General features: G+C 70.3%; 56 protein-coding genes, 1 tRNA gene and 2 riboswitches (2 of these 59 only partly in view). Of the genes, 32 read left to right on the top strand and 25 right to left on the bottom strand.

Features of this window, described 5'->3' with window-relative positions:
• On the bottom strand, positions 1-35 hold the beginning of the coding sequence (locus tag ACQP09_RS11560; protein WP_433398174.1) for a hypothetical protein. 319 nt of this gene lie to the left of the window's left edge; the window shows 35 of its 354 coding nt (coding positions 1-35); the start codon lies at positions 33-35; the stop codon falls past the left edge of the window.
• Positions 36-404: 369 nt separating this feature from the next.
• Here ACQP09_RS11560 and ACQP09_RS11555 point away from each other — a divergent pair, with 369 nt between their 5' ends.
• Complete coding sequence (locus ACQP09_RS11555; RefSeq protein WP_433398173.1) at positions 405-2,816, top strand: immune inhibitor A domain-containing protein; 2,412 nt, start codon at positions 405-407, stop codon at positions 2,814-2,816.
• Between the two features lie 124 nt (positions 2,817-2,940).
• Positions 2,941-3,324 (top strand): hypothetical protein, encoded by a 384-nt coding sequence (locus tag ACQP09_RS11550; protein WP_404058513.1) that lies wholly within the window; start codon positions 2,941-2,943, stop codon positions 3,322-3,324.
• A 15-nt stretch (positions 3,325-3,339) separates the two neighbouring features.
• On the opposite strand, the gene ACQP09_RS11545 is transcribed toward ACQP09_RS11550, so the two are convergent.
• Positions 3,340-3,936, bottom strand: coding sequence for an isochorismatase family protein (locus ACQP09_RS11545; RefSeq protein ID WP_432150552.1), 597 nt, complete (start codon positions 3,934-3,936; stop codon positions 3,340-3,342).
• A 180-nt stretch (positions 3,937-4,116) separates the two neighbouring features.
• On the bottom strand, positions 4,117-5,460 hold the full coding sequence (locus ACQP09_RS11540; protein ID WP_433398170.1) for a nicotinate phosphoribosyltransferase: 1,344 nt from the start codon (positions 5,458-5,460) through the stop codon (positions 4,117-4,119).
• 79 nt (positions 5,461-5,539) lie between these two features.
• On the opposite strand from ACQP09_RS11540, the gene clpS reads away from it, so the two are divergent.
• The 10 genes from clpS to ACQP09_RS11490 all read left to right on the top strand — a co-directional run bounded on the left by clpS (position 5,540) and on the right by ACQP09_RS11490 (position 13,623).
• On the top strand, positions 5,540-5,857 hold the full coding sequence (clpS, locus tag ACQP09_RS11535) for an ATP-dependent Clp protease adapter ClpS (protein ID WP_356754085.1): 318 nt from the start codon (positions 5,540-5,542) through the stop codon (positions 5,855-5,857).
• Between the two features lie 55 nt (positions 5,858-5,912).
• Positions 5,913-6,524, top strand: a complete 612-nt coding sequence (locus ACQP09_RS11530; protein ID WP_433398167.1) for a DUF2017 domain-containing protein — start codon at positions 5,913-5,915, stop codon at positions 6,522-6,524.
• 345 nt (positions 6,525-6,869) lie between these two features.
• Entirely contained in the window at positions 6,870-8,315 is a 1,446-nt protein-coding gene (locus ACQP09_RS11525) for an amino acid permease (protein WP_433398165.1), read from the top strand.
• A 216-nt stretch (positions 8,316-8,531) separates the two neighbouring features.
• A complete protein-coding gene (locus ACQP09_RS11520; protein WP_432150556.1) occupies positions 8,532-8,954 on the top strand; it encodes a Mov34/MPN/PAD-1 family protein in 423 nt (140 codons plus the stop codon).
• Between the two features lie 29 nt (positions 8,955-8,983).
• Positions 8,984-9,161: riboswitch (cobalamin riboswitch) on the top strand.
• A 39-nt stretch (positions 9,162-9,200) separates the two neighbouring features.
• Complete coding sequence (locus ACQP09_RS11515; RefSeq protein ID WP_433398163.1) at positions 9,201-10,196, top strand: ABC transporter substrate-binding protein; 996 nt, start codon at positions 9,201-9,203, stop codon at positions 10,194-10,196.
• The gene (locus ACQP09_RS11510; RefSeq protein ID WP_433398161.1) at positions 10,193-11,233 is read left to right on the top strand and encodes a FecCD family ABC transporter permease; all 1,041 of its coding nucleotides are present in this window, start codon (positions 10,193-10,195) and stop codon (positions 11,231-11,233) included. Before ACQP09_RS11515 ends, ACQP09_RS11510 begins: the two co-directional genes overlap by 4 nt.
• 61 nt (positions 11,234-11,294) lie before the next feature.
• A complete protein-coding gene (locus ACQP09_RS11505) occupies positions 11,295-12,092 on the top strand; it encodes an ABC transporter ATP-binding protein (RefSeq protein ID WP_433398159.1) in 798 nt (265 codons plus the stop codon).
• Positions 12,093-12,161: 69 nt separating this feature from the next.
• Positions 12,162-12,278: a putative leader peptide gene (locus tag ACQP09_RS11500; RefSeq protein WP_309544402.1), complete on the top strand. Its 117-nt coding sequence runs from the start codon at positions 12,162-12,164 to the stop codon at positions 12,276-12,278.
• 116 nt (positions 12,279-12,394) lie between these two features.
• A complete protein-coding gene (locus ACQP09_RS11495; RefSeq protein WP_006124874.1) occupies positions 12,395-12,673 on the top strand; it encodes a MoaD/ThiS family protein in 279 nt (92 codons plus the stop codon).
• The gene (locus ACQP09_RS11490) at positions 12,673-13,623 is read left to right on the top strand and encodes a PLP-dependent cysteine synthase family protein (RefSeq protein ID WP_084746599.1); all 951 of its coding nucleotides are present in this window, start codon (positions 12,673-12,675) and stop codon (positions 13,621-13,623) included. Before ACQP09_RS11495 ends, ACQP09_RS11490 begins: the two co-directional genes overlap by 1 nt.
• Before the next feature lie 70 nt (positions 13,624-13,693).
• Here ACQP09_RS11490 and ACQP09_RS11485 read toward each other — a convergent pair whose 3' ends face one another.
• Complete coding sequence (locus ACQP09_RS11485; protein ID WP_433398156.1) at positions 13,694-14,218, bottom strand: type II toxin-antitoxin system PemK/MazF family toxin; 525 nt, start codon at positions 14,216-14,218, stop codon at positions 13,694-13,696.
• 282 nt (positions 14,219-14,500) lie between these two features.
• Between ACQP09_RS11485 and ACQP09_RS11480 the strand changes: the two genes are divergently transcribed.
• The gene (locus ACQP09_RS11480) at positions 14,501-15,253 is read left to right on the top strand and encodes an MBL fold metallo-hydrolase (RefSeq protein ID WP_356754103.1); all 753 of its coding nucleotides are present in this window, start codon (positions 14,501-14,503) and stop codon (positions 15,251-15,253) included.
• A gap of 88 nt (positions 15,254-15,341) precedes the next feature.
• On the opposite strand, the gene ACQP09_RS11475 is transcribed toward ACQP09_RS11480, so the two are convergent.
• Both ACQP09_RS11475 and ACQP09_RS11470 read right to left on the bottom strand, forming a co-directional pair.
• Positions 15,342-16,607, bottom strand: coding sequence for a PTS transporter subunit EIIC (locus ACQP09_RS11475; RefSeq protein WP_433398154.1), 1,266 nt, complete (start codon positions 16,605-16,607; stop codon positions 15,342-15,344).
• Between the two features lie 260 nt (positions 16,608-16,867).
• The gene (locus ACQP09_RS11470) at positions 16,868-18,127 is read right to left on the bottom strand and encodes a PTS transporter subunit EIIC (protein WP_433398152.1); all 1,260 of its coding nucleotides are present in this window, start codon (positions 18,125-18,127) and stop codon (positions 16,868-16,870) included.
• 221 nt (positions 18,128-18,348) lie between these two features.
• Here ACQP09_RS11470 and ACQP09_RS11465 point away from each other — a divergent pair, with 221 nt between their 5' ends.
• From ACQP09_RS11465 to rdgB, 4 genes are all read left to right on the top strand, one after another.
• Entirely contained in the window at positions 18,349-18,582 is a 234-nt protein-coding gene (locus ACQP09_RS11465) for a glucose PTS transporter subunit EIIB (RefSeq protein ID WP_103532506.1), read from the top strand.
• A 194-nt stretch (positions 18,583-18,776) separates the two neighbouring features.
• Positions 18,777-19,514 carry a ribonuclease PH gene (gene rph / locus ACQP09_RS11460; RefSeq protein WP_401158517.1) on the top strand — a complete coding sequence of 246 codons (738 nt, stop codon included), beginning with the start codon at positions 18,777-18,779 and terminating at the stop codon, positions 19,512-19,514.
• 122 nt (positions 19,515-19,636) lie between these two features.
• On the top strand, positions 19,637-20,026 hold the full coding sequence (locus ACQP09_RS11455) for a hypothetical protein (protein ID WP_433398149.1): 390 nt from the start codon (positions 19,637-19,639) through the stop codon (positions 20,024-20,026).
• 32 nt (positions 20,027-20,058) lie between these two features.
• Positions 20,059-20,661, top strand: a complete 603-nt coding sequence (gene rdgB, locus ACQP09_RS11450) for an RdgB/HAM1 family non-canonical purine NTP pyrophosphatase (protein ID WP_433398147.1) — start codon at positions 20,059-20,061, stop codon at positions 20,659-20,661.
• Between the two features lie 62 nt (positions 20,662-20,723).
• On the opposite strand, the gene ACQP09_RS11445 is transcribed toward rdgB, so the two are convergent.
• The 5 genes from ACQP09_RS11445 to bcp all read right to left on the bottom strand — a co-directional run bounded on the left by ACQP09_RS11445 (position 20,724) and on the right by bcp (position 24,482).
• A tRNA-Leu gene (locus ACQP09_RS11445) sits at positions 20,724-20,808 on the bottom strand.
• Positions 20,809-20,818: 10 nt separating this feature from the next.
• Positions 20,819-21,526, bottom strand: coding sequence for an HNH endonuclease signature motif containing protein (locus ACQP09_RS11440; RefSeq protein WP_433398145.1), 708 nt, complete (start codon positions 21,524-21,526; stop codon positions 20,819-20,821).
• Positions 21,523-22,182, bottom strand: a complete 660-nt coding sequence (locus ACQP09_RS11435) for an HNH endonuclease (protein WP_433398143.1) — start codon at positions 22,180-22,182, stop codon at positions 21,523-21,525. The genes ACQP09_RS11440 and ACQP09_RS11435 overlap by 4 nt, the downstream gene beginning before the upstream one ends.
• Before the next feature lie 112 nt (positions 22,183-22,294).
• The gene (gene proP, locus ACQP09_RS11430; RefSeq protein WP_433398142.1) at positions 22,295-23,791 is read right to left on the bottom strand and encodes a glycine betaine/L-proline transporter ProP; all 1,497 of its coding nucleotides are present in this window, start codon (positions 23,789-23,791) and stop codon (positions 22,295-22,297) included.
• 223 nt (positions 23,792-24,014) lie between these two features.
• On the bottom strand, positions 24,015-24,482 hold the full coding sequence (gene bcp / locus ACQP09_RS11425; protein ID WP_433398140.1) for a thioredoxin-dependent thiol peroxidase: 468 nt from the start codon (positions 24,480-24,482) through the stop codon (positions 24,015-24,017).
• Positions 24,483-24,625: 143 nt separating this feature from the next.
• Between bcp and ACQP09_RS11420 the strand changes: the two genes are divergently transcribed.
• From ACQP09_RS11420 to ACQP09_RS11410, 3 genes are all read left to right on the top strand, one after another.
• Complete coding sequence (locus ACQP09_RS11420) at positions 24,626-24,940, top strand: DUF3618 domain-containing protein (protein ID WP_433398138.1); 315 nt, start codon at positions 24,626-24,628, stop codon at positions 24,938-24,940.
• A 148-nt stretch (positions 24,941-25,088) separates the two neighbouring features.
• Positions 25,089-25,391 (top strand): GroES family chaperonin, encoded by a 303-nt coding sequence (locus tag ACQP09_RS11415; protein ID WP_203611033.1) that lies wholly within the window; start codon positions 25,089-25,091, stop codon positions 25,389-25,391.
• Positions 25,392-25,457: 66 nt separating this feature from the next.
• A riboswitch (guanidine-III (ykkC-III) riboswitch) is annotated at positions 25,458-25,516 on the top strand.
• Positions 25,517-25,558: 42 nt separating this feature from the next.
• On the top strand, positions 25,559-25,879 hold the full coding sequence (locus tag ACQP09_RS11410; protein ID WP_018512395.1) for a DMT family transporter: 321 nt from the start codon (positions 25,559-25,561) through the stop codon (positions 25,877-25,879).
• A 21-nt stretch (positions 25,880-25,900) separates the two neighbouring features.
• Here the strand turns inward: ACQP09_RS11410 and ACQP09_RS11405 are convergent, their stop codons facing one another.
• Positions 25,901-28,315: a transglycosylase domain-containing protein gene (locus tag ACQP09_RS11405; RefSeq protein WP_433398136.1), complete on the bottom strand. Its 2,415-nt coding sequence runs from the start codon at positions 28,313-28,315 to the stop codon at positions 25,901-25,903.
• Between the two features lie 219 nt (positions 28,316-28,534).
• Between ACQP09_RS11405 and ACQP09_RS11400 the strand changes: the two genes are divergently transcribed.
• From ACQP09_RS11400 to ACQP09_RS11385, 4 genes are all read left to right on the top strand, one after another.
• Complete coding sequence (locus tag ACQP09_RS11400) at positions 28,535-29,335, top strand: ABC transporter permease (RefSeq protein WP_433398135.1); 801 nt, start codon at positions 28,535-28,537, stop codon at positions 29,333-29,335.
• Entirely contained in the window at positions 29,328-30,215 is an 888-nt protein-coding gene (locus tag ACQP09_RS11395; RefSeq protein ID WP_433398133.1) for an ABC transporter permease, read from the top strand. The genes ACQP09_RS11400 and ACQP09_RS11395 overlap by 8 nt, the downstream gene beginning before the upstream one ends.
• A gap of 17 nt (positions 30,216-30,232) precedes the next feature.
• Entirely contained in the window at positions 30,233-31,252 is a 1,020-nt protein-coding gene (locus tag ACQP09_RS11390) for an ABC transporter ATP-binding protein (protein ID WP_433398131.1), read from the top strand.
• Positions 31,253-31,370: 118 nt separating this feature from the next.
• Positions 31,371-32,087, top strand: a complete 717-nt coding sequence (locus ACQP09_RS11385) for a DUF1707 SHOCT-like domain-containing protein (RefSeq protein ID WP_433406556.1) — start codon at positions 31,371-31,373, stop codon at positions 32,085-32,087.
• A gap of 169 nt (positions 32,088-32,256) precedes the next feature.
• Here the strand turns inward: ACQP09_RS11385 and ACQP09_RS11380 are convergent, their stop codons facing one another.
• Positions 32,257-33,498 carry an SGNH/GDSL hydrolase family protein gene (locus ACQP09_RS11380; protein WP_433398129.1) on the bottom strand — a complete coding sequence of 414 codons (1,242 nt, stop codon included), beginning with the start codon at positions 33,496-33,498 and terminating at the stop codon, positions 32,257-32,259.
• 160 nt (positions 33,499-33,658) lie between these two features.
• Between ACQP09_RS11380 and ACQP09_RS11375 the strand changes: the two genes are divergently transcribed.
• Positions 33,659-35,158 (top strand): DUF445 domain-containing protein, encoded by a 1,500-nt coding sequence (locus ACQP09_RS11375; protein ID WP_433398127.1) that lies wholly within the window; start codon positions 33,659-33,661, stop codon positions 35,156-35,158.
• A gap of 164 nt (positions 35,159-35,322) precedes the next feature.
• On the opposite strand, the gene ACQP09_RS11370 is transcribed toward ACQP09_RS11375, so the two are convergent.
• The gene (locus ACQP09_RS11370) at positions 35,323-35,634 is read right to left on the bottom strand and encodes a hypothetical protein (protein WP_433398125.1); all 312 of its coding nucleotides are present in this window, start codon (positions 35,632-35,634) and stop codon (positions 35,323-35,325) included.
• 94 nt (positions 35,635-35,728) lie between these two features.
• On the opposite strand from ACQP09_RS11370, the gene ACQP09_RS11365 reads away from it, so the two are divergent.
• Entirely contained in the window at positions 35,729-36,586 is an 858-nt protein-coding gene (locus ACQP09_RS11365; RefSeq protein WP_433398123.1) for an alpha/beta fold hydrolase, read from the top strand.
• A gap of 30 nt (positions 36,587-36,616) precedes the next feature.
• Entirely contained in the window at positions 36,617-37,201 is a 585-nt protein-coding gene (locus ACQP09_RS11360) for a hypothetical protein (RefSeq protein WP_433398121.1), read from the top strand.
• A 30-nt stretch (positions 37,202-37,231) separates the two neighbouring features.
• Here the strand turns inward: ACQP09_RS11360 and ACQP09_RS11355 are convergent, their stop codons facing one another.
• From ACQP09_RS11355 to ACQP09_RS11335, 5 genes are all read right to left on the bottom strand, one after another.
• Positions 37,232-38,398, bottom strand: a complete 1,167-nt coding sequence (locus ACQP09_RS11355) for an alanine--tRNA ligase-related protein (protein ID WP_433398120.1) — start codon at positions 38,396-38,398, stop codon at positions 37,232-37,234.
• A 276-nt stretch (positions 38,399-38,674) separates the two neighbouring features.
• Positions 38,675-39,883 carry an MFS transporter gene (locus tag ACQP09_RS11350; RefSeq protein ID WP_433398118.1) on the bottom strand — a complete coding sequence of 403 codons (1,209 nt, stop codon included), beginning with the start codon at positions 39,881-39,883 and terminating at the stop codon, positions 38,675-38,677.
• A 50-nt stretch (positions 39,884-39,933) separates the two neighbouring features.
• Complete coding sequence (locus ACQP09_RS11345; protein WP_433398116.1) at positions 39,934-40,386, bottom strand: carboxymuconolactone decarboxylase family protein; 453 nt, start codon at positions 40,384-40,386, stop codon at positions 39,934-39,936.
• A gap of 109 nt (positions 40,387-40,495) precedes the next feature.
• Positions 40,496-41,794 (bottom strand): MFS transporter, encoded by a 1,299-nt coding sequence (locus ACQP09_RS11340; protein WP_433398114.1) that lies wholly within the window; start codon positions 41,792-41,794, stop codon positions 40,496-40,498.
• 105 nt (positions 41,795-41,899) lie between these two features.
• Positions 41,900-42,493, bottom strand: a complete 594-nt coding sequence (locus ACQP09_RS11335) for an ArsR/SmtB family transcription factor (RefSeq protein ID WP_433398112.1) — start codon at positions 42,491-42,493, stop codon at positions 41,900-41,902.
• A 247-nt stretch (positions 42,494-42,740) separates the two neighbouring features.
• On the opposite strand from ACQP09_RS11335, the gene ACQP09_RS11330 reads away from it, so the two are divergent.
• Together ACQP09_RS11330 and ACQP09_RS11325 are read left to right on the top strand one after the other, a co-directional pair.
• On the top strand, positions 42,741-44,960 hold the full coding sequence (locus tag ACQP09_RS11330) for a discoidin domain-containing protein (RefSeq protein WP_433398110.1): 2,220 nt from the start codon (positions 42,741-42,743) through the stop codon (positions 44,958-44,960).
• Between the two features lie 218 nt (positions 44,961-45,178).
• The gene (locus tag ACQP09_RS11325) at positions 45,179-47,365 is read left to right on the top strand and encodes a discoidin domain-containing protein (protein ID WP_433398108.1); all 2,187 of its coding nucleotides are present in this window, start codon (positions 45,179-45,181) and stop codon (positions 47,363-47,365) included.
• Positions 47,366-47,447: 82 nt separating this feature from the next.
• Here the strand turns inward: ACQP09_RS11325 and ACQP09_RS11320 are convergent, their stop codons facing one another.
• Positions 47,448-47,684, bottom strand: a complete 237-nt coding sequence (locus ACQP09_RS11320; protein ID WP_433398106.1) for a hypothetical protein — start codon at positions 47,682-47,684, stop codon at positions 47,448-47,450.
• A gap of 299 nt (positions 47,685-47,983) precedes the next feature.
• Here ACQP09_RS11320 and ACQP09_RS11315 point away from each other — a divergent pair, with 299 nt between their 5' ends.
• On the top strand, positions 47,984-48,997 hold the full coding sequence (locus tag ACQP09_RS11315) for a hypothetical protein (RefSeq protein ID WP_433398105.1): 1,014 nt from the start codon (positions 47,984-47,986) through the stop codon (positions 48,995-48,997).
• Here ACQP09_RS11315 and ACQP09_RS11310 read toward each other — a convergent pair.
• Positions 48,977-50,005: an endonuclease/exonuclease/phosphatase family protein gene (locus ACQP09_RS11310; RefSeq protein WP_433398103.1), complete on the bottom strand. Its 1,029-nt coding sequence runs from the start codon at positions 50,003-50,005 to the stop codon at positions 48,977-48,979. The genes ACQP09_RS11315 and ACQP09_RS11310 overlap by 21 nt on opposite strands.
• Before the next feature lie 248 nt (positions 50,006-50,253).
• On the opposite strand from ACQP09_RS11310, the gene ACQP09_RS11305 reads away from it, so the two are divergent.
• The gene (locus tag ACQP09_RS11305) at positions 50,254-51,789 is read left to right on the top strand and encodes a S8 family peptidase (protein WP_433398101.1); all 1,536 of its coding nucleotides are present in this window, start codon (positions 50,254-50,256) and stop codon (positions 51,787-51,789) included.
• An 82-nt stretch (positions 51,790-51,871) separates the two neighbouring features.
• Here the strand turns inward: ACQP09_RS11305 and ACQP09_RS11300 are convergent, their stop codons facing one another.
• From ACQP09_RS11300 to ACQP09_RS11285, 4 genes are all read right to left on the bottom strand, one after another.
• Complete coding sequence (locus ACQP09_RS11300) at positions 51,872-52,771, bottom strand: JmjC domain-containing protein (protein WP_433398099.1); 900 nt, start codon at positions 52,769-52,771, stop codon at positions 51,872-51,874.
• Between the two features lie 48 nt (positions 52,772-52,819).
• Complete coding sequence (locus tag ACQP09_RS11295; RefSeq protein ID WP_433398097.1) at positions 52,820-53,125, bottom strand: hypothetical protein; 306 nt, start codon at positions 53,123-53,125, stop codon at positions 52,820-52,822.
• Between the two features lie 234 nt (positions 53,126-53,359).
• Positions 53,360-53,602, bottom strand: a complete 243-nt coding sequence (locus ACQP09_RS11290; protein WP_433398095.1) for a DUF397 domain-containing protein — start codon at positions 53,600-53,602, stop codon at positions 53,360-53,362.
• A gap of 272 nt (positions 53,603-53,874) precedes the next feature.
• The gene (locus ACQP09_RS11285) at positions 53,875-54,318 is read right to left on the bottom strand and encodes a hypothetical protein (protein WP_433398093.1); all 444 of its coding nucleotides are present in this window, start codon (positions 54,316-54,318) and stop codon (positions 53,875-53,877) included.
• A gap of 378 nt (positions 54,319-54,696) precedes the next feature.
• On the opposite strand from ACQP09_RS11285, the gene ACQP09_RS11280 reads away from it, so the two are divergent.
• On the top strand, positions 54,697-55,323 hold the 5' portion of the coding sequence (locus ACQP09_RS11280) for a helix-turn-helix domain-containing protein (RefSeq protein WP_433398092.1). It continues 237 nt past the right edge of the window; the window shows 627 of its 864 coding nt (coding positions 1-627); the start codon lies at positions 54,697-54,699; its stop codon lies off the right edge, out of view.

Below are 55,323 nucleotides of genomic sequence, written 5' to 3'. Positions count from 1 at the left end.
CCGTAGACGAGCTGTGCGGCAGTCGGACGCGGCATGGCGTTCTTCCGTCCTCGGGACGTCGGATGGGCGGGCGGAGGTACGTGCACAGGTACCTTCCGACCCTACGACGGTGGATGCCCGACCCGGACCGGTAGTAAGCGTGACCTAACCCACGGTACCGGTGCACAGGGGGCGCACGGAGTCACGTCTCTCGCCAACCGGACGGTGTGACGCGCCCGTTGGCGGTGATCCTGTCCGCATATCGGGAAAGCGCTCCTGCATAGTGCACTTGGTCTGTTCAAGTCAAGGTCTGTCTTTTCTCTCGCAACTCCGATCGAATGTCGTCACTTGTGACGCGTTGCGCGCGCGGCCCTCTCCATACCCCCCTGGCCGCTGCGCGGACGCCCGGGGAGGACTGCAATCAAGTGACCAATCAGAGACGGGCGCTTCGCGCCGCTGCTGTTGTCGTGGCCATGGCCGCGACCGCGGCGACGGCCTCGACCTTCGCCACCGCCCAGGCGCATGACACCACGTCAGGTTCCACCGCCTCCACCGCTCCCACCGTCGACCGCCATGACCCGGCGCCCGGCAAGGGACACGTGGAGCACAACCTCGAAGGTCCCTTCAGCGAGCAGCAGGCAGCGCAGCGGGAGGCCGCGCTGGAGCAGGTGCTCGCCGGGGACAAGAAGGTGACGACCAGGGCCGGTTCCAAGGTCGTCAAGCTCGGCGACAAGAAGTACGTCGAACTCGGCCGGGAGAAGACCGACAAGATCTTCACCATCCTGCTGGAGTTCGGCGACAAGGTCGACGACACGACCATGTTCGACCCGGACGGCGACGGCCCCAAGCCGCCGGTCAAGAAGTACGGCGGCACGCCCGGCCCGGCGCACAACGAGATCGCCAAGCCGGACCCCAAGAAGGACAACAGCACCGCCTGGAAGGCCGACTACAACCAGGCGCACTTCGAGAAGCTGTACTTCGGCGAGGGCAAGGGCGTCCACTCGCTCAAGACCTACTACGAGAAGACCTCCTCGGGCCGCTACTCGGTCGAGGGCCAGGTCTCCGACTGGGTGAAGGTCGACTACAACGAGGCCCGTTACGGCTCCAACTACTGCGGCCAGTCCAACTGCGCCAACGTCTGGGACGCGGTCCGCGACGGCGTCAACGCCTGGGTCGCCGACCAGAAGGCCAAGGGCCGCACCGACGCGCAGATCAAGGCGAACCTCGCCGAGTACGACCAGTGGGACCGCTACGACTTCGACGGCGACGGCAACTTCAACGAGCCGGACGGCTACATCGACCACTTCCAGCTGGTCCACGCCGGCGAGGACGAGTCGGCCGGCGGCGGCGCCGAGGGCGAGAACGCCATCTGGGCGCACCGCTGGTACGCGTACGGCACCAACGCCGGCGCGACCGGCCCGGCCGACAACAAGGCCGGCGGCGCGCAGATCGGTGGGACCGGCATCTGGGTCGGCGACTACACCGTCCAGCCCGAGAACGGCGGCCTCGGCGTCTTCGCCCACGAGTACGCCCACGACCTCGGCCTCCCGGACCTGTACGACACCTCCGGCGGCGGCGAGAACTCGGTCGGCTTCTGGTCCCTGATGTCGGCGGGCTCCTGGCTCGGCACCGGCAAGGGCGAGATCGGCAACCTGCCGGGCGACATGACCTCGTGGGACAAGCTCCAGCTGGGCTGGCTCGACTACGACACGGCCAAGGCGGGCAAGACCTCGCTGCACAAGCTGGGCGTCTCGGAGTACAACACCAAGGACCCGCAGGCGCTCGTCGTCGAGTTGCCGGCCAAGGCCGTCACCACCACCGTCGTCAAGCCCGCCCAGGGTACGAAGCAGTGGTGGAGCGACCGGGGCGACAACCTGTCGAACACGCTGACCCGTTCGGTCGACCTGACCGGCAAGTCCTCGGCCAAGCTGGACCTTTCGGGCTGGTACGACATCGAGGCCGACTACGACTACCTCTACACCGAGGTGTCCGACAACGGCGGCACGAGCTGGACCGCGCTCGACGGCACCGCCGACGGCAAGGCCATCCCGCGCGACGCCAGCGACAAGCCGGCCCTGACCGACGTCTCCGGCGCGTACCAGAAGCTCTCCTTCTCCCTGGACGCCTACGCGGGCAAGAAGGTCGACCTCCGCTTCCGCTACCAGACGGACGGCGGCGCGGGCGGCAAGGGCTTCGCGGCCGACGAGATCACCATCACCGCCGACGGCGCCACCCTCTTCTCGGACAACGCCGAGGACGGTGACAACGGCTGGACGGCGAAGGGCTTCTCGCGGATCGGCGAGTCGTTCACGCAGGACTACCCGCAGTACTACATCGCGGAGAACCGCCAGTACGTGTCGTACGACGAGACCCTCAAGGTCGGCCCGTACAACTTCGGCTTCTCCACCACCCGCCCCGACTGGGTCGAGCACTACGCGTACCAGACGGGTCTGCTCGTCTGGCTCTGGGACACCTCCCAGAAGGACAACAACACCTCCGTCCACCCGGGCGAGGGTCTGATCCTGCCGGTCGACGCGCACGCGAAGCCGCTGAAGTGGAAGGACGGCTCGATCGTGCGCAACAAGATCCAGCCGTTCGACGCCCCGTTCAGCTGGTACCCGAACAAGGGCTTCACGCTCCACAACAAGGACGTGCCGCTGAGGATCCAGCCCGCCCTGGGCAACCCGGTCTTCGACGACCGCAAGGGCACCTACTGGTACAAGGAGAACCCGACGGGCAGTGTCAAGGTTTCTGACACCAACACCCGCATCTCCATCGTCCACGAGCCGCTGAGCGGCTCCACGATGACCGTGCTGGTCAGCCCCTCAGGTCGATAATTTCATAAAACCGCAGGTCAGAGCATGATCGGCCGTCGCCCTCTAGCGGGCGGCGGCCGATCGTGTTTAGGTGCGTCTTGTTCACATCCTTATTGACACGACGTCTCACGGGGGAGTGCGGAGCATGGCAGGCGGAGGTTTCTGCAGGTTGCCGAACGGCACGGTGGTGGTGGCCCTGACCCTCACCAGACCGGGCGGTACGGGATCGGATCCGGGCGTTCCGGTACGGGTCCTGGTCCACGCCGCGAACCGGGCGCGCGCCCTGACCAGGCTGCGCAACCTGGGGCTGCGGGCGGTGTACCTGCGCGGCAACGACCGGCCGCCGACACCGGACGAGGTCACGGCGGTGCTGCACCACCCGGACGGCCTGCTCTGGCGGGCGGCGCCGCAGGCGGGCCCGGCCGCGCAGCCGGCGCTCGCGCTCCAGTCCTGCCAGGAGCTGTGGCACCCGATCCGGGCGCTGCTGGGCCCGGCCGGGCACGCCGGACCCGCCCGTCCGGCGGCGTAAGGCTCTGCGGAGGGCCTACAGGGCCTCGGCCACGACGGGCTTCCCGGAGAGCTTCACGCCCGCCGTGCGCAGCTCGTCCAGCGCCTTCTCGGTGGTCGCCGGCGCGACCCCGGCGGTCAGGTCGAGCAGCACCTGGGTGACGAAGCCCTCACGGGCCGCGTCCAGGGCGGTGGCCCGTACGCAGTGGTCGGTGGCGATGCCGACCACGTCGACCTCGGTGACGGACCGGTCGCGCAGCCACTGGGCGAGGCCGGTCCCGTTCTCGTCGGCGCCCTCGAAACCGCTGTACGCGGCCGAGTACGCGCCCTTGTCGAAGACGGTGTCGATGGCCCCGGAGGCGACGGCGGGCGCGAAGTTCGGATGGAACCCGACACCTTCCGTACCGGCGACGCAGTGCACCGGCCAGGAGTCCACGTAGTCCGGGGTCTCGGAGAAGTGGTCACCGGGGTCGACATGGCAGTCCCGGGTGGCCACGACGTGCTGGTAGCCGGGCTGGGCCTCACCGATGAGGTCGGTGATGGCGGCGGCGACATCGGCACCACCCGCCACCGCGAGGCTGCCGCCCTCGCAGAAGTCGTTCTGAACGTCCACGACGATCAATGCGCGGTGCATGGCGGGTGTCCTTAGGTGGGGAGGGAGCGGAGATGTTCAACGTTCACGGGGATGCCAACGAGCGTAGAGACTAGGGCCTGACAATCAACCCCTACCCACTGGCGCCTATCCAGCCCGTGGGGCGCCCATTCCAGCCCGTCCGGCGCTTGAGGACGAAGCGACCGCCGGGCGCCCGAGGCCTCACACGTACTCCGTCCCGATCACCGGCTCCCCCCGGGACAACTGCATCGCCGACATGGGCAGCCCGGCCCGGGCAGAGACATGCCGCTCCCGAGCCGCCTCCAACGGCTCCCGAGCCACCACGACCCCACCCCGCACCAGCTCCACCAGCAGCTCCCGCCCCGCCAGCTCCTCCGGCACCGAACCGGTCCCGATCACCTCGGCCTCGGCCACGCCGCCCGCGTCGACCCGCCGCGCCGCCCACTTGCGACCGCCGACCGACGACTTCGCGCCCATCGACTTCTTCGCCACCGGCACCAGCGGAGCATCCGCATCCGCCTCCGCACCGGCCGCCCCACCGGCCCGCGCCACCAGCTTGTAGACCATCGAGCACGTGGGGTGCCCGCTCCCGGTGACCAGCTGCGTCCCGACCCCGTACGCGTCCACCGGCGCCGCCGCCAGCGAGGCGATCGCGTACTCGTCCAGGTCCGAGGTCACCACGATCTTCGTGCCCGTCGCCCCCAGCTCGTCCAGCTGCTGCCGCACCCGGTGCGCGACCAGCAGCAGGTCCCCGGAGTCGATCCGTACGGCACCGAGCTTCGGCCCCGCGATCTCCACCGCCGCCCGCACCGCCTCGGTCACGTCGTACGTGTCCACCAGCAGCGTCGTCCCGCGCCCCAGCGAGTCCACCTGCGCCCGGAACGCGTCCCGCTCGGTGTCGTGCAGCAGCGTGAAGGCGTGCGCGCTGGTGCCGACCGTCGGGATCCCGTACCGGAAGCCGGCCGCCAGGTCCGAGGTGGCGTCGAACCCGCCGACGTACGCCGCACGCGCCGAGGCCACCGCCGACAGCTCGTGCGTCCGCCGCGCCCCCATCTCGATCAGCCGCCGCCCACCGGCCGCCGCCGACATGCGTGAGGCGGCCGCCGCGATCGCGGAGTCGTGGTTGAGGATGGAGAGGATCACCGTCTCCAGCAGCACGCACTCCGCGAAGGAGCCTTCCACCCGCAGGATCGGCGAGCCCGGGAAGTACACCTCGCCCTCCGGGTAGCCCCAGATGTCGCCGCTGAAGCGGTATCCGGCCAGCCATTCGAGCGTCGGCTCGTCCACGATCCGCTGCTGGCGCAGGAAGCCGATCATCTCGTCGTCGAAGTGGAAGTTCTCCACCGCGTCCAGCACCCGCCCGGTGCCCGCGACGACCCCGTACCGCCGCCCCTCGGGCAGCCGGCGGGTGAACGCCTCGAAGACGGAGTGCCGGCCGGCGGTGCCCGCCTTGAGGGCCGCCTGCACCATGGTCAGCTCGTACTGGTCGGTGAAGAGCGCGGTCGACGGAACGCCGACCCGTCGCCCGAGGTCCGCTGAGTTCATGGCTGGGATGCTACCCCCTATTCGTCAAAGTGACGAGATGTGGGGTCCGTTTGTGCGCCGGGCCCGCCCGGGTGGCAGCATGGGACAGGTGAGCGTTGCTACCCCCGTAGAGATCGAACGTCCTGAATCCGCCGAGGAGACCTTCGCGGTCCCCGAACCGGACGTCCCGTGGGTGACGCTCGTCCACAACGACCCGGTCAACCTCATGAGCTACGTGACCTACGTCTTCCAGGCCTACTTCGGCTACTCCAAGGACAAGGCCCACAAGCTCATGCTCGACGTGCACCAGAAGGGCCGCGCCGTCGTCTCCAGCGGGAGCCGCGAGGAGATGGAGCGCGACGTCCAGGCCATGCACGGCTACGGACTGTGGGCCACCCTCACCCAGGACCGCAACTAGCGGCCTCGCCGCCGTACGCACCCCCCGCCCCGTACGACCCACCATCGGAGAATCCATGGCCGGCCATTTCGAGGCCACCCCCGGCGGCGGCGCGGCCGTCGCGCTCGACGAGGTCGAGATCTCGATCCTGCGCTCCCTCGCCGTACAGCTGCTCGAACTGATCGGCCCGGGCGACGAACCCGCCGACGGCGAGGACCCGCTCGCCGCACTCTTCGCCGAGGGCCCCAGCAAACCGCCGTCGGACCCGGCCCTGGCCCGCCTCTTCCCGGACGCGTACGGCGGCCCGGACGGCTCGGCCCCCGAGGAGAAGTCGGAGGAGGAGCTGCGGGAGCTGTCCGCCGAGTTCCGCCGCTTCACCGAGAACGACCTGCGCTCCCGCAAGCGCGAGGACGCCCTCGCGGTCGTCCGGACGCTCGACGCCCTGACGCCCGTCGGCGACGGCGGAGCCGTCCTCACCCTCACCGCCGTGGAGTGCCGCTCCTGGCTCGGCTCGCTCAACGACCTGCGCCTCACCATCGGCACCCGGCTGGAGGTCTCCGACGAGGACGAGGGCGAGGACGGTTCGCTCTACGGGCTCCCGGACAGCGACCCGCGCAAGCCGATGGTGATGGCCTACCTCTGGCTCGGCGCGCTCCAGGAAACGCTCGTCGAGACACTGATGCCGTAATCCCCGGACACCGATGCCGTAATCCCCCGGCCGCGATCGGCGAGGCGTCCGTGTTCGCTCAACGGACGCTCAGATCCGGGTAATGATCCCGCCAAGACATAAGCGCCATTCGTGGTGGATGGAGTTTCTTGTCCGCTTTTATCTGTGGGGTGCGCCACAGAATGTCCCATGGTGTTCTGTGACGTCCGTGATAAATCTTCACGATCGCCCGGGGACGCCACCCCTGTTCCCGGGGTCGCCACAAGCCGGCCGAACGCCGGTGGCACTCCATCCATATCCGGGGGGATCAGGACCTGATCCGCAGCCTTGACGGCGCGGATCGGCGTGGAGAAAGGCGCACCACACATGACATCGGCACAGGTCGACGAGGGACAGGCCGACAAGGGAAGGCCCGGCGCGGAAGCCGGCGAGGCCGAGACCGGTGGCGAGGGGTACCAGCGGGGTCTGGGCGCCCGTCAGATCCAGATGATCGCCATCGGCGGAGCCATCGGTACCGGGCTCTTCCTCGGCGCGGGCAAGGCGATCGACCGGGCCGGACCCAGCCTCATCCTGGCCTACGTCCTCGCGGGCCTGGTCATCTTCTTCATCATGCGGGCGCTGGGCGAACTCCTCATGTACCGGCCGGTCTCCGGCTCCTTCTCGGAGTACGCCCGCGAATTCATCGGGCCCTTCTTCGGATTCGTCACCGGCTGGACGTACTGGCTGTTCTGGGTCGTCACCGGAATCACCGAAGTCACCGCCGCCGCCACCTATATGACGTACTGGTGGGACATTCCGCAGTGGCTGTCCGCGCTCGTCTTCACCGTCATTCTCTACGGCGCCAACCTGATCTCCGTGAAGCTCTTCGGTGAGCTGGAGTTCTGGTTCTCCATGGTCAAGGTCACCGCGATCGTCGGCATGATCCTCATCTGCGCCGGCGTCCTGACCCTCGGCTTCTCCGACGCGGGCGACACCGCGACCGTCTCCAACCTCTGGAACGACGGCGGGTTCTTCCCGAACGGCGTCGGCGGCATGCTGATGACGCTCCAGATCGTCATGTTCGCCTTCCTCGCGGTCGAACTCGTCGGCGTCACGGCAGGGGAGTCCAAGGACCCGAAGACCGTGCTGCCCAAGGCCATCAACACCGTGCCGTGGCGCATCGCCGTCTTCTACGTCGGCGCGCTGATCATGATCCTGTCGGTCGTCCCGTGGTCCACCTTCAAGCCGGGCGTCTCGCCGTTCGTGAAGGCCTTCGAGGAGATGGGGCTCGGCATCGGCGCCGCCATCGTCAACTTCGTCGTCCTGACCGCGGCGCTCTCCTCCTGCAACTCCGGCATGTACTCCACCGGCCGTATGCTCCGCGACCTGGCCATGAACGGACAGGGCCCGCGCGCCTTCACCAGGCTGACGAAGAACGGCCTGCCGCTCGTCGGCACCACCTTCTCCGCGGCCCTGATGCTCGTCGGCGTCTGGATCAACTACCAGTGGCCGGGCGAGGCGTTCAACTACGTCGTCTCCTTCGCGACCATCTCCGGCATGTGGGCCTGGATCATGATCCTGATCAGCCAGATCCGCTACCGCCGCCTCGCCGACCAGGGCGTGGTCCCGCAGTCCTCGTTCAAGGCGCCGGGAGCCCCGTACACCAGCTGGTTCGCGCTCGCCTTCATCGGCATGGTCATCGTGATGATGGCGGTCGACACGGAGGCCAGGATCTCGCTCTACTGCGCCCCGCTCTGGGCGCTCGTCCTCGGCGTCTCCTACCTGGTGCTCAAGTCGCGCGACCCGGAGAACACCGCCTTCGCCAAGCGCTGACCCAGGCTTCACCCAGCACCGACCGCGAGGGCGGGCCGACGACCACGGCCCACCCCTTCGACCCCGAGGGCGGGCCCGGCGACCCCGGGCCCACGACCGGCCCTCCTCCCGGACGCCCCGGCCGCTCACCCTCCCCCCACGGCCCCGGCGTCCACCATGCGGGCCCTCCCGTACCACCCACCGGTACGCGAGGGCCCGCATGCCTATCCTGGCGCCATGCTGACCATCACCCAGGCGCTCCACGACCAGATCGTCGCCCACGCCCGCGCCGACCACCCCGACGAGGCGTGCGGCGTGGTGGCGGGACCGGCCGGGACCGGGCGCCCCGAGCGCTTCATCCCGATGCTCAACGCCGCCCGCTCGCCCACGTTCTACGAGTTCGACTCCGGCGACCTCCTCAAGCTGTACCGCGAGATGGACGACCGCGACGAGGAGCCCGTGATCATCTACCACTCGCACACCGCGACGGAGGCCTACCCCTCCCGCACCGACGTCACGTACGCCAACGAGCCCGGCGCCCACTACGTCCTGGTCTCCACCGCCGACACCGACGGCTCCGGCCCCTTCCAGTTCCGCTCGTACCGCATCGTGGACGGCGCGATCACCGAGGAAGACGTGCAGGTCGTCGCGGCGTACTGAGCGGTAGCGCGCCCTCCGGGGGCCCCGCCGACCCGCCGGACGGGTCTGGCACACTGCACCCCAGACCCGAACACAAGGCAGCGGGAACCAGGAAGCCGGTGCGAATCCGGCACGGTCCCGCCACTGTGACCAGGCCCCTTCCCGTACGGACTCCGTACGCGGACGGCGGCCCGGAAGCCAGGAACTGGCCCGCTGCCTTCTCCGCATCGACCAGGGGACGCGGAAATCCCCCGGAGAGGCCCCGCCATGTCCCGGCGCACCCCCGCGCTCATAGCCGCCGCCGTGCTGCTTCCGCTCGCCCTCACCGCCTGCTCCACCCCCGAGGGCGACGAGCCCACCGGGGACAAGGCCGCGGCGAAGAGCGATGGCTTCCCGTACACCGTCACCAACTGCGGTGTCACCACCACGTACAAGGCCCCGCCGAAGCGCGTGGTCACCATGAACCAGCACGTCACCGAGATCATGCTGGAGCTCGGCCTCACCAAGTCCCTCGTCGGCACCGCCTACCTCGACGACCAGGTGCTGCCGAAGTACGCGAAGGACTACGCCTCCGTCCCGGTGATCGCCAAGGAGTACCCCTCCTACGAGCAGGTCCTCGCCACCAACCCGGACTTCGTCTACGGCGGCTACAGCAGCGCCTTCACAGCGGGCGACGGCCGCGGCCGCGAGGCGTTCAAGAAGTCCGGCATCGAGACCCGGCTCAACACCGAGAGCTGCGCCAAGGCCGACACCCCGATGGAGACCCTCTACGAGGAGATCCGCGAGGTCGGCCGCACCTTCGGCGTCACCGACCGCGCCGAGGCCTGGATCAAGCAGGCCGAGGCCGACAACGCGGCGACCGCGAAGAAGCTGGCCGAGCTGAAGCCGCTCCCCGTCTTCGTCTACGACAGCGGCGACAAGACCGCGTTCACCGCGGGCGGCAAGGGCATCGGCAACGAGCTGATCAAGCGCGCCGGCGGCACCAACATCTTCGCCGACCTCGACAAGTCCTTCGGCGACGCCTCCTGGGAGAACGTGGTCGCCCGCAAGCCCGAGGCGATCGTGATCTACGACTACGGCTCCACCACCGTCGCCCAGAAGAAGAAGCGCCTCCTCGACGACCCGGCCCTCGCCGACGTCCCGGCCATCAAGAACAAGCGCTTCGCGGTGATGCCGCTCTCCGACGCGGTCCTCGGCGTGCGCGTCCCCGCCGCCGTCGAGAAGCTCGCGGCCCAGCTCCACCCGGCGGCCACCACCTCGTGACCTGCCGCACCTCCGCACCGCGGCGGCTGCTCCGCTACACCCTGGTCGTCGGCGTCCTCGCCGCCCTCCTCGCAGCCGCCGCGGTCGCCGCCCTCGCCCTCGGCTCCGTCCGCATCCCGCCCGGCCAGGTCATCGACATCCTGACCGGCCGGGCGGAGGCGAGCCCGTTCCGCACGATCGTCCTGGACGTCCGGCTGCCCCGGGTCCTGCTCGGCATCGTCGTCGGCGCCGGACTGGCCGTCATCGGCACGGTCCTCCAGGCGCTCGTACGGAACCAGCTCGCCGACCCGTTCCTCCTCGGCGTCTCCTCCGGCGCCTCCACCGGCGCGGTCCTGGTGATCGTCCTCGGCATCGGCGCCACCCTCGCCACCACCGTCACGATCCCGGCCGCGGCCTTCGCGGGCGCGCTGCTCTCGCTGCTCCTCGTCTACACGCTGGCGCGCGGCGGGGGAGGCCTCACCACCAACCGGCTCGTCCTCGCCGGAGTCGCCGTCTCCTACATCCTCTCCGCGCTCACCAGCCTGATCCTGGTCACCTCCGCCCGCGCCGACCACCTCCAGGAAGTCCTCTACTGGACGCTCGGCGGCCTCGGCGCGGCCCGCTGGGACATGCTCGCGCTGCCGACGATCACGCTGATCGCCGGTACGGCCGTACTCCTGACCCTCGCCCGGCCGCTCGACCTGCTCCTGGTGGGGGAGGAGGGCGCGACCGTCCTCGGCCTGGACACCGCCCGCTTCCGGGCCGCCGTCTTCGTGCTCGCCTCGCTGATGACCGGCGCGCTCGTCGCGTACAGCGGAGCGATCGGCTTCGTCGGCCTGATGGTCCCGCACATGGCCCGGATGGCGGTCGGCGCCTCGCACCGCGCGCTGCTGCCGGTGGTCGCGCTCGGCGGCGCGGTGTTCCTGGTCCTCGCCGACCTGGCCGCCCGGACGCTCGCGGCCCCGCAGGACATCCCGGTGGGCGTGCTCACGGCCCTCACCGGCGGCCCGTTCTTCCTGTGGATGCTGCGCCGCCGGCCGGAAGGAGCGCCGGCATGAGGCCCACTCCTGCCGGGAGCACCCGCATGACCCCCGTACGTACGCCCGAGGGAGCCCGCCCGTGACCACCCTGCGCACCGAGGCACTCTCGTACGGGACCGGCGAAGGCCGCCATCTGGTCGACGCGGTCGACCTCATCGCCGCCGACGGCGAGACCGTCGGCCTGGTCGGCCCCAACGGCAGCGGCAAGACCACGCTCCTGCGCTGCGTCTACGGCACCCTGCGCCCCACCCACGGCCGCGTCCTCCTCGACGGCGACGACCTCGCCACCCTCCCCGTGAAGGCCCGCGCCCAGCGCATCGCCACCGTCCCGCAGGAGAGCCACGCGGGCTTCGAACTCACCGTCGGCCAGGTCGTCGCGATGGGCCGCGCCCCGCACAAGCGGTTCTGGGAGGCCGACAACGCCGCCGACACCGCCCTGGTCACCGAGGCCCTCGACCGGGTCGGGATCGCCGCACTCGAACCCCGTACGTTCGCCTCCCTCTCCGGCGGCGAACGCCAACGCGCCCTGGTCGCCCGCGCGCTGGTCCAGCAGCCCGCGCTCGTCGTCCTGGACGAGCCGACCAACCACCTGGACATCCGCTACCAGCTGGAGATCCTCTCCCTGGTCCGGGGCCTCGGCACCACCAACCTGCTGGCCCTGCACGACCTCAACCTCGCCGCGTACTACTGCGACCGCCTGTACGTCCTCAAGGACGGCCGCACCGTCGCCTCCGGCACCCCGGAGGAGGTCCTCACGGCGGAACTGCTGAGCGAGGTCTACGGCGTAGCAGCCGAGGTCAGCACCCACCCGAAGACGGGCGCGCCCACGGTGGTCTACGTCCCGGAGGGCCCCGGCCGCCCCGCTCTGTCCATATAACGGTCACTCACCATCCACGATGTGGGATCACACTCGGGTTTCCGGACGGGGAATCGATACGATGCCCGCATGGTTCCCCATGACGTGAGCAACAGGACGCCGGGCACGCTGCTCGTCGCGCGGCTGCACGTCGACCTGTGCAGGCTCAAGAGCGCGATCTGTCCCCCGCCCGCAGCCTGCCCGTGAGCCGCACGGCCTGAGTCACGGCCCACGCGCCACCCACCTGCCCCACCCCCTGCGCGGGGGAAGAAACGCGCGCGCCCCACGCCACCACCTCCCCGCTTTCGACAGGAGCCCACGCCATGGCCATCGAGGTCCGCATCCCGACCATCCTCCGCACCTACACCGACGGCGCCAAGGCCGTCGAAGGCAACGGGGACACCCTCGCCGACCTCTTCGCCGACCTGGAGAGCCGCCACACCGGCATCCGTGAGCGCATCGTCGACGGCGAGCAGCTCCGCCGCTTCGTGAACGTCTACCTCAACGACGAGGACGTCCGCTTCCTCGACGGCATCTCCACCAAGCTCAGCGACGGCGACAACGTCACCATCCTCCCGGCCGTCGCCGGCGGCATGCGCTGATGCGGTACGACTCCCCGCTGGCGGCCGTGGGGAACACCCCCCTCGTCCGCCTCCCGCGGCTGTCCCCGTCCGAGGACGTCCGCATCTGGGCCAAGCTGGAGGACCGCAACCCCACCGGCTCGATCAAGGACCGCCCCGCGCTCCACATGGTCGAACAGGCGGAGAAGGACGGCCGGCTCACCCCCGGCTGCACGATCCTGGAGCCCACCAGCGGCAACACCGGCATCTCGCTCGCCATGGCGGCCAAGCTCAAGGGCTACCGCATCGTCTGCGTCATGCCGGAGAACACCTCGCAGGAACGGCGCGACCTGCTCGCCATGTGGGGCGCCGAGATCATCTCCTCCCCGGCCGCCGGCGGCTCCAACACCGCCGTACGGGTCGCGAAGGAGCTCAGCGCCGAACACCCGGACTGGGTGATGCTCTACCAGTACGGCAACCCGGACAACGCGGGCGCCCACTACGCCACCACCGGCCCGGAGATCCTCACCGACCTCCCGTCCATCACGCACTTCGTGGCGGGCCTCGGCACCACCGGCACCCTGATGGGCGTCGGCCGCTACCTCCGCGAGAACCGCGAGGGCATCCAGATCGTCGCCGCCGAACCGCGCTACGACGACCTGGTCTACGGCCTCCGCAACCTCGACGAGGGCTTCGTCCCCGAGCTCTACGACGCCTCGGTCCTCACCACCCGCTTCTCGGTCGGCTCCGCCGACGCGGTCACCCGCACCCGCGAACTCCTCCAGCAGGAGGGCATTTTCGCGGGCGTCTCCACGGGCGCCGCGCTCCACGCGGCGATCGGCGTGGGGAAGAAGGCGGTCAAGGCGGGGGAGAGCGCGGACATCGTCTTCGTGGTGGCGGACGGCGGCTGGAAGTACCTGTCGACGGGTGTGTACACGGCGGAGACGACGGAGGCAGCGATCGAAACGCTCCAGGGCCAGCTGTGGGCGTAGGCCCTGGATTCAGCCCCTCCGGCGTTTGAGGAGCGGGGTCCGGGGCGGAGCCCCGAAAAGGGCCCCGCCCTCACCCCGCCCCCAACCCCCGCACCCGCTCCCACACCTCCGCGTCCACGGTCCCCACCCGCCGCCGGAACCCGCCGATCCGCACCTCCCGCAGCTCATCCGTCTCCAGGAAGCTCTGCCGCCCGCGCTGATCCCCCACCGCCCCCGCAGGCAGCGCGATCACCCCGGGCCGCTCCTCGTGATGCTTGCTGGTGATCTTGGCGACGAGCACCGTACGCCCCCGCCCCCGTCCCCGTACCGAAAGCACCAGGCACGGCCGGTCCTTGGACCCGGGCCCGTCCTCGTACGGCACATCGGCCCACCACACCTCGCCCGCCCGCGGCGTACGCCCCTCACCGCGCCCCGCCGGCCCCGACGGCTTCCCCGAGGGCCGCGACGGCGGCCGGGTCGACCCCGCAGGCCGCCCCGGCCGCTCCGGCCGCCGCGACCCGGGCCCTCGCCCGGACCGCCCCCGCCCGTCCACCACCGCGGCGACGAGGGCCAGCAGAACCACGGCGACCAGCGCCACCCACCAGATCGTGTCCATCCCCCGACCGTACCGGCGGGGCCCACAGCCGCCTCGCCCGCCTCAGGACGCCGCGCCCGGGCCCACCGTGGGCGCGCTTCCATCGAACCGGTGACAGAGCAGGTGAGTTCCCCCACAACGGCAGGCGGCAGAGGAGCGACGCGGAGTTTTGCGCCTTACGCTCGACAAACCGCAAAACGTTCCGGCAGGAATTGCACGACCGCACCCGCACGGCACACCTCACCCGCACGACCTCACCCGCACGAACCCTCCCCGTTCCCACGTCTCGGAGGTTCACGCTCCATGAAGCTCACCGTCGTCGGCTGCTCCGGCTCGTTCCCGTCCCCGGGTTCGGCATGCTCGAGCTACCTCGTAGAGGCCGACGGCTTCCGGCTGCTCCTCGACATGGGCAACGGCGCCCTCGGCGAGCTGCAGCGCCACGTCGGTCTCTACGACCTCGACGCGATCTTCCTCAGCCACCTGCACGCCGATCACTGCATCGACATGTGCGCGTACTTCGTCGTGCGCTACTACCGCCACGACGGCGCCCGCCCCGTCCCTCTCCCGGTCTACGGACCCGAGGGCACCGAGCAGCGCCTGACCGCCGCCCACGCCGACACCCCGTCCGAGCAGGCGATGAGCGAGGTCTTCGACTTCCACACGCTCAAGGCCGACGCCTTCGAGATCGGCCCCTTCACCGTTCGTACGGAGAAGCTCCGCCACCCGGTCGACACCTTCGGCATCCGGATCGAGCACGGCGGCTCCACCCTCGCCTACTCCGGCGACACCGGCACCTGCGACGCCCTGGAGGAGCTGGCCCGGGACGCGGACCTGTTCCTCTGCGAGGCGTCGTTCGTCGACGGCAAGGAAGACATCCCCGACCTGCACCTCAACGGCCGGGAGGCCGGCGAGGCCGCCGCGCGCGCCGGCGTACGCCGTCTCGTCCTCACCCACATCCCGCCGTGGACGGACGAGAACCGCAACCTCGCCGACGCGCAGGCGGTCTACCCGGGCCCGGTGGAACTGGCCGTGCCGGGAGCGGTGTACGAGATCTGAGGACGCGTACGACGAGACCCCCGCCGTCCGGTAAGGAGGCGGGGGTCTCGTCGTGTACGGGGTACGGCGTACGGGGTGCGGCTGAGGGCTACTTCGCCTCGGCCCTCTGCAGCTCGGCCAGCTCCTCGTCCGACTCCCGGCCCGGGGTCGGGAGGTTGAACTTGGTGATCGCGAAGCGGAAGATCACGTAGTAGACCACCGCGAAGCAGAGGCCGACGAGGACCAGCAGCCACGGCTTGGTGGCGATGCCGAGGTTCAGCAGGAAGTCGACCAGGCCGGCGGAGAAGCCGAAGCCGTCCTTCATGCCGAGCGCCCAGGTCAGGGCCATCGACACACCGGTGAGCACCGCGTGGATCGCGTACAGCACCGGGGCGATGAACATGAACGTGAACTCGATCGGCTCGGTCACACCGGTGACGAACGAGGTCAGCGCGAGCGAGAACATCATGCCGCCGACGACCTTGCGGCGCTCCGGGCGGGCGCAGTGGACGATCGCGAGGCAGGCCGCCGGGAGGGCGAACATCATGATCGGGAAGAAGCCGGTCATGAACTGTCCGGCGTTCGGGTCACCGGCGAGGAAGCGGGCGATGTCGCCGTGGGCGCCGTTGTACTCGCCCGCCTGGAACCACGGGAAGGAGTTCAGCAGGTGGTGCATGCCGACCGGGATCAGCGCACGGTTGGCGACACCGAAGATGCCCGCGCCGACCGCGCCGGAGCCGACGAGCCACTCACCGAAGTTGTGCAGACCGGCGCCGAGGACCGGCCAGATCAGGCCGAAGACGATACCGATGAGCAGACCCGCGAAGGCGGAGAGGATCGGGACCAGGCGGCGGCCGCTGAAGAAGCCGGCCCAGTCGGGCAGCTTCGTCCGGTAGAACTTCTGGTACAGCAGGGCCACGACTATGCCCATCACCACACCGCCGAGGACACCGGCGTTGACCGGGGCGTCGCTCATCACGATCTTGCCGTCGGCGACGCTCGCGACCTGGGGCAGGTTGCTGTCGGTGAAGGTGGCGAGCACCTTCTGGAAGACGAGGTAGCCGGTGACGGCGGCCAGGGCCGTCGAGCCGTCCGACTTCTTCGCGAAGCCGATCGCGATGCCGACGGCGAAGAGCAGCGGCATGTTGTCGAGGATCGCGCCGCCGCCCGCGGCCATGTAGCCGGCGAGCTTCGTGATGAAGGTCGGGAACGAGTCGCGGCCCAGCATGTCGCCGTTGCCGAGGCGGACCAGGAGCGCGGCGGCCGGCAGCACGGCGACCGGCAGCATGAGGCTGCGGCCGATGCGCTGCATGACGGCCATCGCGCCGGCGCCCTTCTTCTTCTCGGCCGCGGGTGCGGTCTCAGCCGTGGTCATCAACTTCCTCCATGGGACACGGTGCCGCCCAGGTCGTTGATGCGGGGAGGCGGCGACTCGACAGACCCTGCGGCAGAGCGCCGTGGTCTGGACCACTCAGTGGTGTAGACCAGTTTTAGCACGGTGAGGGTTAGATAAGGAACCTGCAATTCCCTGTTGATTCGCGGTAGCAGACCCGGCACGTTCGGTGACATGGCGAAGGCCCCCGGACCGGGCGGTCCGAGGGCCTTGCGCGACCGGGGTGAAACCCCGTCGACCTGCTACTTCGTCAGGTCCTTCTCGATCTCCTTCTCGATCTCCTCCGGTTCCCGGCCCGGTGTCTTGAGGTCGAACTTGGTGATCGCGAAGCGGAAGATGACGTAGTAGATCACCGCGAAGCACGCGCCGATCGGGATGATCAGCCACGGTTTCGTATCCAGGTGCCAGTTGACGACGTAGTCGATCAACCCGGCCGAGAAGCTGAACCCGGCATGCACCCCGAGCAGCCAGGTGATGCCCATCGAGGCCCCGGTGAGCACCGCGTGCACGCCGTACAGTAGCGGCGCGACGAACATGAACGAGAACTCCAGCGGCTCGGTCACGCCGGTCACGAACGAGGTCAGCGCCACCGACACCATCAGACCGCCCACCTCCTTGCGGCGCTCGGGCCGCGCGCAGTGGGTGATGGCCAGAGCTGCGGCCGGCAGGCCGAACATCATGATCGGGAAGAAGCCCGAGGTGAACTGGCCGGCCGACGGGTCCTCGGCGAAGAACCGCGAGATGTCGCCCTGGACGGTCTGGCCGTCCGCCCCGGTGAACTCACCCGCCTGGAACCAGAAGAACGTGTTCAGGAACTGGTGCATGCCGATCGGGATCAGCAGCCGGTTCGCGAAACCGAAGATCGCCGCGCCCCACGAGCCGAGGCCGATCAGCTGCTTGGAGAACCAGGTCAGCCCGTCACCCACCGGCTGCCACAGCAGCCCGAACAGCACGCCCAGGGCCACGCAGAGGAACGCCATCAGGATCGGCACCAGGCGCCGGCCGTTGAAGAAGCCGAGCCAGTCCACCAGCTTGGTGCGGTGGTAGCGCTGCCAGACCACGGCGGTCAGCAGGCCGATCAGGATGCCGCCGAGGACTCCCGGGTTCTGCGGTTCGCCGTCGGGCAGCTCGTCCGTCACCGTCCCGTCCATCGGGAACGCGGTGAGGACGCCCCGGTAGACCAGGAAGCCGACGACGGCCGCCAGTGCGGTGGAGCCGTCGGCCTTCTTCGCGAAGCCGATGGCCACGCCGATGCAGAAGAGCAGCGGCAGGCCCAGCTGGCCGTCCAGGATCGCGGTGCCGCCGTTGAGCAGGACCTTGGAGGTCTTGTCCCAGAAGGCGCCGTCGAGATAGGAGTCGAAGAGGTTCCCGAGGCTGACGAGCAGGCCCGCCGCCGGGAGGACGGCCACCGGGAGCTGGAGGGAGCGGCCGACCTTCTGCAACCCCTGGACCGGCCCGTTCCACCATTTTGGCTGCGGTGCCGCAGCGGCGCTCGAACTCATCGGCGTCCTTCCCGGAACAAGCCTCGTTTGGTGGTCGTCGGAAACTGGTGTAGACCAGTTGCGTCACGGTCCGGGCCCGCCCCGAAGGCAGGGGACCGGTGATCGTTATCTTTGGTGATAGTCCGGTTACCCGCCCGCGAAGTTGGGCCAACCGTGCGTTACCGTGACGAAACGGACCCGCAGCGGGCGGCCCGTCTGCACGCGAAAACCAGGGAGAAGGCATGGCCACCAAGGCTGAGAAGATCGTCGCCGGGCTCGGCGGCATCGACAACATCGACGAGATCGAAGGCTGCATCACCCGCCTCCGCACCGAGGTCCACGACGCCAGCAAGGTCGACGAAGCCGCCCTGAAGGCCGCCGGTGCCCACGGCGTCGTCAAGATGGGCACCGCGATCCAGGTCGTCATCGGCACCGACGCCGACCCCATCGCCGCCGACATCGAAGACATGATGTGACGACCGGCTGACAACCCGCCGCCGCGCACCGCAGGCCCCGCACCCCACCAGGTGCCGGGGCCTGCGGCGTACCGCCGTACGGGAACACGGTGCGAGGGCAGGGCGGACCCGCGACGTACGCACGCTCCCGGCCCCGCCCACGGCCCCACCGCACCCGAACGGAGCCATGGCCGCCACCCGATACAGTCGGCCCCATGTCTCGCATCGACGGCCGCACCCCCGAACAGCTCCGCCCCGTCACCATCGAACGCGGCTGGAGCAAGCACGCCGAAGGCTCAGTCCTCATCTCCTTCGGCGACACCAAAGTCTTCTGCACCGCCTCCGTCACCGAAGGCGTCCCGCGCTGGCGCAAGGGCAGCGGCGAGGGCTGGGTCACCGCCGAGTACTCCATGCTGCCCCGCTCCACCAACACCCGCGGCGACCGCGAAGCCGTACGCGGCAAGATCGGCGGCCGCACCCACGAGATCAGCCGCCTGATCGGCCGCTCCCTCCGCGCGGTCATCGACTACAAGGCGCTCGGCGAGAACACCATCGTCCTGGACTGTGACGTCCTCCAGGCCGACGGCGGCACCCGTACGGCCGCCATCACCGGCGCGTACGTCGCCCTCGCCGACGCCGTCACCTGGGCCCAGGGCAAGAAGATCGTCAAGGCCGGCCGCAAGCCGCTCACCGACACCGTCGCCGCCATCAGCGTCGGCATCGTCGACGGAACCCCGCTGCTCGACCTCTGCTACGAGGAGGACGTCCGCGCCGAGACGGACATGAACGTCGTCTGCACCGGTGACGGCCGCTTCGTCGAGGTCCAGGGCACCGCCGAGGGCGCCCCGTTCGACCGCAAGGAGCTCGGCGCGCTGCTGGACCTGGCCACCGCGGGCTGCGTGGACCTCGCCGCCCTCCAGCGTGACGCACTCGCCACCACGCAGAACGCGTAGCGACTCACCTTCCCCGGGTGAAGAAGCAACCAAATAAGCACGCCACAGCGTCGTTACGAGCACGGGCGCACGGGTCGAACCGTGCGCCCGTCCGCGTAACCATCCCGGGGAGGGACCGCACCATGGCTTCGCGCCGCCACCAACGCCTCGCACTCGCCACCGCCGCCGCCTTGCTCACGCTGACCACCGCCGCCGGCTGCGCCGGCCTCGACAAGGCCCTCGACTGCGTCCGCACCGCCGACGCCATCGCCACCAGCGTCAACAACCTGCAGCAGGCCGTCTCCAACGCCTCCGAGGACATCACCCAGGCCTCCGAGTCCCTGGACGAGATCGACCGCGAGCTCAAGAAGCTGGACGACACCACGGACAACGCGGACCTCTCCAAGGCGGTGGACGACCTCCAGGCGGGCGTCACCGAGGTGCGCGGGTCCATCGAGAGCGGTGACGTCACCCCGGACATCACCCCGGTGACGAATGCGGCCACGGAGATCGGCAAGGTCTGCACGCCGTAGGTCCGCCCGCCGCGGGAGGAGACAATGGGCGCATGACGCGCCTGATCCTCGCCACCCGCAACGCCGGGAAAATCACCGAACTGCACGCCATCCTCGCCGACGCGGGACTCGACCACGACCTCGTCGGCGCGGACGCGTACCCGGACATCCCCGACGTCAAGGAGACCGGCGTCACCTTCGCCGAGAACGCGCTCCTCAAGGCCCACGCCCTCGCCCAGGCCACCGGCCACCCGGCGATCGCCGACGACTCGGGCCTCTGTGTGGACGTCCTCGGAGGCGCCCCCGGCATCTTCTCCGCCCGCTGGTCCGGCACCCACGGCGACGACGAGGCCAACCTGCGCCTGCTCCTGGCCCAGCTCGGCGACATCGCCGACGCCCACCGCGGCGCCTACTTCACCTGCGCCGCCGCGCTCGCTCTCCCCGACGGCACCGAACGCGTCGTCGAGGGCCGCCTCAACGGCACCCTGCGCCACACCCCGTCCGGCACAGGAGGCTTCGGCTACGACCCGATCCTCCAGCCGGAGGGCGAGACCCGCACCTGCGCGGAGCTGACCCCGGCGGAGAAGAACGCGATCAGCCACCGGGGGAAGGCGTTCCGGGCGCTGGTGCCGGTGGTGCGGGAGCTGGTGGGGTAGTTCGGAGCGTTCCCGACGAGAACGGCCTGCGAATCAATCCTTCGATTCGCAGGCCGTATCCGTGCGGCGGAAGGGATTCGAACCCTCAAGCCGTTTCACGGGCCACAGATCCTAAGTCTGCTGTGTCGCCAGTTGCACCACCGCCGCCAGACGCATGTCATCGTACCGGGCGAGGTGGCCCGGCCGGTGTGAGAGTTCCCTGGCGTGCGACCCTGCGTGCGCCCCCTCGGCACCAGGTGGTGGTGACGGCATGGCAGTTCGGGCAGAGCAGCCGGAGGTTCTCGGCCCGGTCGTCGCTCCAGTCGCCGTTGACGTGGTCGATCTCCAGGGTGATAGGCGATCCGCGCCAGACCGGCTCGGTTCCGCACTCGTCGCACTGCTCGGCGATGCCGATCTCACGCAGGGCCCTGCGGAGCAGAACCGTCCTCGTGCGATGGCTGCCGGCGTGTTTCACCAGCACTTCCTCGGGGCGCCTGGCAGGGGTCGGGCCCGGCCTGCCACGCTGGTGTGCCTGACCGAGGAAGTGCGAGGTCGACAGGGACTCCTCGGCGATCCACTGCCGTAGAAGCTTCCGCTGGTGCCCGTTCGCGGGGCGCCCGAGTCTGCGGAGCAGCTCTGCGACGGAGCGTGAGGCCGCCACAGCCTCACGGAGCGTGTCCCGCGAGGGGCGTGAGGCTGCGGTGTGCGAGCCGCAGTGCCTGAAGTGGGAGACATCGATCCCGAAGTGGGCGAACCGCCTCAGCAGATGACGGTGGAGCTTCGCGTAAGGACGAGTACCCAGGAACACGATGACCTCGTCGATGTCCGAACAACGCTCCGCGGCCTCGACCAGCCGCTCGCGGGTGTACCGCTGTCTCTGGTTCACCTGCCGCCGCCATGCCCGGCACGAGGCCCCTTGCCGCGGCCGCGATACGTGTCCGTCGCCGAATGGCAGTTGGGGCAGAGCAGCCGCAGATTCTCCGGACGGTTGTCGCTCCACCTGCCGTTGATGTGGTCCACCTCCAGCGGGAGCGGCCGACCGCGCCAGAGCGGTTCCGTTCCGCAGAGGGCACAGTGCTCCGCCACGCCGAGCGAGGCCATGGCGGCCTTGAGGCGGGAGCTGGGAATGCGGCGAGGGTGTGGCGAGTAGTCGTCCACCAGCAGCTTTTCGGGCGGAAGGTGACGCTTCGTCGTCCCGGCGCGCGAGGGCGGGGCGAAGTGTGAGGTGTCGATGCCGTACGCCTTGATGCGTCTGCTGATGTTGCTGTGGTGGCCCCCCACGGCCTCCAGGCCGAGGCGCCGCAAGACGTCGTAGACGCTGGTCGACAGGGCGACCACGGGCACCAGTACTTCTCTGGTCCAGCGAGTGCCCTCGCGTTCGAAGTGTTCCGTGGCTATGCCCATCTTCCGCATGCGGTCACGGACATACCGCCGCGTCGGACTCTTCGGATCCACCCCGAGCTTCGCCAGCGCCTCCGAGAGCGTCCGCGACGACGAGGCCGCCTCCGCCAGCCGCTCCCGCGTGTACGGGCTGTTCCCCATGCCTCTGCCCCCTCCGACTCCGGCCGCACGTTCGCAGCCTCGTACGGAGTAACGAACCGTTTATCGGATGGTTACGTCCGGAATTCGGAGGGGGCAGGCAAGGCGGACGGCCTCAGAACTTCGGTTCAGGCGCCTGCGCCTGGACCAGTTCCGCCGCCTCCTCGTCCGTCTCGACCGACGGCGGTGAGCCGATCAGCGGCTGCTGGGCGGTCTCCTTCATGCAGGCCACCGCGATCACGCCGATCAGGGCCGCCGCCATCGCGTAGTACGCCGGCATCAGGTTCGAGCCCGTCCAGCTGATCAGGGCCGTGATCACCAGCGGGGTCGTGCCGCCGAAGATCGACGCCGAGAGGTTGTAGCCGACCGACAGGGAGCCGTAGCGGACGTGGGTCGGGAACAGGGCCGGGAGGGCCGCCGACATCGTGCCGAGCATGCAGACCAGCGAGAGGCCCAGCATCAGCATGCCGACCGTGATCGGGAGGATGCCGTCGATGCGGATCAGGAGGAACGCGGGGAGGGAGAGGAAGAGGAAGCCCAGCATGCCGGTCATGAGGAGCGGCTTGCGGCCGAAGCGGTCGGAGAGCTTGCCGACCTGGCTGATGATCGTCATCAGGAAGAGCATCACCGCGAGCAGGATCAGCAGCCCGTGCGTCTCGCTGTAGCCGAGCTCGTCGGAGAGGTACGTCGGCATGTACGACAGCAGCATGTAGTCCGTGATGTTGTACGCGCCCACCAGGCAGATGCAGAGGATCAGCGTCGGCCAGTACTGCCGGAAGATCTTGGCCAGGTCCCCCTTCGCCGTGGCCTCAACGCCGTCCGCCGCCTCGGTCGCGTGCGCCGTGCCGCCCTCCAGCTTCTGGAAGGCCGGGGTCTCGTCCAGCTTCAGTCGCAGGTAGAGGCCGACCAGGCCCAGCGGGCCCGCGACGAGGAACGGGATCCTCCACCCCCAGGCCTCCATCTGCGCGTCGTTCAGCAGGGCGTACAGGGCCGTCACGAGGCCCGCCGCGCCGACGTAGCCGGCCAGGGTCCCGAACTCCAGGAAGCTGCCGAAGAAGCCGCGCCGCTTGTCGGGGGCGTACTCGGCGATGAACGTGGACGCGCCCCCGTACTCACCGCCCGTCGAGAAGCCCTGGAGCATCCGGAAGAAGATCAGCAGGACCGCGGCCCACACGCCGATCGTGTCGTGCGACGGGATCAGGCCGATGGCGAACGTGCCGACCGCCATCAGGATCATCGTCAGCGCGAGGACCTTCTTGCGGCCGACCTTGTCACCCATCGGGCCGAAGAACATGCCGCCGAGCGGGCGTACGAGGAAGGCCACCGCGAAGGTCGCGAAGGAGGAGAGGAGCTGGGTCGTCTCGTTGTCGGACGGGAAGAACACCTGGCCGATCGTCACGGCCAGGTAGGAGTAGATCCCGAAGTCGAACCACTCCATGGCGTTGCCCAGCGACGCCGCTTTCACCGCGCGCTTCACCGCGGCGTCGTCCGTGACGGTGATGTCCGTCCGGCGCAGCCGCGGGTTCTTGCGCTTCCGGGCGGCCCGGAAGAGCGCAGGGTGGCGTTTGACCGCTGAGGGGTCGGCCGCCTGGTGGGGGTCGGGGGCCGCCATGGCCGGGTCCTTTCCTCGCAGGGTGTTCCAGGAAAGGCTTCTGCGCGGTCGTGGCGGTCGCAAACCGACTTCACGGTCCGATGCGACGTCCGTCACATGATCTCGACATCATTCCGGGGCAGGCGCACGGGCTGCGCGTGCTCCGCCGCCGTACGGGAGGGCGTCCGGGCCGCCTCGCCCCGGATGGCCCATCCGGGGCGAGGCGGAGCCGGGAGGGGCCGGGTCAGATGCCCAGGTCCCTGATGATCTTGGCCACGTGGCCGGTCGCCTTGACGTTGTAGAAGGCGTGCTCGACCTTGCCGTCCGCGTCCACGACGACGGTGGAGCGGATGACGCCCGTCACCACCTTGCCGTACAGCTTCTTCTCGCCGAAGGCGCCGTACGCCTCCAGGGTCTCCTTGGGCGGGTCGCCGACCAGCGTGACCTTGAGGTTCTCCTGCTCGCGGAACTTGGCGAGCTTCTCCGGCTTGTCCGGGGAGACGCCGATGACGTCGTAGCCGGCGCCCGCCAGGAGGTCGAGGTTGTCCGTGAAGTCGCAGGCCTGCTTGGTGCAGCCGGGGGTAAGAGCAGCCGGGTAGAAGTAGACGATGACCTTGCGGCCCTTGTGGTCCGCGAGCGAGACCTCGTTGCCGTCGGCGTCGGGAAGGGTGAAGGCGGGAGCGGGGTCGCCGGGCTTGAGTCGCTCGCTCATGTGGTTCTCCTCGGGTGGTGCACGGGTCGGACGGGACCGAGCGTAATAGGGGTGCCGTCGGGTGCGCGGGGGTTCGAGCTGACAGACTGTCGACGAAGGTTCAGAAGAAGGTTTACCGGAGACACGACCACGGAGGCGGCGCAGTGTCGGATGCCAGGACCCCTGCGCAGATCGAGGCGGACATCATCAGCAGGCGCGAGCAGCTCGCTGTGGTGCTCGACGAGATCGGTGTGCGGGTACACCCGAAGACGATCGTCGGCGACGCGAAGGCCAAGGCGGCCCAGACCGTCGACCGGACGGCCGGCCGCGCGTTCGTCGCGGTGAATCGCTCGGTGTCGCAGGTGAAGGCGCAGTTCGTCGCGGTGGACGGTTCGCCGCGGCTGGAGCGGGTGATTCCCGCCGCGCTGCTGGTGGTGGGTGTGGTGGGGCTGATCACGGTCTCCAAGCGCCGCGGGTGACGGACCCGTCCGCCCGGGAGGCGCGCGGGCGGCACGGCCCCCTCAGGCGTGCGCGCCGGTGCGGTGACGGTAGGTTGCGGGCGTGAGCGACAACACCCACGGCAAGATCCACGGCAGCCCGCGCGACGACGACAAGCTGCCCATCCGCATGCTGCACGACCGCGTCCTGGTGCGGAACGACACCGCCGAGGGCGAGCGGCGTTCCGGCGGCGGCATCCTGATCCCGGCGACGGCCGCGGTGGGCCGCCGGCTCGCCTGGGGCGCGGTCGTCGCGGTCGGCCAGAACGTGCGGACGGTGGAGCCCGGGGACCGGGTGCTGTACGACCCCGAGGACCGTGCCGAGGTCGAGGTGCGGGGCGTGGCGTACGTGCTGATGCGCGAGCGCGACCTGCACGCGGTGGCGGCGGACCGGTTCGAGGGGTCGGTGGACTCGACCGGGCTGTATCTGTAGGCCATCTGCGGGACGTACGGCTGAGGGCCTGGTGACCATGGTCACCAGGCCCTCCTGCCATTCCTTGCTACGGTGGAACCACCCCGACGAGACGCGCCGTACCGGGCAGGCAAAGACGACGCATCCGTGTTCGTTCACGCGCTCGCGCGTTGTCGTCGGAGGTTTCCATGGCCTGGGTTCTGTTGATCGTCGCCGGTCTGCTCGAAGTGGGCTGGTCGATCGGGATGAAGTACACCGAGGGGTTCACCCGGCTCTGGCCGAGCGTGTTCACCGGTCTCGGGATCGTGGCGAGCATGGTGTTGCTGTCCCACGCCGCGAAGACGCTGCCGATCGGTACGGCGTACGGGGTGTGGGTCGGTATCGGCGCGGCCGGTGCGGCGATCCTCGGCATGGTCGTGCTGAACGAGCCGGTGACCGCCGCCCGGATCTTCTTCGTCTGTCTGCTGCTGGTGGCCGTGGTCGGGCTGAAGGCGACCTCCGGGCACTGAGGGGTGCCCGGAGGGGCGGGCTCACTCGCCCTGTTCGCGGCCGCCGCGGACCCCTTCGATGAGGCCGCCGCCGAGGGCTCCCGTACCGTCGTCGCCGTTGTCTCCGTCGGTGCCGCCCTCGGTGCCGGTTCCCGTTCCGCCGTCGCCGGTGTCCCCGGTCGTCGTCCCGCCGTCCGTCCCTCCGTCCGTTCCGCCCGTCGCGCCGCCGGTGGTGCCCGTGGTGCCGTCGCCGTTGCCCGGCGGGGTGGACGGGGCGGGGGCGGTGGGGGCCGAGGGGGTGGCTGTGGTGCTGGGAGTGCTGGGGGAGTCGGTGCCGTCCGGGGCGTCCGGGTCGGTGACGCTGTCGGTTCCGTCCTCGCCGGGCTCCTGGGGTTCGTCGGAGCCGGGGGCCGTCCGGAGGTCGAACTCCTGGGCCGGTGAGGAGCGCAGGGCCGCTTCCGTGTAGGCGGCCCAGGTCTCCGCCGGTACGCCGCCGCCGTTGACGCGGTCCAGGCCGAGGGCTCCGTACAGCGGGGTCTGGACGCCGGATTCGGGGTTCTGGCCCATCACGGCGACGACGGTCGCGAGGTCGGGCGTGTACCCGGCGAACCAGGCGGCCTTGTCCTCCTCGGCGGTGCCCGTCTTGCCGACGGCGGGGCGGCCGGCGGCCTGGGCGGCGGAGCCGGTGCCGCCTTCGACGACGGAGCGCAGGAGTGCGGTGGTGGTGTCGGCGGCCTCGCGGGTGATGGCCTGTTCGGTCGTGCGGTCGGGCAGTTCGATCTCGGTGCCGTCCTTGGTGACCTTGTCGACGAGGGTGTACGGGCCGTGCCGGCCGTGGTTGGCGAGCGTCGCGTACGCCTCGGTGAGGTCCAGGACGCTGGCGGTGGCGGGGCCGAGCGCGATGGAGGGGGAGGCGGTGAGGTCGGGGGTGGTCTTCGGGATGCCGAGCGCGACGGCGGTGTCGCGCACCTTCTCCGGGCCGACGTCCTGGGCCATCTGCGCGTAGACGGCGTTGACGGACTTGTCGGTGGCGGTGCGGACGGTGATCTGCCCGTAGTCGACGTCGTCCTCGTTGGCGGGGTCGTAACCGGTGGAGCCCTGCGGGCCCTGGACGGTCCGCTTGTTGGTGCCGTCGTAGTACGTCTCCGGGGTGATGCGCCGGCCGTCCTGGGTGGTGGAGCCGCCCGCGATGGCGGCGGTGAAGACGAACGGCTTGAAGGTGGAGCCGACCTGGTAGTCGCGGCGGGTGGCGTTGTTGACGTATTGCTGGGTGTAGTCGACGCCGCCGTACATCGCGACGACCTCGCCGGTCTGCGGGACGATGGAGGCGCCGCCGACGCGCACGTTCCTGTCCGGCTCGCGGTCGTCGCTGCGCTTCTTCATCACGTTGTCCTTGACCGCCGCGACGAAGGCGTCCTGCTTCTTCTTGTCGAGGGTGGTGGTGATGCGGTGGCCGCCGGTGGCGAGGGTCTCCTCGTCGATGATGCCGTTGCCGGTGAGGTACTCCTCGACGGCCTGCACCAGGTAGCCGCGCTGGCCGGAGAGGCCGGTGGAGGGCTTGGCCTCGCCGGGGACCGGGAATTCGGTCGTGGACCGTTCGCCGGAGTCGAGCCAGCCTTCCTTGACCATGCCGTCCAGGACGTAGTTCCAGCGGCTCAGCGCCGCGGGCTTGCTGTCGGGGTGGGCGACGACGTCGTACGCGCTGGGAGCGTTGAGGAGCGAGGCGAGGTACGCGCCTTCGGCGGTGGTGAGGTCCTCGACGTTCTTGCCGTAGTACGCCTGGGCGGCGGCCTGGATGCCGTAGGCGTTGCGGCCGAAGTAGCTGGTGTTGAGGTAGCCCTCGAAGATCTGGTCCTTGCTCTGCTCGCGGTTGAGCTTGATCGCGATGAAGAACTCCTTGGCCTTGCGGACGACGGTCCGTTCCTGGCCGAGGTAGTAGTTCTTGACGTACTGCTGGGTGATGGTGGACCCGCCCTGCTTGCCCTTGCCGGTCACGGTGTTCCAGCCGGCCCGGAACATGGCCCGTACGTCGACGGCGGGCTGGCTGTAGAAGTCGCGGTCCTCGGCGGCGAGTACGGCCTGCTGGACGGTGGCGGGCACCTGGGAGAGCTTGATCTTCTCCCGGTTCACCTCGCCGTCGCGGGCCAGGACGGTGCCGTCCTTGTAGAAGTAGACGTTGGACTGCGCGTCGGCGCCGGCGTTGGCGGCCGGGATGTCGACGAGCTGGTATCCGGCGAAGAACCCGCCGACGAGGAGGAGTCCGGCCACCAGGGCGCTCCCGAGGACAATCCGCCAGGTCGGGACGAGGCGGCGCCAGCCGGTCCGCTTGGGGCGTTTCGTGCGCCCCTTCTTCTTCCCGTTCCCGGATGCGCTCCCTTGCGCGCCCTCGGCGGCCCCGGGGCTTGCGGAGGCGGCTGAGGGGTCCCGAGGGGCCCAGGTCTGGTGCTCGTCGCTCATGTCGGTGCGGGCTCCTCGGGTGCGGTCGGTGATCCCATAGTGCCCGTTTCGCCGGGAAACCCTCGTATCATCCTCCGATCTCCCTCGTTCTTCCGTCTTCGCGCCCCTCGAAAAGCCGTCGCGGCGGCCTCCGCCCGTGCACTAGGGTCGTGCGCTTTGGTGTCCGGAACCGGGAGTGGACCCTTCCGGTGGCGGCGGGTGCGGGGGAGAGGGGACGGCGTGCGGCTGTACGCAGTGGTGGCGGCGGGCGGGTTCCGGCGCTACGCCACCTACCGGACGGCGACGGCCGCGGGGGTGTTCACCAACACCGTCTTCGGCTTCATCCTGGCGTACACCTACATCGCCCTGTGGGACGCAAGACCGCAGCTCGGCGGGTACGACATGGCCCAGGCGCTGGCGTACGTCTGGATCGGGCAGGGCCTCCTGGCGGCCTGCGCGATGATGGGCGGCGGCTTCGAGGACGAGCTGACGGAGCGGATCCGTACGGGCGACATCGCCGTGGACCTGTACCGCCCGGTGGACCTCCAGCTGTGGTGGCTGGCGGGCGACCTGGGCCGGGCGGCGTTCCAGTTGATGGGGCGCGGGGTGGTGCCGATGCTCGCGGGGGCGCTCGCCTTCGACATCGCGCTCCCCGGCTCGGCGTGGATCTGGCCGGCGTTCCTGCTTTCCGTGCTGCTGGGCATCATCGTGAGCTTCGCCGTGCGCTACCTGGTCGCGCTGTCGGCGTTCTGGCTGCTGGACGGCGCGGGCGCGAGCCAGATGGCCTGGCTGCTGGGGCTGTTCTTCTCCGGGATGCTGCTGCCGCTGCCGCTCTTTCCGGGCCTGCTGGGCGAGGTGGCCCGGATGCTGCCGTGGTCCTCGCTGCTCCAGATCCCGGCCGATGTGTACCTCGGCAAGCACACGGGGTGGGGGCTGGTGGAGGCGTACGCGTTCCAGGGGGCCTGGGCGGTGGCGCTGCTGCTGGCGGGGCGGCTGCTCCAGTCCGTGGCGACGAGGAGGGTGGTGGTGCAGGGTGGCTGAGACGGTGGCGGTGCGGCCGGAGGAGGGCCGGGAGCCGGGAGGCTCCGCGTACTTCGCTTACGAGGAGCGGCCCCGGCTGCTGGAGGGGCTGCGGGCGTACGGGCTGATCGTGGCGATGTGGGTGCGCTCGACGATGGCGTACCGGGCCTCGTTCGTTATGACGACGTTCGGGAACCTCGCGGTGACGGCGTTCGACTTCCTCACGATCGTGCTGATGTTCACCCACGTCGACGCACTGGGCGGCTACACGCTCCCGGAGATCGCCCTGCTGTACGGGGTGTCCGCGACGGCGTTCGGCCTGTGCGACCTGCTGCTGGGATCGATGGAGCGGCTGGGCCGCCGGGTCCGGGACGGCACGCTCGACACCCTGCTCGTACGCCCGGTCCCGGTGCTGGCGCAGGTGGCGGCGGACCGGTTCGCGCTGCGTCGGCTCGGGCGGATCGTCCAGGGGCTCGCGGTGCTGGTCTACGCGCTGGTGACGCTGGACATCGCGTGGACGCCGCTGAAGGTAGTGATGCTGCCGGTGATGGTGATCAGCGGTGCGGCGGTCTTCGGCGCGGTCTTCGTGGCCGGGGCGGCGTTCCAGTTCGTCGCGCAGGACGCCTCGCAGGTGCAGAGCGCCTTCACGTACGGCGGGGCGACGCTGCTCCAGTACCCGCCGACGATCTTCGCGAAGGACCTGGTGCGCGGGGTGACGTTCGTGGTGCCGCTGGCCTTCGTCAGCTGGCTGCCGACGCTGTACGTGCTGGGCCGGGAGTATCCGCTGGACCTTCCGCAGTGGGTGGCGTTCCTGCCGCCGGTGGTGGCCGTGGCGTTCGGTGCGCTGGCCGGGCTGGCGTGGCGGGCGGCGCTGCGGACGTACCGGAGTACGGGCAGTTGAGGGAGAGGGAGTTGGGCATGGTGGACGGGTTCACGGAGCAGGGCACGGGTGGTGGCGGCTTCATCACCCTCGACGGTGTCGAGAAGGTCTTCCAGGTCCGGCGGAAGGCCGGCCCGCTGCGCCGGGAGCGGCACGAGGTGCGGGCCGTGGACGGCATCAGCTTCCAGGTCGCGCGCGGCGAGATGGTCGGCTACATCGGCCCGAACGGGGCCGGCAAGTCGACCACGATCAAGATGCTGACGGGCATCCTCACGCCGAGCGGCGGCCACCTGCGGGTGGCGGGCATCGACCCGTCCCGGGAACGTACGCGGCTCGCGCACCGTATCGGTGTGGTCTTCGGCCAGCGGACGACCCTCTGGTGGGACCTGCCGCTGCGCGACTCGTACCGGCTGATGCACCGCATGTACCGTATCCCGGACCGCCGTTACCGCGAGAACCTGGACCGCTGCGTCGAACAGCTCGACCTGGGCGCGTTGTTGGAGGTGCCGGTACGCCAGCTCTCCCTGGGTCAGCGGATGCGCGGCGACATCGCGGCGGCTCTCCTGCACGATCCGGAGGTGCTCTACCTGGACGAGCCGGCGATCGGCCTCGACGTGATCTCCAAGGCCAAAGTGCGGCAGTTCCTCAAGGAGTTGAACGCGGAGCGCGGGACCACGGTCCTGCTGACGACGCACGACCTGACCGACATCGAGCAGCTCTGCCGCCGGGTCATGGTGATCGACCACGGCCGTCTGATGTACGACGGTTCGCTCGCCGGTCTCCATGAGGTGGGGGAGAGCGAGCGGATGCTGGTGGTGGACCTGGAGCGCGAACTCCCGCCGATCTCCCTGGAGTCGGAGGGGGCCGGGTCGGGAGCGGGTCCGGTTCTGCGGGCGGTGAAGGTGGAGGGGGTACGCCAGTGGCTCGCCTTCCCCGCCTCCGCGTCGGCCGCTCCGCTGGTGGCGCGGATCGCGGCGGAGTACCCGCTGATGGACCTGTCGGTGCGGGAGCCGGACATCGAGGCCGTGATCGCGAGGATGTACGAGGCGGCGCCGTAGGCCGTCCGCCGTCCGCTGTTCGTTGGGAGCCGACGCGTGGACCTGCGTGGCCTGCGGGTCTGTGCCGGGAACGGGTCCGTTCAATAGGGTGCGCGATATGACAAGTGAACGTCCGGAGATGCGTGCTTCCGACGCTGAACGTGAGCGGATCGCCGAGTTGCTGAGAGAGGCCGTGGCCGAGGGCCGGCTGGATATGGACGAGTTCGAGCAGCGCCTCGACACGGCCTACAAGGCCCGTACGCACGGGGAGTTGGAGCCGCTCGTCAGCGACCTCCCGGCACCCGGCACGGCGGTGGCCCCGGTCGGCTCCTCCGCGCCCGCGCCGGTGCGCGGCTCGGCGACCGACTGGCCGGCCCGGATCGGTTCCACACCGACCTCCAAGGGCGGGTTCGCGCTCTGGGGCGGGTTCAACCGGCGGGGCCGCTGGACGGTGGCCCGGAAGTTCACGGCGTTCGCGCTGTGGGGCGGTGGCGAGATCGACCTGCGTGAGGCGGACTTCGAGGACCGCGAGGTGGTGATCCGCTGCTTCGCGATCATGGGCGGCATCCATGTGACCGCCCCGCCCGAGCTGAACGTGGACGTCCGGGGCGTCGGCATCATGGGCGGCTTCGGCGAGGGCCCGAACGAGGACGGCGAGACCGCGCCGCAGGCCCCGCGCGTCACGATCACCGGCCTGGCCCTGATGGGCGGCGTCGGCGTGGAGCGCAAGCGCACGAAGGCGGAGCGCCGCCGCCTGAAGGAGGCCGGGGAGGCGGAGCGGGCGGCCCGCCAGCGGCAGCGGCTGGAGGGCCCGGACGGAGGAGCGGGCGGCGGCGGCCGGAAGGAGCTGGGCTGAGGGGCCGGCGGAAGGAGCTGGGCTGAGGGGCGGTCGGCGGCGGGCTTACGGTCCGGGCTGAGTGCCAAGGTCCAGCGCCCGGGCCGAGTGTCCGGGCTGAGCGCCAAGGTCCAGCGCCCGGGCCGAGTGTCCGGGCGGGGGCCCCGCCACCCCCTACCCGTACGTCACCTCACAGCTCGTCGGACCTCGGCGTGCGGGCCCGCTCCAAGGACGTCAGGTCCACCCGCTCGCCGAGCGCCCGGTACCCGGCGTCGTTGAAGTGCAGGTGGTCGCCGAAGTCGTACGCGGCCACCACCCGGTTCGGCGCGGCGGGGTCGCGTACGGCCTCGTCGAAGTCGGCGTACGCGTCGAACACCGTTCCCGACCGGATCTGCTCGTTGACCGCGAGCCGTACGGCGTTGCGCTCGGGCGTCCAGGTGGGGAAGCCCTCGAACGGGGTCAGGGTCGTGCCGACGACCGTCAGCCCGCGGGCCCGCGCCTGCTCGGCGAGGGTGCGCAGGCCGGCGACGATGCGCCCGGCGTCGGGCTCCTGCGGGTCCTGCTGCACGTCGTTGATGCCGAGGGCGACGATCACGGTGTGCGCCCCGGCGACCGAGAGCACGTCCCGCTCGAACCGGACGATCCCGGGCTGGCCCGCGGAGCCCTCGGTGAGGAGCCGGTTGCCCGCGATACCCGCGTTGGCGACCCCGTACCGGCCGCCGAGGCGGTCCGCGAGGACGTCCGTCCAGCGGGAGTTGGCGTCGGTGGTGGAGCCGCTGCCCGCCGTCAGGGAGTCACCGATGACGACGACGGTGCCGGGCACGGCCTCGTTGCGGACGTCCACGGCGGTGAGGTAGCGCCACTTGGTGGTGGACCAGGTGGTGCGGCCGTCGGTCAGGGAGGACGTCTGGTGGGTGTTCGGGTGGTAGGTGACCGGGCCGCTCGCGCGCGGGGTGCGGAAGTCGACCCGGAGGTCGGCGTCGGGCGCGACCGGCACGGTGACCGGGTCGCTGACGACCTGCCCGCCCGCCGCGATGGTGACGGAGGCGGCGCCGCCGAAGGTCACCGGCCGGGTGTTGACGGTGGCCTGGTCGACGAGGAGCGGTGCGGTGCCGAAGAGGTTGGAGAGCGTGATCCGTGCGGCGTCCCCGCCGACGCTGGTGTGCACGACGTTACGGATGGTGCTGCCGGGAAACCCGTTGTCCGCGTCCGGCTCCGCGCCGACGGGCGCGGTGGTCCAGGTGGCGACCCAGTTCCCGCCCGCGTTGGCCGGGGCGACCGGGTTGTGGGCCGCCGCCTGCGTCTGGGCCGGCGGCAGCGGGGCGGCGCCGGGGCCGGTGAACAGCGTCGTGGAGAGGACGGTGGCGACGGCGAGTACGGCGGTGCCCGCCAGTAGGGCGATGAGCAGGACGTACTCCTGGCGCCTGGGCATGGGCGGTGTTTCTCCTTGTGATGATCGTGCTGGTCCCATGATGCGACAGGCCGTGGGGAACTCGACATGCGCCCCGGGAGTAGGGGAAGTAGGGACAATGCGTACGTCGCGGGGGCGAGGCGTATGCGGACGGCTGGAACGGGTGGGACGGGTGGAGCGCATGGGACCGACCGGTTCCGGAGAGCAGGACGCGGTGCAGCAGTCAGGGCAGGACCCGGACTCCGGGGGACCGGAGTCCGGAGCACGGACCGACGCCCGCAAGGAGCTGGGCCCGGGAACGACGGGCGGCGGCTCAGGCACCGCGCCGACGGGCGGTGGCTCCGGCTCCGCACCGACCGGCGATGGCTCCGGCTCCCGTACCGGGAAGGGCGCCGCGCCCGGCCCCGGTCCGCTGGCCTCGTTCGCGTACACCGCCGCCGACGAGGAGAAACAGCGCGGCGTGCGGCGGATGAAGCTCACGGCGACCGGCCTCCTTCTGTTCGTCGCGCTGGTCTACGTCCTGGCCACCTGGGCGGAACACTCAGGGGTGAAGGGCTGGCCGGGCTACGTCGCGGCGGCTGCCGAGGCGGGGATGGTCGGCGCTCTGGCGGACTGGTTCGCCGTCACGGCGCTGTTCCGGCGCCCGCTCGGCCTGCCCATCCCCCACACCGCCATCATCCCCACCAAGAAGGATCAGCTAGGACAGTCCCTCGGTTCCTTCGTCGGCGAGAACTTTCTCTCCGGAGACGTGATTCGTGACCGAATTCACGCTCTGGGGGTCGGCCGCAAGGTCGGTGCCTGGCTCGCGGAGCCGGCCAACGCCGACCGGGTCACCGCCGAGTTGGCGACGGCACTGCGCGGCGCGCTGACGGTGCTGCGGGACTCCGACGTCCAGGCGGTCGTCGGTGAGGCCATCACCCGCCGGGCCAACGCGGTGGAGGTCGGCCCCGGTCTCGGCAAGATGCTGGAGCGGGTGGTGGAGGACGGCGGCCACCGCAAGGTCGTCGACCTCGTCTGCGTACGGGCGCACGACTGGCTGGTGGAGCACGGCGACTCGGTGATGGACGCGGTGCAGGGCGGGGCGCCGGGGTGGACGCCGCGGTTCGTGGACAAGCGGGTCGGGGAGCGGGTCTACAAGGAGCTGCTGCGGTTCGTCACGGAGATGCGGGACATGCCGGGCCACCCGGCGCGCGCCTCCATCGACACGTTCCTGACCGACTTCGCGGCCGACCTCCAGAGCGACGCCGACACCCGGGCCCGGGTGGAGCGGCTGAAGTCGGAGATCCTGGGCCGGAGCGAGGTGCAGGACGTCATCGCCTCGGCGTGGTCCTCCGTCCGTACGATGATCCTCGCGGCGGCCGAGGACGAGCGCAGCGAACTCCGGCTGCGGGCCCGGGCGTCGCTGATGTCGCTGGGCGCCAAGCTGGCGGGTGACGAGCGGCTCCAGCGCAAGGTCGACGGCTGGCTGGAGGACGCGGCGGTTTACGTGGTCACGCGGTACCGGGCCGAGATCACGTCGCTGATCAGCGAGACGGTGGCGAGCTGGGACGCGGACCAGACGTCGAAGAAGATCGAGGCGCACATCGGCCGTGACCTGCAGTTCATCCGCATCAACGGCACGGTGGTCGGCGCGCTGGCGGGGCTGGCGATCCACACGGTGTCGCGGGCGCTGGGCGGCTGATCCCGACTCCCGGCCGAGGTTTCCGGGTGCGTACCCGTCCTGTCGTACGGATACGCACCCGGCTTACACGGGGGAGTTGCCCGGTAGTACGGGGGCGGGGCGTCGGGTGTTCAACGGGGCGGGGACTTCTTTCGGGCCCCGGGTTCCTCGGCCCCCGGGTGGGCCTATGCGCGGCGGGTGACGGCCCACGAGGCGGCGGCCACGCCACCGGCGACGGCGAAGACGGCGGGCCAGGCACCGACCTTCTTGGCGAGCGGGTGCGACCCGGCGAAGGCGGCGACGTACGCGAGAGTCAGCGCGGTGGCCGTACGCGGCCCGGCCTGCCGGTTCCACTCGTACGCGGCGAGCGACCCGGCGGCGGCGAGCGTGACCCCGCCGAGCGGACGCTTTCCGGTCCACCGGGCGACGCCGTACCCTCCGACGAGCCCGCCCGCCGCCACCGCCGCTGCCGGAACCTTCGCCATCGCCGCCACCATCGCTTTCCTGTCCGTGATTCGGTGTCCTGACCGAGGCTAGCCTCTGGTGCGGCCGTGCCGACGGGCGGCCGCCGACGGGGCAGGGGGGCATCACATGGCAACGGGCACGACGCTGATCGAGGTCTTGGGCGAGGGCGAGGGTGCCCCGCCTGTACGTCTGTACGTCACCGACACCGGCGGCGGCACCGGCTGCCCGCCGCTGCTCCTGCTGCACGGCCTGGCCGGCCACAGCGGCGAATGGGACGCGCTGGCGGCCCGGTTCACGCCCACCCACCGCGTGGTCGCGTTCGACGCGCGGGGCAGCGGCGCCAGCACGCGACGCCCGGCGGACGTCTCGCGGGCGGCCCACGTACGGGACGTGGTCCAGGTCGCCGAGGCTCTCGGCCTGCCCGCCGGACGCCTGGTCCTGGTGGGTCAGTCCATGGGCGGGATCACCGCGCTGCTCACGGCGGCGGCCCACCCGGAGCTGGTGCGCGCGCTGGTCCTGATCGAGGCGGGCCCGGACGGCCCGAGCCCCGGGCTGCCGGCCACCATCGGCGCCTGGCTGGACTCGTGGCCGGTCCCGTTCCCGGACGCGGAGGCGGCGGCCGCGTTCTTCGGCGGCGGGGCGGCGGGCCGGGCCTGGGCGGCGGGTCTCGTCCCGGGCCCCGGCGGCCTGCATCCGCGCGTGGACCGGGACGTCATGGTGGCCACGGTCCAGGAGAACGCCCACCGCGACTTCTGGGACGCGTGGGACGAGGTGCGCTGCCCGGTGCTGGTGGTGCGGGCCGGGAAGGGGATGCTGAAGGAGCAGGAGGCGGACCGCATGGCCGAGCGCCGTCCGGGGACGCGGATCGCCGTGGTCCCGGACGCCGGGCATGACGTCCACCTGGACGATCCGGCGGCGGTGTACGGGGAGTTGGCGGCGTTCCTGGCGGAGGTGGACCAGGTGGGCCCGGAGACGGCGGTATAAGGTCTGACCCATTCCGACGAGGGGGGCCTCATGCCTGTACGTACGACTGCCCGAAGCGGCATACGCACAACCACGACCATCGCAACCGGCTTCCGTACCACGGCAGTTGCGGTCCTGGCGGCGGCCGCGCTGGTCTCCTGCACCCAGGGGCAGACCGACGGCGGCCTCCGCGCGGAGCCGTCCGCCACCGCGCCGCCGTCGGCCGACCCGGCGGAGAACGCCGACTCCGTGGAGAACGCCGACCAGGCCGAACAGGCGGCGGCCGAGGCCACGGAGGAGCCGACCGCGCCCGCCGAACCGGCCCCCGAGCTCGTACGCGACGCCTTCGCGACCCTCCAGGCCACACTGAACGACACCTGCACGCCGGGCGCGGGGGACTGCGCGTACTTCCTCGGCCGGGTCACCCAGGAGCTCACGGAGCTGGACGAGGCGATGCGTACGGACCCCAAGGGACCGGGCCACTTCAAGCAGCCGCTCGCGGACATGAAGGCGCTGTTCGGCAAGCTGGGCGAGGACCGGTCGACGCCGCACCTGGAGAAGCACTTCTCCGAGATCGTCGGGACTCGCGACGGCATCAACACATGGATGCAGGACCACCCGGACGACTACCGCTGAGCCGGCCGGAGGCGGACGGCGCCGGCCCGCTCACTCCTCCCGGAGACTCGTGATCAGCTCGCGCGGCAGCCCATGGGTGTCGTGGAGGTGGTGGAAGTCCTCCTCGGTCAGCGGACCCCGGAACCGGGGCCGGGCGAGTACGCGCCGCCCGCGTTCCAGGAGCCGCCGGAACCGGTCCTCCTCCTCCCGCAGCATCCGGAGCGCGTCACCGGGGCGGATCTCCTGCCGGAAGTGGTCGAGCGTGTGCCGGACCAGCTCCTCCGGCAGGTCACCGACGCCGTACGTGGGGTCCTCGCGCCGGAGGACGGTGAGGACCCGTCGTACCAGGCGGCGCAGCACGTAACCGCGTCCGGTGTTGGCGGGACGCACGCCGTCGCCGAGGATCACGACGGCCGAGCGCAGATGGTCGCAGACCAGGCGCAGCGACGGCTCGTCCAGGCTCCACAGGCCGGGCACGAGCCGGCGCCAGGGGTCGAAGACGTCGCCGTCGAAGACCGACGGCCTGCCCTGGAGCAGCGAGGCCAGCCGCTCCAGGCCGAGCCCGGTGTCGACGTTCCGCTGCGGGAGGGGGACGAGGGACCCGTCGCCGAGCCGGCGGTGGGTCATCGTCACGTGGTTCCAGATCTCGACCCAGCGGTCGTCGCGGGTGGGCGTCGACCGGGGCGGGCCGTCACCGCTCCACAGGAAGATCTCGGAGTCGGGCCCGCACGGCCCGACCGGCCCGTTCGACCACCAGTTGTCCTCCACGGTGAACTCGACGGGAACGCCGAGGCGCTGCCACAGCTCGGCGGAGGCGGTGTCCGGCCCGGTCCGCTCGTCGCCGCCGAAGACGGTGGCGTACAACAGCCCGGGATCGCCCCCGAACCCCTCGGTGAGCAGCCCGTACCCCCACTCCAGACTGAGCGGCCCTCCGTAGTCGCCGAGCGACCAGGTGCCCAGCATCTCGAAGACGGTCAGGTGCGTGGCGTCCCCGACCTCGTCCAGGTCGGTCGTCCGCAGACAGCGCTGTACGTTGACGAGCCGCCGCCCCAGCGGATGGGCCCGGCCCTCCAGGTACGGCGTGAGCGGGTGCATGCCTGAGGTGGTGAAGAGCACGGGGTCGCCGGGCGGTGGCAGGAGTGTCGATCCGGTGATCCGGTGGTGGCCGCGTTCCTCGTAGTACTCGACGAACGTGCGGGCCAGCTGTTCGGTACGCATGGGGGTGGCTCCTTCGCGGGGCAGCGGGTGGAGGCACCGGAGAACGGGACCGTGCGGTCACCCGGCCGGGCTCGAAGGGCCACGGCACCACCGACGGACCGTTTCCGGTCGCCGGGGGAGAGAAGGTCAGACGGCGGCAACCGGCGAGCTGGTCGCTCGCGCGGTCGCGGTGGTACGGGGGCCGATGACGTTCATAGGTACGACGGTAACGCGACCCGGCCCGTACCGGCACGCGCATTTACGGCGGGACCCTCGGCTTTACGGCGGGACCCTCGGCTACGGCGTCGGCTCGGCCCTCCCGCCGCTCGCCGTGCCGCTCACCACCAGCAGGGCCAGGACGGCCAGGCCGGCGCCGAGCCACAGCACGCTCGTCGTGCCGATGCCGTCGACGGCGAAGCCGCCGAAGAGGGCGCCGAGCGCGATGGAGAGGTTGAAGGCGGAGACGTACAGCGAGGTGGCCGCCTCGGTGGCGTCCGGGGCGGCGTCGAGGATCCAGGTCTGGAAGGTGACCGGCACCGCGCCGTAGCCCAGGCCCCACAGCACCAGGAGGGCGCCCGCCGAGAAGGCGTCGGTGTCGACGAGCGCGAGGAGGGTCATGGCCGAGGCGAGGACCACCGAGATGCCCATGACACAGCGCCGCAGCCGCCGGGCGACGAGCGCTCCGGCGATGAAGTTGCCGCAGAGACCGGCGGCTCCGAACGTCAGCAGCAGCACGCCGACCGAGCTGTCACCGATCCCGTCGCCCTGGAGGACCGGCCGGACGAACGTGTAGGCCAGGAAGTGGCCCGTGATCACCAGGAAGGTGAGCGCGATGCCGACGCGGAGGCCGGCGTTGCTCCTGAAGACCTTCGGCAGCGCCGCGAACGTGATCGTCTGCCCGGCCGGAAGCTTCGGCATGAGGAAGAGCATGCAGGTCAGGGAGAGAAGTCCCAGAATTCCCACGGCACCGAACGCCGTACGCCAGCCGCTCAGATCCCCGAGGAACGTTCCGGTCGGCACGCCCAGGACGGACGCGGTCTCCACCCCGCCGAAGATGACGGCGGTGGCCCGGGCGACGTGCCTGGCCGGTACCAGGCGCAGCGCGATGCCGCCGGCGATGGACCAGAAGCCGCCGACGCTGATCCCGATCAGGAACCGGGCGACGAGGACCACCGTGAAGCTGGTGGCGAAGGCGGACGCCAGGTTGGCCGCGCCCATCAGGCCGATCAGGACCACCAGGACGATACGGCGGTCGACGCGCCCGGTCGCCACGGTGACCACCGGCGCGGAGACGGCGGCGACCAGGCCGGGCACCGTCACCATCAGCCCGGCGGTGCCCTCGGACACGTCGAGGGCGGTGCCGATGGGCGTGAGCAGGCCCACGGGGAGCAGCTCGGAGGTCATCAGGGAGAAGATGCCGAGGGTCACCGCCAGCACGGCGAGCCAGCCCTTGACGGCGGAGGGGCCGGGGGCGGCGGCGGGCACCCCGGTCTCGACGGTGGTCACGGCTCGGTCAGCCCTTCGTCAGGAATACGGTCGGAGGATCCGGCGGCCGGCTACTCGGTGCCGGGCGTCTTGCGTGTGGTGACGTTCATCCGGTTCCACGCGTTGGTGGTGAAGATGAGCGCGATCAGCTGAGCGAGCTGCTTCTCCTCGAAGTGCCGCGCGGCCTCCTCGTACACCGCGTCCGGCACACCCGCAGGCAGGGGGGTGACGGCCTCGGTCAGGGCGAGGGCGGCCCGCTCCTCCCCGGTGAACAGACTCGACTCCTCCCACGCGGTCAGCTGGTGGATCCGCTCCTCCGACTCCCCGGCCCTGCGGGCGTCGGAGATGTGGTAACTGAGGCAGTACGCACACCGGTTGACCTGCGAGGTTCGGATCTGCACCAGCTCCAGCAGGACGGGGTCGAACCCTTCACGGGCGGCGGCGTCGAGGGCGAGGACGGCCTTGAACACCTTGGGGGAGACGGCGGAGAAGTTCATACGCTGAGGCACCTGGAACGTGGTCATGGAAGGACCGTAGGCACGGAAGCGACCTGGGGCAGGGTGCATTTGTACACCGGAAACGTGGGTCAATTCCCGGAGCCCGGCACCTGCGGCACCGCCCGGCCGGACCTCGTCACGCCTTCGACGGGCGCGAGCCCGGCAGCTCGGCCCTCCGCACCGTCCCGCACGCCAGCGCGACGACCACGCCCACGCTCCCGAGCACCCCGCACCCGACGAATACCGGCGGGGACCCCCACACCCCGATGGCCGCCCCCACCACCGGGTAGCTCATCGGCGCCAGGCCCACCGAGGTGAGCATCACGACCGAGGTGACCCGCCCCAGGTACGCGGGGTCCGCAGCGGTCTGGACGAGGGCGTTGGCCAGGGTGCCGCAGACGCCCATGGCCAGGCCCGACGCGGCGGCCAGTGCCACGGCGAGCGGCAGCGCGGGGACCAGGGCGATGGCGGCCGCGCCCACGCACCCCACGAGCAGGGTCCCGGCCAGGGTCAGCCCGGCCCGGGGGAGCCGGCCGGCGACGGTGAGCAGGACGGCCCCCACGGTGGCCCCCGCGCCGAACCCGCTGATGATCCAGCCGTACCCCGAAGGCCCCCAGCCACGCTCGCCGTTGAGCAGGATCATGCCGACGTTGAGGGTCCCGGTGAGCCCGAGCTCACTGACGGCGATGACCGCGACGAGCGGGCCGATGAGGGGATGGCGGCGGAGGTAGCGCAGGCCGCGGAACAGGTCCTGCCAGGCGCCGGCGGGGGCGGGTGGATCACTCCGTACGTCCGCCGCATCGCCGACGTCCGGCACGTTCAACGGCCGCAGCCGTACCGTCAGGAGAAGCGGCAAGGACAGGGCGAAGAGCACCCCCGCGACGGCGAACGCGGCCGGCGCACCGCCGAGCCCCATCGCCAGGCCGCCGAGCGGCGGGCCGCTGATCTGGCTGACCCGCATCGACAACGTACGCATGCCGGTCACGCGTGCCAGCTGGTCGGGGGTGGTGATGCGCGGCGGGAGCGCCCCGACGGCGGGGACGAACAGCGCGTCGACCGCGCCGAACGCGAGGGCCAGCGCCACCAGGATCCACACCGCGGGCGCGGTGACCGCGACCCCGGCCGCCACCGCGAGGATGAGGACGCACCGTACGGCGTCGCTGCTGAGCACGATCCGGCGCACCCCGAACCGGTCGGCCGCCACGCCCCCGCCCAGCATGAGCAGCGCCCTGGGAAACGCCCCGGCGGCCATGACGAGCCCGACCTCGGCGGGCCCGGCCACCTTCTGGGCCGACCAGGCGAGGGCGACGAAGTAGACGCTGTCGCCGATGAGCGAGGCGGTGTGCGCGGCGAGCCAGCGCAGGACGTTGGCGTCGCGGTGGGCGGGCCGGGGCGCGACGAGGCTCTCGGGTACGGCGGTCTCTGCTGCGGACACGGGGTCTCCCTGGGTAAGGGGTGAGGACCGGGCACAGGCCGGGAACGGGAATCCGTACGGGCGCAGAGCTCAGGACCGGAACGGAAACTCGTACGGGCTCAGGGCTCAGGGCTGGAACGGGAACCCGTACAGGTGCACGGACACATGCTCGCGCCCCTCGGTGTCGCCCGCTTCCCTCGCGGCCTTGCCGCGCTCCCGCCACCGCCGGGTGATGACCTCCAACTCATTGCTCATCTCTGCGAGTTCGGCAGTCGTCAGGGCCATGAGCCACTCGGAGCTGAAGGCTGCGTCGGTCCACTCCTCGCCCCAGGCGGCGCTCTGGTCGAGGTAGGCGCGGTACTGGGCGGAGCGGTTGTCGAGGATGCCGCGCAGCACCGCACCGACGGCGGCGGCTCCTTCCGGCGTACCCGTGAAGTCCGCGTCGCGGAAGCCCCACCCCTTCTCGGACGCCACCTGCCACCACCGCTCGCGGCCGTCCGTGCTGTGCCCGCCCGCCTCGGCCACGAAGCCGTGCTCCGCGAGTTTGCGCAGGTGGTAACTGACCAGCGAGGGGGCCTGATCGACATGCTCGGCGAGCTGGGAGGCGGTCGCGGTCCCGGCCGCGTACAGCAGTCGGTAGAGCTGCATCCGCAGTGGGTTGGTGAAGGCCTTCAGCCGGGAGAGGTCGGTGATCTGCTCGGGCTCGCGCTGGGGTCGCATACGGTCACCGTAGATGCGAAAGGTTAGTTGCGCAATAAGTCTTTCCTATCTTCGGGGGCTTGGCGGGTGCCCGTCGCGGATGCTCGCCTGAGCGCTGCCTGATCACCCGTCAGCTCCCGTATGGGGGGATCGACTTAATCCAAGTCGAAAGAAAAGTCGTGTCAGGATTCTTGACCGTGACCGATGCGGCGGGCAAGGTTCCGGGAGAGCGCTCTCCCATCGTAGTTCCATTTCGAGGAGCACCCGCATGCCCGCAGTCGGCATATCCCCAGCGGCCCCGGTGTCCTACGGCACCGGCCGCCGCACCCCCAGACCGAGGCCGGTGACCCGCGGCATCGTCGCGGCGATGGCCACCGCCCTGGCCGCCACCCTTCTCGCCTTCGTCCCCGCCACGAAGGCCGAGGCCGCACCCGTACTGCTCTCGCAGGGCAAGCCGGTCACCGCCTCCAGCGAGGAGAACTACGGCACCCCGGCCACCGCGGCCGTCGACGGCAACGCCAACACCCGTTGGTCCAGCGCCGCTTCGGACCCGCAGTGGATCCGCGTCGACCTCGGCGCGACCACACAGCTCAGCCAGGTGGTCCTGGACTGGGAGACGGCCTACGGCAAGGGCTACCGGATCGAGCTGTCGACCAACGGCTCCGACTGGTCCACCGCCTACCAGACCACCACCGGCGACGGCGGCACGGACACCCTGAACATCAGCGGCAACGCCCGCTACGTCCGGGTGTACGGCACTGCCCGTGGCACCGGATACGGCTTCTCCCTCTGGGAGTTCAAGGTCTACGGCGAGTCCGGCGGCACCGGCGGCCCGCAGCTGCCCGGCGGCGGCGACCTCGGTCCGAACGTGCACGTCTTCGACCCCTCCACGCCCAACATCCAGGCCAAGCTGGACGAGGTGTTCGACCAGCAGGAGGCCTCGCACTTCGGCAACGGGCGGCACCAGTTCCTCTTCAAGCCCGGCACGTACAACAACCTCAACGCCGAGATCGGCTTCTACACCTCGATCTCCGGCCTCGGCCTCAAGCCCGACGACACCACCATCAACGGTGATGTGACCGTCGACGCCGGCTGGTTCAACGGCAACGCCACCCAGAACTTCTGGCGTTCGGCCGAGAACCTGGCCATCAACCCGGTCAGCGGCACCAACCGCTGGGCCGTCTCGCAGGCCGCCTCCTTCCGCCGCATGCACGTCAAGGGCGGCCTCAACCTGGCCCCGAACGGCTACGGTTGGGCCAGCGGCGGCTACATCGCCGACTCCAAGATCGACGGCCAGGTCGGCAACTACTCGCAGCAGCAGTGGTACACCCGCGAGAGCTCGATCGGCGGCTGGTCCAACTCCGTCTGGAACCAGACCTTCTCCGGCGTCGAAGGCGCACCCGCCACCTCGTTCCCGGAGCCCCGCTACACCACGCTCCAGACCACGCCGATCTCCCGCGAGAAGCCGTTCCTCTACCTCGACGGCAACACGTACAAGGTCTTCGTCCCCGCCAAGCGCACCAACGCGCGCGGCGTCTCCTGGAACGGTACGCCGCAGGGCACGTCGATCGACCTGAACCAGTTCTACGTCGTCAAGCCCGGCGCCACCGCCGCCACGATCAACCAGGCGCTGTCCCAGGGCCTCAACCTGCTCTTCACGCCCGGCATTTACCACGTCGACCAGACCATCAACGTCAACCGCGCGGACACGGTCGTTCTCGGCCTCGGCCTCGCGACGATCATCCCGGACAACGGCGTCACCGCGATGAAGGTGGCCGACGTCGACGGCGTCAAGCTGGCCGGCTTCCTGATCGACGCCGGTACGGTCAACTCGCCGACCCTGCTGGAGCTCGGCCCGCAGAACTCCTCGGCCGACCACTCCGCCAACCCCACCTCCATCCAGGACGTCTACGTCCGCATCGGCGGCGCGGGCGCGGGCAAGGCGACCACGAGCATCGTCGTCAACAGCGACGACGTGATCATCGACCACACCTGGGTCTGGCGCGCCGACCACGGTGAGGGCGTCGGCTGGGAGACCAACCGCGCCGACTACGGGGTCCGGGTCTACGGCGACGACGTCCTCGCCACCGGCCTCTTCGTGGAGCACTTCAACAAGTACGACGTCGAGTGGTACGGCGAGCGCGGCCGGACGATCTTCTACCAGAACGAGAAGGCGTACGACGCGCCCAACCAGGCTGCCATCCAGAACGGCGACACGAAGGGCTTCGCCGCCTATCGGGTCGACGACTCGGTCGACGTCCACGAGGGCTGGGGGATGGGCAGTTACTGCAACTACAACGTCGATCCCACCATCCGCCAGGACCACGGCTTCAAGGCCCCGGTGAAGCCGGGCGTGAAGTTCCACAGCCTGCTGGTGGTGTCGCTCGGCGGAATGGGCCACTACAACCACGTCATCAACAGCACCGGAGCCTCCACGGTCCCGGCCGGCACCTCCACCGTGCCGTCCATGCTGGTCTCCTTCCCCTGATCCGTCCCCCGCGGGGGCAACGCCCTGCGGTGGCCCGCAGGGCGGGGGACGACTCCCCGGGCCGGGCCTGACCCCGGCCCGGGGGCAGCTCCCCGCTCACCCCGCTCGGCTCTCTCCCCACGGACGGCCGCCGTCCTCCCCGACGGCGGCCGTCCGCGTACCCGCACCAACCCCGTCCCTCTCGTTTCTCTCTCCTTCACCCCCCTTCAGGAGCCGCAATGCCAGCCATGCCCCACTTCCGCAGGCCAGCCCTGCCGTCCCTCCGCAGACCCGCACTCACCCTGACCCTCGCCGCCCTTCTCGCCTCCTCCCTCACCGTCATCGCCGCGCCCACCGAGGCGCGGGCCGCCGACCCCCTGATCTCGCAGGGCAAGACCGCCACCGCCTCCTCGCAGGAAGGCGACGGCTTCTCCGCCGCGCAGGCCGTCGACGGCAACCTCACCTCCACCCGCTGGGCCAGCCAGTGGTCCGACCCGCAGTGGATCCGGATCGACCTCGGCCGGCGGGCCGACCTGAGCCGCGCCGTGCTGACCTGGGAGGGCGCGTACGGCAAGGCGTACGAGATCCAGGCCAGCGACAACGGCACCGACTGGACCACGATCCGCAGGGTCACCGACGGCGACGGTGGCACCGACGACCTGGCGCTCACCGGCTCCGGCCGTTACGTCCGGATGCTCGGCACCGCCCGCCCCGGCGGCTACGGCTACTCGCTCTGGGAGTTCCAGGTCTACGGCACCTTCGGCGACACCCCGCCGCCCCCGACCGGAGGCGCGGTCAAGGTCACCGGCGGTCAGGGCGCGTGGCAGCTCACCGTCGGCGGACAGCCGTACACGGTCAAGGGGCTGACCTGGGGCCCGTCCATGGCGGACGGTCCGCGCTACATGCCGGACCTGAAGTCGATGGGCGTCAACACCGTCCGGACGTGGGGCACGGACGCCAGCACGAAGCCTCTGCTCGACGCGGCCGCGGCCAACGGCCTGCGCGTCATGAACGGCTTCTGGCTCCAGCCCGGTGGCGGCCCCGGCAGCGGCGGCTGCGTCAACTACGTGACGGACGCCGCGTACAAGTCGACGATGCTCACCGAGATCGCCAGGTGGGTCGAGACGTACAAGAACCACCCGGCGACCCTCATGTGGAACGTCGGCAACGAGTCGGTCCTCGGCCTCCAGAACTGTTACAGCGGAGCCGAGTTGGAGGCGCAGCGCAACGCGTACACGAGCTTCGTCAACGACGCGGCCAAGAGGATCCACGCCATCGACGCCGACCACCCGGTGACCTCCACCGACGCGTGGACGGGCGCCTGGCCGTACTACAAGCGCAACGCTCCGGACCTGGACCTGTACTCGATGAACGCGTACGGCGACATCTGCGGCGTCCGCCAGGACTGGGTGGAGGGCGGCTACACCAAGCCGTACATCATCACCGAGACCGGACCGGCGGGTGAGTGGGAGGTGCCGGACGACGCCAACGGCGTACCGGAGGAGCCCACCGACGTACAGAAGCGCGACGGCTACACCAAGGCCTGGGACTGCACCATGGGCCACCAGGGCGTGGCGCTCGGCGCGACCCTTTTCCACTACGGCCTGGAGCATGACTTCGGCGGCGTGTGGTTCAACCTGATCCCGGACGGCCTGAAGCGGCTGTCGTACTACGCGGTGAAGAGGGCGTTCACGGGCTCCAACGCCGGTGACAACCTGCCGCCGGTGATCAGCGGCATGACGGTGACACCGGCCGGATCGGCCCCGGCGGGCGGGGAGTTCACGGTCCGCGCGGACATCCGCGACCCGGAGAACGACCCGCTGACGCACAAGATCTTCCTCAGCGGCAACTACGCCACCGGCGACAAGGGGCTGATCCCGGCGCGGTTCCGTTCGACGGGCAACGGCACGTTCGCGGTCACCGCGCCGGAGAGGCTCGGCGTGTGGAAGGTCTACATCCAGTCCGAGGACGGCAAGGGCAACGCGGGCATCGAGACGAAGTCGGTCAAGGTCGTCGCACCGCCGATGACCGGCACCAACGTCGCGCTCGGCAAGCGCACCACGGCCTCCAGCTCACAGGCCTCGTACGGCGACTGCCCGTGCCCGCCGGAGCGCGCGACGGACGGCCGGCTCGACACCCGCTGGGCCAGCGACTGGAGCGACCCGCAGTGGATAGCGGTCGACCTGGGCGCACGGACGCCGGTCCGCAACCTCCAGCTGGTGTGGGACCCGGCGTACGCGAGGTCGTACGAGGTCCAGGTCTCGGACGACGGCACGTCCTGGCGTACGGTCCACACCACGACGACCGGCAACGGTGACGTGGACACCATCGCGCTGACCGAAACGGCCCGCCACGTAAGGCTCCACCTGACGGCCCGGGGCACGGGCTGGGGCTACTCGCTGCACGAGTTCGGCATCTACAGCTGACAGGGGCGTATCACAGGGGGCTGTTCCGCGGCGGCGGAGCGGCCCCCGCAGCGCGTCGTACCCACTCGGCGGCCCGTCATCATCACATCGGCAGAGCCCGCAGACGCTCCTCACCGCCCCCGGAACGCCCGCCGAACGCCGAGAACGGACGCTCCTCCCGCCGGGCAGCGGCGATCCGCACGCTGCTCCAGTCCAGCGCCTGCCGCGCCTCGTCCTGGGTCTGCTGGGCGGCGATGCGGGCCTCGGCCGGAGCGTCGCCGCGCTCCTGGACGAGGAGGTCGTAGATCGGCGTGGACGCGGATATCGCTGAAGTACTCACGACGGGACTTCCTGCCCACTCATCGCCGTTTAACCGTGCGGTCTCGCGGTGTGGACTCGGCATCGGTACAGGCCGAACGCATGTACGTGTGGAGGGGGATGGCCCGAACGGGATACGGTGACGGCGCCATCACCCTCAGTGCGCACCCGCGTGCGAAGGGCGGCCCCCGGAGGTGCGACAACACCCACCGAGGGCCTTACACCCCTAGTGGAAAGCACCCACCAGAAATGCTGCGTCATGCTATCGCGCCCCCTTCGGGCTGGACCAAGGCTCCGCACACCGTCGTACGTTCACGGCGGATGAACAGCGACGCCAAGGTGCTCCTGCTGTACGTCCAGGGCCTCCAGGATTCCGCCACCGACCGCCCGCTGGGCGAACTGGCCCGGAAGCTCGACATGAAGGGCCGCTCGTACCAGCAGGCCAAGAAGCAACTCGCCGAGAACGGCTATCTCCACGAGTGGCGGTCTCAGGGCGACGGCGGCCGCTGGATGACGGAACAGCTCCTCAGCAGTACGCCGCTGACGCGGGACGAGGCCGGGTCGGTACGCGCCAAGCTGTCGCCGGAGGAAGGGCAGTCGGCGCGCGCCGAGCAGCCTCCCTGCCCGCCGCCGCCGGGTGCGCAGTTCCCGACGGTCGGTGAGCCGACATCTCGGCCGGTCGGCGGCTATGGACCTGAGGAAGAACACGATGAGAAGAACAACCCCGCCAACCAACCCCCCGAACCGGCGGCTCCGATTTCGGCACCTGAACCGCCTCCTGCCCCTGAACAGCCTCGGGAACCGGAACCGGAGGGCGACCCGGGTGGGCAGGCACCACCCCCTTCCTCGCAACTGTGGCGGGCGGAGCGGGTGTTGCTCTCCCTGCGCCATACCCGCCGCGAGCTGCTGCTGGGGGTGGGCGAGGCGCGCGCTCTGGCGGGGAAGGCGGTCAAGTGGCTGGAGCGCGGCGTGACGGAGTCGGAGCTGCGGCACGCCCTGCTGGCCGCACCCCCCAAGGGAGGCGTGCGCTCGGCGTTCGGCTTCCTGCGCCACCGCCTGACCACCAAGTGCCCGGTACCACCCGCCCCCGCAGCACCCCCGCAGCCACCGCCTCCACCGGTCCGCGCCCTGATCGCGTGCGCGGCCGAGAGCGCCGAGGAGCACATGTTCCGGCCGCTCGGCGACGAGACGGAGTGCCCGGAGTGCCGCAGGGCGACGGCCTACGGGAACTGGATGGCCGACACGGACGCGTACGACTTCCCGCCGGACATGAGCTGGCGCCAACGCGTCGTGGCGGTGGCGAAGGCGGACGCGCTACGGGGCAGGACGGCCTGAGGCCGGGAGCGGGCTGAAGCTGACACGGGCGGCGACGGGCAGGTGGTCGCTGCCGGTGGCGGGCAGCGTACGGATGTGGCCGACGGTGGCGGAACGGGCGAGGACCTGGTCGATCCGGGCCACCGGAAAGCCGGCCGGAAAGCTGAAGGCGAACCCCCGCTCGGCCACGTTCAACTGCGAGGTCAACGGCTCCAGCCCGCGATCGTCGACGGTGCTGTTGAGGTCCCCGACGAGGACCACGGCCCGCACCTCCTCGCCCCGGACGAGGTCCCCGAGCATCCGCGCGCTCTCGTCCCGCGCGGCGGAGGCAAGCCCGCCGGCCCCGACGCGTACGGAGGGCAGATGAGCGACGTACGCGGCGACGTCCCCGTACGGCGCCCGCACGACGGCCCGCAACCCGCGGCTCCACCCGGCCTCGAACGCGCGAGGCCGGATGTCCACCAACTGCCCCTCCAAGATGGGGTACTTGGACCAGAGCCCAACGCTTCCATGGACGACATGATGCGGATACTCCACCCCGAGGACGCCCTCGTACACACTCACCGCAGGTTCCACCAACTCCTCCAACGCGACGAGATCACCCCCGGCGGCGAGAAGCGCCCGGGCGGTCCCGGCCGGATCGGGGTTCACATCACTGACGTTGTGCTGCACGACGACCAGCTCCCGCGCCCCGGCGCCGGGCGCGGGCAGGAGCAACCCACCGAAGCTGTGCACCCACACGCCCACCGGCAGAAGCAGGGCCACCAGGGCGACCCCGGACCGCCGCACAAGCCCGACGATGACCAACAGGACGACGACCACGCCGACCCACGGGAGAAAGGACTCGACCAGACTGCCGATGCGTCCGGGGGAGTTGGGGATCACCCGATGAAGCCCCACCACCCCGGCCAAGCCGACGGCGACCCCGGCAACCACCACCCCCCGCCGCCCTTCACCGACGGCCGGGCGCCGCCTCTTCGCCGCCCTCGCCGCCTTCGCCGTCCCGCCCCCGTCTACCCGCTCCACCATGTCTTCCCGTCCTTTGGCCTTGCCTCACAGGACGAGTGGCCGAGGGAATCAGTTTCCGATCGCCGACACACCGAAGGGACGCGATCCGACAGGAACGGGCCATCGAACTGGACAAGTTCGAGGGCCTGTTCCGCACGTTGGGCCGAATCGTTGATGGGTCGGGAAGATCGGCGATAGCTTCACTCGTCATGTACGCGACCGAACACGCCAGGTGTCCGGTCGACCGGCACGGATGATGTGGAGAACCCATGGCTCATCTGGCATCGAGACGGACCCGCGCTCTCGCGCTGCCCGTCGGACTCGCGCTCGTCGCCTCGCTCGGCTTCCTCCCGGCGACCACGGCCATGGCGTCGCCCACCGGCGCACCGGCCACCGCGACCCCGCGCACCGACGGCCCGAAGCTGAGCTACGTCGTCAACACCGGCAGCGGCCGCGCGGCCGTCCGGCAGGTGGAGAAGGCCATCACGCAGGCCGGCGGCACGGTCGTCATCTCGTACGAGCAGATCGGCGTCATCGTCGCCCACGCGCAGGACCCGGCCTTCGGCGAAACGATCCGCCGCGTACGGGGCGTGGAATCGGCGGGCGCGACCCGGACCAACCCCATCGTGCCCCAGGCCACCAAGAACGTCGGCGCTGTAGCCCGACCGCTGACCGAGGCACAGGCGACGGCCGCCGCCGCCAGGTCCACCGGAGAGGAGGACCCGCTGGAGCCGCTGCAGTGGTCGCTGCCCGCGATCAAGGCGGACAAGGCCCACCAGAAGGCGCTCGGCTCGAAGCGGGTCACGGTCGCCGTCATCGACACCGGCGTGGACGACACCCACCCGGACCTGGCACCCAACTTCGACCGCGAAGCCTCCGTCAACTGTGTGACCGGCGCACCGGACACCACCGCCGGCTCCTGGCGCCCGGCGGCGGGCGAGAACCCCCACGGCACCCACGTGGCAGGGATCGTGGCCGCGGCGAAGAACGGCTACGGGATCACCGGCGTCGCGCCGGGCGTGAAGGTGGCGGGTATCAAGGTGTCGACACCGAGCAGCTACTTCTACACCGAGGCCGTCGTCTGCGGCTTCGTCTGGGCAGCGGAGCACGGCGTCGACGTGACGAACAACAGCTACTACACCGACCCCTGGCAGTTCGCCTGCAAGAACGACCCGGACCAGGGCGCGCTGGTCGAGTCCCTCACGCGCGCGGTGAAGTACGCCGAGCGCAAGGGCACGGTGAACGTCGCCGCGGCGGGCAACGCTCGCCACGACCTCTCCCGCACGATCGAGGACCGGACCAGCCCGAACGACGGCGAGCGGCTCACCCGCACCATCGATCCCCGGGTCTGCCCCGACATCCCGCCCATGTTGCCGGGTGTCGTCACCGTCTCCGCGACCGGCGCCGAGGGCATCAAGTCCTCGTTCTCCAACTACGGCAAGGGCGTCATCGACATCGCGGCCCCGGGCGGAGACGTGCCGGGCTACCAGACCCCTGAACCGCCGGCCGTCGAGGGGCTGATCCTCTCCACGCTGCCGGGCGGCCGGTTCGGCTACGAGGCCGGTACGTCGATGGCGTCCCCGCATGTCGCGGGCGTCGTGGCCCTGATCAAGTCCCGCCACCCGTACGCCTCACCGGCCGCGGTGAAGGCGCTGCTGGGCCTCCAGGCGGACGCCAAGGCGTGCGGCGCACCGTACGACTACAACGGTGACGGGGTCATCGACGCGGTCTGCGAGGGCGGCACGAGCTACAACGGCTTCTACGGAGCCGGAGTGGTGGACGCGCTGGACGCGGTCCGCCGGTAGACGTACTCCGGATCGGAGCGGGAGGCCGGAGGGCGCTCTCTCCGGCCTCCGGCTCCCTGGGCGTGCAGCCGGAGCGGTGGATTCAGGTGGTGTATTCCTTCTCCGAGACGGCGGCTCGGTGGAGGGCCTGCGCGAAGTCGTCGACGTCGAGACCGGCCAAGTGATCGACAAGGGCCTGCCTGACGTCCCGTACGTGCTGCGAAAGCCGATGTCCTCCGAGGTCACCGGGAAGGATGATTCGCCGGAAGCTGTCCTTCTCGATCACCTGGCCGATGAGCTTCTCCGCGACCCAGACCGGCGTGCGTTCCCGGATGGCGAACGTCAGGTGGATGCTGCGGACTTCGGAGTCGCGTGCGTGGGGATGGTGGACCCACCCCCTCGGCAGGAGCAGGGACTGCCCGGCCCGGAGGTCGACCTCCAGGTCGGGTCCCATGGCTTCCCACCGGGGGATGAATCCGGGATCCCAGACGCGGAAGGATTCCTGGTACTCCCGCATCGGGGAGGGGAACATCGGGCGCCAGAGCCGCCACCGCTTGATGCCCGCGATCTGCGCGATGACGGCCATCTGCTGGTCCCAGTGGTGGAGCAGGCCCTGACGGCCGGGCGGGGTGACGAAGGCGTGCAGGTAGTTGCTGTAGCCGGTCTCCTGCTGAATGCCGCGCGAGACGTCCGCCAGGAAGGGGACGACCCGCTGGAGGTTGCCGAGCCGGATCGTGTGGCCGTCCTCGTAGAGGCCCCGTAGCTTCGCCGGATCGGTGCGGCCCGCCGTCCGGTGGCGGTCCGGGTGCATCGCGACACCGTCGCTCACGACGGCGATCTCGTCGGCGGGTACGCACCCGGTGTTCAGGTAGTGGTCGATGCTCTCCGGGTTGATCACGCGGTCGAGCTCGCCGGCCTCGCGTTCGTACACGCGTGGCTCGTCCGGCCACGAGGCCAGGAGCGCCGTCACGCCGGTGTCGGGCAGTAAGAGGCGGAGGGACATAGGTGTACTTCCTCGCTTCGGCTCGGTTCGCTTGGCTTCGCCGATCGGTCAGGCGGGCGGGAGGGGGCACGGAAGGCCGGGATGGTGGTGGTTGAGGCAGCACACCACCGAGAACGAGATCAGGCTCTGGGACTTCGTGTAGTGCACCCAGCAGACGTCGACGCCTCGGGGCAGGGCGTCCATCGCGTACGCGATCTTGTGTTCGAGGGTGACGTAGGCGCCGCCGCCGTCATCCCGCTCGCCGGGGGGATTGGCCTCGTACGTGCTCTTCAGCCAGGTGACGGCGCCTACGAGGCGGGTCCAGGTGCGCTCCACCGCGGTCTGGTTCTGCCGCATGAGCCAGTGCCCGGTCATGAGGGGCGGCAGCGTCGAAGCGACGAACGCGCGAGTCTGTTCGGAGTTCAGTTCCGCACCCGGACGGCGGAGCGCCTCCTGGCCGTACGCGTCCCTGCTGCCGGTCCACGGACCGTATCCATGCCAGTGCCCTGACCAGGTCATCTGCGCCCTTCGCTAGGGGAGGCGGGCCGGCCCGGAGGATGTCCGTTCCGGCCCGCTGCGTGGTGCTTCGTGCTGGGGAAGGGGGCCAGGCTAGAGCGTCAGACCCCTCGTCCTGACCCACCCGGCGGCGAAGTCGTCGAGCTCGGCCGCGGTGAAACGCAGCTCCTTGCCCGCGCCCTCGGGCTTGCTGTCACGGATGGCGAAGGAGGCCACCGCGCCGGGGATGGCGGCGAGGCTCACGCAGGTCTCGTTGGAGCCGCCCGCGTTGCCGCCGCAGTAGGCGGCGAAGGCGTCGGCGTCCGGAATCGGCAGCGCGTAGAGGTTTCCGTTCATGGTCGAGTCCTTCCGGTGCTGATGTCGCGGAGATACGGTCTCCGCACCGTCGTGCTCCTGGCCCCGCCCGGCTGCCGACCGTCCATGGAGACAGCGGGGCGGGAGTCTGGGGGGTGGTTTGCTCGGGCCGAACCTCGGCGCGGGGCGGCCTGCGTGCAAAGGGCCTACGCGTTAAGCCTGTTCGCGTCACCGCTCGAGCCACACCGCCGCGACAATCGACGAGCCGATGGAAGCAAGGCAGACGACGTACGCGATCTGCCGGGCCCGCTCGCTCATCGCCTGTCACCCTCCGGAATGGGTGAAGCGAGCCCGCTGGGCACCACGTACGTTCCCGCGTGCCCGGCGAATCCGGTCGTGGGGGTAGGCCGAGGGCGGACGGGGAGCGGCGGGCGAGCCGCAGTGGGTCTGGCGGGCGACTCTTTTGCTTGCTGTTTCATGGCAATGAGCCTTCGCAGCACACGTGCCTGAGCGCGGATGTGGGCGTAGACCTCGTGGGACAGAGCATCCGGGAGTGGTTGGTTGTCAACGAGGTGGGTCACTTCGAGCTTGAAACCACGATCGGTCGGAGTGAGGCCTGCTTCCGCAGCGAAGACTTCGTCGGCCAAGGCGATGATCTTGCCGCGTAGCGAAGAGGCGGCCTCGTCGAGTGTCGAGCGGGTGGTCGTACCCAACTGAAGGGCGAGCACCCGGCGTACGGCGAGCTCGGCGTTGTCCACGTCCAGAGGTCGTCCTTCGGCTGCCGTGTTGCCAGCCGCCTCCCGTGGACTGTTGATCGGGGGATGAGTCATCACGATCTCCTGTGCCCAGGCGCGTAGCGCTCTCGATGTGCACACACGGGTGGCGAGTTGGATTCGCGAACGCCGTGCGAGGACGCAGCGCAGTCGTACGGAGCCGTCACTAAGCGTCTGTAGCCGCCTAGTTGAGGCCGGTCGACTGCTGCCGCCCAACAGACTGCACCCAACCGGAGACAAAGCGCAACATGAGTAAGCTCAACGTTGAGATTTCATTGGCATTGGGAAGCTCAACAGGCATATGACGCAGTCGGAGCGGGTCCATGCGGCACACTGGTCCGCGGCGAAGGAGGGGAATGACGGGTGGCACATCCGGAACCGAAGGTGCGAAAGAAGAGGCTCGGGTCTGAACTGCGCCGACTCCGGGAGGAGTCCGGCGTCAGCCTTCAGCAGGCCGGTGAGACCATCGACGGCGACAAGACAAAGATGAGTCGTATCGAGAACGGCCGACAGGGGCTGCGGCCCCTGGAGCTCAAGACGCTGCTCGACATGTACCAGGTCGATCCGCTCCTGAGGGAAGCGTTGCTCGCCCTTCAGCGGCAGAGCAAGCAGAAGGGCTGGTGGTCGCAGCACTCGGACAAGCTCAAACCGGACTTCCAAGAGCGCCTCACGTTGGAGTCGGACGCCGTCCGGATCTACGCCTATCAAAGTGTGGTCGTTCCTGGCCTGCTTCAGATCGATGCGTACGCCGAGGCGGTCATCCGCGGTACGGGGAGCAAGCGGATGAGCGACGAGGAAGTGCGGACGCTCGTCGACCTTCGCCTCGCCCGACAGGCGATCTTTGATCGAGATGACGCCCCTCAGTACCTCTGCATACTGGACGAGTCGGTGCTTCATCGTCAGGTAGGGGGCCCTGCCGTGACCGCTGCACAGCTACGCAACCTCATCGAGATGTCTGACCGTCCCGGCATCGCAGTACAGGTGATTCCG

Origin of the sequence: Streptomyces sp. CA-146814 (assembly GCF_050942385.1) — a bacterium.
In the GTDB taxonomy this organism is placed as follows: Bacteria; Actinomycetota; Actinomycetes; order Streptomycetales; family Streptomycetaceae; genus Streptomyces.
Note: the sequence above shows the minus strand (reverse complement) of the source record. Positions and strands in the feature narration are given on the sequence as shown.

Bases quoted from the DNA above. Each gene is read 5' to 3' on its own strand.
- ACQP09_RS11550 (WP_404058513.1), top strand. From the start codon at position 2,941: ATGGCAGGCGGAGGTTTCTGCAGGTTGCCGAACGGCACGGTGGTGGTG.
- ACQP09_RS11545 (WP_432150552.1), bottom strand. From the start codon at position 3,936: ATGCACCGCGCATTGATCGTCGTGGACGTTCAGAACGACTTCTGCGAG.
- ACQP09_RS11540 (WP_433398170.1), bottom strand. From the start codon at position 5,460: ATGAACTCAGCGGACCTCGGGCGACGGGTCGGCGTTCCGTCGACCGCG.
- clpS (WP_356754085.1), top strand. From the start codon at position 5,540: ATGGGACAGGTGAGCGTTGCTACCCCCGTAGAGATCGAACGTCCTGAA.
- ACQP09_RS11530 (WP_433398167.1), top strand. From the start codon at position 5,913: ATGGCCGGCCATTTCGAGGCCACCCCCGGCGGCGGCGCGGCCGTCGCG.
- ACQP09_RS11525 (WP_433398165.1), top strand. From the start codon at position 6,870: ATGACATCGGCACAGGTCGACGAGGGACAGGCCGACAAGGGAAGGCCC.
- ACQP09_RS11520 (WP_432150556.1), top strand. From the start codon at position 8,532: ATGCTGACCATCACCCAGGCGCTCCACGACCAGATCGTCGCCCACGCC.
- ACQP09_RS11515 (WP_433398163.1), top strand. From the start codon at position 9,201: ATGTCCCGGCGCACCCCCGCGCTCATAGCCGCCGCCGTGCTGCTTCCG.
- ACQP09_RS11500 (WP_309544402.1), top strand. From the start codon at position 12,162: ATGGTTCCCCATGACGTGAGCAACAGGACGCCGGGCACGCTGCTCGTC.
- ACQP09_RS11495 (WP_006124874.1), top strand. From the start codon at position 12,395: ATGGCCATCGAGGTCCGCATCCCGACCATCCTCCGCACCTACACCGAC.
- ACQP09_RS11490 (WP_084746599.1), top strand. From the start codon at position 12,673: ATGCGGTACGACTCCCCGCTGGCGGCCGTGGGGAACACCCCCCTCGTC.
- ACQP09_RS11485 (WP_433398156.1), bottom strand. From the start codon at position 14,218: ATGGACACGATCTGGTGGGTGGCGCTGGTCGCCGTGGTTCTGCTGGCC.
- ACQP09_RS11480 (WP_356754103.1), top strand. From the start codon at position 14,501: ATGAAGCTCACCGTCGTCGGCTGCTCCGGCTCGTTCCCGTCCCCGGGT.
- ACQP09_RS11475 (WP_433398154.1), bottom strand. From the start codon at position 16,607: ATGACCACGGCTGAGACCGCACCCGCGGCCGAGAAGAAGAAGGGCGCC.
- ACQP09_RS11470 (WP_433398152.1), bottom strand. From the start codon at position 18,127: ATGAGTTCGAGCGCCGCTGCGGCACCGCAGCCAAAATGGTGGAACGGG.
- ACQP09_RS11465 (WP_103532506.1), top strand. From the start codon at position 18,349: ATGGCCACCAAGGCTGAGAAGATCGTCGCCGGGCTCGGCGGCATCGAC.
- rph (WP_401158517.1), top strand. From the start codon at position 18,777: ATGTCTCGCATCGACGGCCGCACCCCCGAACAGCTCCGCCCCGTCACC.
- ACQP09_RS11455 (WP_433398149.1), top strand. From the start codon at position 19,637: ATGGCTTCGCGCCGCCACCAACGCCTCGCACTCGCCACCGCCGCCGCC.
- rdgB (WP_433398147.1), top strand. From the start codon at position 20,059: ATGACGCGCCTGATCCTCGCCACCCGCAACGCCGGGAAAATCACCGAA.
- ACQP09_RS11435 (WP_433398143.1), bottom strand. From the start codon at position 22,182: ATGGGGAACAGCCCGTACACGCGGGAGCGGCTGGCGGAGGCGGCCTCG.
- proP (WP_433398142.1), bottom strand. From the start codon at position 23,791: ATGGCGGCCCCCGACCCCCACCAGGCGGCCGACCCCTCAGCGGTCAAA.
- bcp (WP_433398140.1), bottom strand. From the start codon at position 24,482: ATGAGCGAGCGACTCAAGCCCGGCGACCCCGCTCCCGCCTTCACCCTT.
- ACQP09_RS11415 (WP_203611033.1), top strand. From the start codon at position 25,089: ATGCTGCACGACCGCGTCCTGGTGCGGAACGACACCGCCGAGGGCGAG.
- ACQP09_RS11410 (WP_018512395.1), top strand. From the start codon at position 25,559: ATGGCCTGGGTTCTGTTGATCGTCGCCGGTCTGCTCGAAGTGGGCTGG.
- ACQP09_RS11405 (WP_433398136.1), bottom strand. From the start codon at position 28,315: ATGAGCGACGAGCACCAGACCTGGGCCCCTCGGGACCCCTCAGCCGCC.
- ACQP09_RS11390 (WP_433398131.1), top strand. From the start codon at position 30,233: ATGGTGGACGGGTTCACGGAGCAGGGCACGGGTGGTGGCGGCTTCATC.
- ACQP09_RS11385 (WP_433406556.1), top strand. From the start codon at position 31,371: ATGCGTGCTTCCGACGCTGAACGTGAGCGGATCGCCGAGTTGCTGAGA.
- ACQP09_RS11380 (WP_433398129.1), bottom strand. From the start codon at position 33,498: ATGCCCAGGCGCCAGGAGTACGTCCTGCTCATCGCCCTACTGGCGGGC.
- ACQP09_RS11375 (WP_433398127.1), top strand. From the start codon at position 33,659: ATGGGACCGACCGGTTCCGGAGAGCAGGACGCGGTGCAGCAGTCAGGG.
- ACQP09_RS11370 (WP_433398125.1), bottom strand. From the start codon at position 35,634: ATGGTGGCGGCGATGGCGAAGGTTCCGGCAGCGGCGGTGGCGGCGGGC.
- ACQP09_RS11365 (WP_433398123.1), top strand. From the start codon at position 35,729: ATGGCAACGGGCACGACGCTGATCGAGGTCTTGGGCGAGGGCGAGGGT.
- ACQP09_RS11360 (WP_433398121.1), top strand. From the start codon at position 36,617: ATGCCTGTACGTACGACTGCCCGAAGCGGCATACGCACAACCACGACC.
- ACQP09_RS11355 (WP_433398120.1), bottom strand. From the start codon at position 38,398: ATGCGTACCGAACAGCTGGCCCGCACGTTCGTCGAGTACTACGAGGAA.
- ACQP09_RS11345 (WP_433398116.1), bottom strand. From the start codon at position 40,386: ATGACCACGTTCCAGGTGCCTCAGCGTATGAACTTCTCCGCCGTCTCC.
- ACQP09_RS11335 (WP_433398112.1), bottom strand. From the start codon at position 42,493: ATGCGACCCCAGCGCGAGCCCGAGCAGATCACCGACCTCTCCCGGCTG.
- ACQP09_RS11330 (WP_433398110.1), top strand. From the start codon at position 42,741: ATGCCCGCAGTCGGCATATCCCCAGCGGCCCCGGTGTCCTACGGCACC.
- ACQP09_RS11325 (WP_433398108.1), top strand. From the start codon at position 45,179: ATGCCAGCCATGCCCCACTTCCGCAGGCCAGCCCTGCCGTCCCTCCGC.
- ACQP09_RS11315 (WP_433398105.1), top strand. From the start codon at position 47,984: ATGAACAGCGACGCCAAGGTGCTCCTGCTGTACGTCCAGGGCCTCCAG.
- ACQP09_RS11310 (WP_433398103.1), bottom strand. From the start codon at position 50,005: ATGGTGGAGCGGGTAGACGGGGGCGGGACGGCGAAGGCGGCGAGGGCG.
- ACQP09_RS11305 (WP_433398101.1), top strand. From the start codon at position 50,254: ATGGCTCATCTGGCATCGAGACGGACCCGCGCTCTCGCGCTGCCCGTC.
- ACQP09_RS11300 (WP_433398099.1), bottom strand. From the start codon at position 52,771: ATGTCCCTCCGCCTCTTACTGCCCGACACCGGCGTGACGGCGCTCCTG.
- ACQP09_RS11295 (WP_433398097.1), bottom strand. From the start codon at position 53,125: ATGACCGGGCACTGGCTCATGCGGCAGAACCAGACCGCGGTGGAGCGC.
- ACQP09_RS11290 (WP_433398095.1), bottom strand. From the start codon at position 53,602: ATGAACGGAAACCTCTACGCGCTGCCGATTCCGGACGCCGACGCCTTC.